A 42,511-nucleotide genomic window follows, 5' to 3' on the forward strand; every position below is an offset into this window, starting at 1 on the left:
GTTCACTTTGATTTTAAGCTTCGTTGTCGAAGTCGACAATTACCAAATACCTGAAAAACACAGGCTTCGGCAATAGAACCTGTGGAGGCATAATAATGAAACTACTCTCTACCGAAAACGGCTTTATCCTTTCTCATAAAAACCGGGTTATTTTTACTCACAGCACCGAATCTCCAATGCTATTTCTTGGTGTGGGTGAGTCCAATTTTGATATGTATCGAGGAAATTTCGATATTACTGACTATGTTACCGAACGTCTTGCAATGCGTCAGGTTGATGTAGAAACATTCGAAAGTGATGAAGCAGTTAAAGCGGTAATCACTTTTAAATTTGATGGTGAACCTACCTTAAAGATGACAGTCTCTCAGACTCTAGAGGGCCGGTTAAAAGCTGATTTTGAAGCCATCGATAAAAAATATAATCGCTTCTGGTTGCGCGTAGATGCAAATCAGCAGGAGCGCGTATTCGGCTGTGGTGAGCAGCTGACCTATCTAAACCTCCGAGGTAAGAACTTTCCCCTTTGGTCTTCAGAGCCAGGTGTTGGACGTAACAAACAGACCGAAGTAACCTTTATGGCTGATGTTAATGATAAAGCTGGTGGTGATTACTACACAACCAACTACCCTCAGCCAACTTTCGTATCGGATGAAAAATATTTTTGCCATCTAGAAACAACAGCCTATGCAGACTTTGACTTTAGCAATGAAGAATTTCACGAGTTACAAGCATGGGACATTCCACAATATTTGCTATTGGATAAAGAAGAAAGCTATGAGGCACTGATGGAAAACATCACAGGTGTCTTTGGCCGTCAGCCGGTGTTGCCTGATTGGGTCCATGATGGCGTGATTCTCGGCATTCAAGGTGGCACTGACATTACATATGACAAAATTGCGAAGGCAAGGCAACACGGCGTGGAAGTCAGTGGTGTTTGGTGTCAGGACTGGCAAGGCAAAAAAGTAACTTCTTTTGGGAAGCGTCTGCAATGGGATTGGCAATGGAACTCTGAGATGTATCCAGAGTTGGACACTAAGATCCATGAGCTTAAAGCTGATGGGGTGCGTTTCTTAGGTTATATAAATCCATACGTACTCGAAGATTATCCTTTATACAAAATAGCGCAAGAGAAGGGTTATCTTGCAACAAAGCAAGACGGCTCGAAGTATGTGGTTGATTTTGGTGAGTTTTACTGTGGGGTTGTGGACTTCACTAACCCAGAAGCTTGTGAGTGGTATAAAAGTGTCATTAAAACCAACATGATTGACTTTGGTCTTGATGGCTGGATGGGGGACTTTGGTGAGTACTTGCCAACTGACTGTACCTTAAGCAATGGTGTTGATGCCGAGATTGAGCATAATAAATGGCCTTACCGTTGGGCTAAAATTCAGCATGAAGCTATTGAAGAAGCGGGTAAAACTGATGATATCCTATTCTTCATGCGCGCCGGAGGCACAGGTATTCAAGGCTATTGCCATACCCTTTGGGGTGGCGATCAGTTAGTGGATTGGTGCCTCGATGATGGTCTCGCTTCCGTCATCCCTGCGGCGCTGTCATCAGGCCTAATGGGCAATGGTATACACCACAGTGACATCGGCGGATACACCACTTTGCACGGCAAAAAACGTTCGAAAGAATTGTTCCAACGCTGGGTTGAGATGAATGCCTTTACCCCTATTATGCGTGGTCACGAAGGTAACCGTCCTGATGATAACCATCAGTATGATACTGATGAAGAGACGCTAATACATTTGGCTAAGTTCAGCCGTATCTTTAAGCATCTTAAGCCCTATATAAAGCAGGCGGTTATACTAAACTCTAAGAAGGGTATGCCCGTACAACGACCTTTGTTTATGCATTATGAAGACGATGCACAAACCTTTGAGATTAAATATCAGTACCTTTTGGGTCGGGATATTTTAGTCGCCCCGGTTTACAACAAAGGTGAATTGCTGAAACGGGTTTATCTACCCAATGACACTTGGGTACATGCCTTCACTGGTGAAACCTATACTGGTGGCTGGGTTGACGTTGAAGCCCCAATCGGCCAGCCCGCAGTTTTCTATCGCGCCGAATCAGAACAGCGTGAACTATTTGATGTGATTCGATCACTTTAGTCGGATAGTTACCCGCTAATAAAAAGCCCTTAGCGATGCTATCGTTAGGGGTTTTTTTATATAAAATAGTTGATTCGGCTTTTGTGGATTTTCTCTTTTAGTCAATAGCGAATCGCCAAACGAGGCTAAACTGCAGATGATTAGAGTAAAGTTTGCTTTCAAAGACATACATTTCATTCACCCCCGAGCATAAGATCACGATTGAGCAGTTGAGCGGTGAATGACAGCCGGTACTGAGGATTGTTAAACGCACGGTTGTATCGGCGTATAGCATCTATTAGTGGCCTAAAACGCCAAAATAAATATGGCCAACAGAGATTGTAATACTCAGATTATAAATAGGTTCCTAGCCGCGAAAAGCATGATATGGAAACAAGTCCCCCTCGCCAAAACGATCGCTATTAAGCATTCTATCTAGTTACATTACATCGAACTTAGGTCTCCGAGATAAAGTTCATAAAATCCTTGGCGTTTGCCTTCAATTGCTTGGTGTCCCCAACTGCTATTCCAAAGTTGTTGGTAGTTGTTTTTGGGTTCGCTAATGGAAGCTTATTAGCTTTCCAAACCGTGTTGGAGTTAGTGTCGAGGCAAAATCTAAACAACCTGTATCGATTTTTCGTTCAAACGTCAGTTAACACGGGAAGGTAGCTACAAAGCATCCGTCAGATTTATGATTACCACTAACTTTCTTTTCATGTGTTTTGGATGGGGAGGCGAAGTGGTTGAGTTTCTGTCTAAAAAACAGTTAAATGAACTGTGGCTACGGGATGACTAGCAGCATATAATTCATAAACTTAGCCGTTCGTGGTTAAGCCAATTTCTAAAGCTATATAAATAGTTAATCAATGCTTGCTAGTCTGCTGGCTTGATTTTGAATCCAACTAAGGACCACTCAATGCCCGTCATTTTTGACTATCTACTGACCGTGCAAGTTGCACTGCTTATACTTGCTCTATTCGTGCTTAAATCTTCAATTAAGTTTGTACCGCAAAATTCTGCCTGGGTTGTTGAACGTTTTGGCAAATACCAGTCAACTAAAATAGCAGGGCTTAATTTTCTAATCCCTGTAATCGACCAAGTATCAGCACGTCGCAGTTTAAAAGAGCAGGCATTCGATATTCCTAGTCAAGCTGCAATTACCAAAGACAATATTTCATTAACAGTTGATGGTGTTCTATATTTTCGAGTGTTAGATCCGCATAAAGCAACTTACGGTGTTGAAGACTATGTTTTTGCGGTAACTCAGTTAGCTCAAACCACGATGCGTTCAGAAATTGGTAAAATAGAGCTCGATAAAACATTTGAAGAGCGTGACACCCTGAATGCACAAATCGTTAATTCGATTAATGATGCTTCGGCTTCTTGGGGAGTCGCGGTTATGCGCTATGAAATAAAAGATATTACCCCGCCAGCCTCAATTATGGATGCGATGGAATCACAGATGCGAGCTGAGCGTGAGCGTCGTGCGAAAATCCTTGAGTCGGAAGGCGAGAAGTCTGCTGCGATTAATATTGCCGAAGGTCAAAAACAATCTCGCGTTTTAGCTGCTGAAGCTGAAAAAACCGAACAAGTTTTGGCCGCAGAGGGTGAAGCTGAAGCCTTAGTCGCGGTTGCTAATGCACAAGCTGAAGCTATTGCTACCATTGGTGCATCGGCTGCAACTGAAGAAGGTCAAAAAGCGATTCAATTGGACTTGGCGTCTAAAGCCATTGCAGCCAAGCATGCAATAGCTAAAGAGTCTAGTGTGGTTTTACTACCAGACAGTGGCACTGAAGCTGGTTCTTTGGTTGCGCAAGCAACGACCATTTTGAATACCTTAAACAGAGGTTAACATGGCATCTTTTTGGGCGGATTACATCCCACAGATCCTCGTCGCAGCTGGCATATTCTTAATTATTATTGAAGTCGCTGTGATTGGTTTTGCAACATTTATCCTGTTGTTTTTGGGCTTGTCATTAATGATTACTGGCAGCCTGATATGGGTCGATATTCTGCCTGATAGCTGGAACAGTATTTTACTAGCAAATGCGCTATGTACATCCGTTCTAGCATTGGTGCTCTGGAAGCCTTTACGTAAGCTACAAAATCAAACCGACACCAGCCCGGTGACTAGTGATTTCGATGGGCATCAGTTTTTTTGTGAACATGACATCGATAAACGTGGGAAAAGTGAATATTCGTATTCGGGAGTTAAGTGGGCACTTAAAAGTGAGTCTGCGATCAGCGCCGGTACCGAAGTTGTGGTGGTGAGAGCTGAAGTCGGCGTTTTGTGGGTTAAGGCGCTTTAATAGATGTTAACAGCAAGCCTTTTGGGCTTGCTGCTTCCAATTGACTTACCTTAGGCTGGCATTGCCATCGGATTTGCAAGGCTACGATACTTCATTCGCTTGTAGATAAGGACAGAAACTAAACATACATTGGCCACTGCGACTAGCGACGCCGACACGATTAACATCCCATCTTCTACCACGAAAAACGCATAGCTCCATCCAAGGCAGGCATTGGCCAAAAACATTAACCAGCTTGGCAAGGATAAATCTTGAGCTGAGGATTTGGTGCGCACGAGACGCAATATTTGCGGGCTAAAAGAACATAGTGCGAAAAGCCATGAGAAAGGGTAAAGCCATTGGATCATATCTAACATTTGATTACTTATTAAAAAGACGAGCTAACAAAGACCATGTGTTAGTGCATCGAAACTACGACAACACTCCTGTGGTTGTATTCGAGCGTGGATTGTACACACTCGTTGCATTGTCAATTTGACTTCGCGCATTATTTGAGCAAAATGCTCAACAATCACAAAAAAGGTAGACCAATTATCGAGATGAGTAGCATAACTGGCTTTTGCTAAGCAATAACTTCATAAATAAGCTGTATTTTAAAGCTAGTTATTGTTGATTTGAGGCAAAGTAAGCAGTTGATGGGAACTTGGTCTTGCAAATATTCTAGGCACTGGTAATGTGATTTCCCCGATATAAAAATAGCAATGAATACTCATTCGTATAGTGGAAATACTCAGCATGCCAGACAAACAAAGCAACGATATACATATTCAATCCCAACAAGTTTTAATTAGCCCAGAGCAACTTCGCGAAAAACTGCCAGCCAGTGAAGCTGCCTTATCATTTGTGCGAGAGTCTCGCCAAACGATTGCTAATATTTGCCATAAAAAAGACCCGCGTTTATTGGTGATTACCGGTCCTTGCTCAATTCACGATTTAGAGCAAGCGAAAGAATATGCGGTGCGTCTTAAAAAGTTACACGATGAGTATCGGGATTCATTGTTTATCGTCATGCGAGTTTATTTTGAGAAGCCTCGAACTACGGTTGGTTGGAAAGGCTTTATTAACGATCCACACATGGACAATTCCTTTGATCTAGAAACTGGATTGCATAATGCGCGTGAGCTACTGACTTGGATCGCTGAGTTAGGATTGCCTGTCGCAACGGAGGCCTTGGATCCGATTAGCCCACAGTTTTTGAGTGAGCTGTTTTCTTGGGCTGCAATTGGCGCCCGTACCACGGAGTCTCAAACTCACCGCGAAATGGCCAGTGGCCTTTCAATGCCGGTTGGATTTAAAAACGGCACTGACGGTAATTTGGGCACGGCAATTAATGCAATGCAAAGCGCTGCTTCTCCACACCGCTTTATGGGGATTAATACCCAAGGTCAGGTGGCTGTATTACAAACCCAAGGTAACCCCGATGGCCACGTAATCTTACGTGGTGGCAAGCAACCCAACTACGACTCGGTAAATGTAGCCTTAGCTGAACAGGCAATGGAACGCGTTAATCTTGATCCATGTTTAGTTGTGGATTGTAGTCATTCCAATTCTCACAAAAATCATGAGTTGCAGCCCTTGGTGGCTCAAAACGTGGTTCACCAGATCAACGATGGTAACCGTTCTATTATCGGTATTATGCTTGAGAGTAACTTGCATTCAGGTGCTCAGAGCAGTGAACTGGCGCGCGATCAACTTAAGTATGGCGTTTCCGTGACCGATGCTTGTATTGGCTGGAATACCACAACCCAGCTTATTAGCAGCATTCATCAACAGCTTAGTGATAAACTGGCTGCACGTTTAGTGACAGAGTAAAAATCAATGTCCGATGCTCTTAAGCCGCTGCGCGACCAGATCGATGCAATTGATCAGCAATTATTGGTGTTGCTCGAACAGCGTTTGGAACTGGTTCATCAAGTTGGCGAAGTAAAAACCAAACATGGTTTACCGATTTATGCGCCCGATCGTGAAGCCATGATGCTCAGTAAGCGTCGGGAAGAAGCCAGCGCGCGTGGTTTGTCTCCTGATATGATCGAAGACGTGCTGCGACGCGTTATGCGAGAGTCTTACGCCAATGAAAAGGATAAAGGCTTTAAAACCGTTAATCCAAGCATTGGTCCTATCGTTGTGGTTGGTGGTAAAGGTCAGTTAGGTTCGTTGTTTGTGCAAATGTTCAAACTCTCTGGTTATGACGTTAGAGTCCTCAGTACTCAAGATTGGCCGGATGCCGAGTCTATTTGCAGTGGCGCTGGTTTGGTTTTGGTTTCGGTACCTATACATTTAACCGAGTCGGTTATAGCCAAACTGCCGAAACTGGCAAATGACTGTATCTTGGCTGACATTACCAGTATTAAAGCTAAGCCTATTGAGGCAATGCTTGCCGCACACAGTGGACCGGTCGTTGGTTTGCATCCAATGTTTGGTCCCGATGTCGCCAGTTTTGCAAAACAAGCTATTGTATTTGCTCAAGGACGAAAGCCTGAGAGCTATCAATGGCTGATCGAGCAAATGGGAATCTGGGGGGCACGGGTTACACCTATCGATGCTGGTCAACACGATCAAGCAATGGGGCTAATTCAAGCACTTCGACACTTTGCTTCGTATGCATATGGCGCACACCTTTTGCGCGAAAACGCTGATCTAGACTTGCTACTAGAACTGAGTTCACCCATTTATCGCTTAGAACTAGCGATGGTCGGACGTTTATTTGCACAATCGCCAGAGCTTTACGCTGATATTATTATGGCATCTGACGACAATATTGACTTAGTTAAGCGCTATTACCAACGCTTTGGCGAGTTGATTCAAATACTTGAAAGTCGCGATAAAGAAGCGTTTATAAAGACCTTTGATGAAATCAAAACCTGGTTCGGTGAATACTCTTTGCAGTTTATGCAAGAGAGTAAAGCATTGCTTCAACAAGCTAATGATAGTCGGCAAGTTGATACTAAGCCGGTAACACGCTAACGAGAGTTCAACATCTATAGCGTTCTACAACGGCGCAGAAAGACAAATAGCCTTTGAAATAAAGGTATATTCTTTAGCCCAGCAGAATAATACTATTTTGCTGGGCTTTTGGTTGCAATTGCAGCAGAAAAGAGTAAAATTTCGCGGCTTCAACTAACGGTGTCTCCTAGTGAGACTAAATTTCAAATTATAATGAGGACGATATGGTTACCATTCGTTTGCAACGTGGCGGTGCGAAAAAACGCCCATTCTATTCAGTTGTAGTAACTGATAGCCGTAACGCACGTGACGGAAAATTTATTGAGAAACTAGGTTTCTTTAACCCATTATCAGCTGGCCAAGAAGAGCGTATTCGCTTGGAAATGGATCGCGTCAACCATTGGGTTGAACTAGGTGCAACGGTTTCTGACCGTGTAGCTAAGTTGATCAAAGATCAAAAAGCAGCAGCTTAGTTCAGCGGAGGAGTCGATGAGCGAAGAAACGGTCATCATTGGTCGTCTGGGTGCTGTTTACGGCATTAAAGGCTGGCTAAAAGTGAACTCCTTTACCGAAGAGCCCGAAGATATTTTTAGTTACCAACCTTGGTTGGTAGGCCCCGCAGACAAGCAACGAGAGTTGAAATTGACTGAGTGGCGACGTCATAGCAAGTCTTATATCGTCAAGATAGAAGGTTATGATTTACGAGAGTTGTCTCAAACGCTGACTGGCCAGGACATTTCGGTTAAATCCGATGACCTACCAGACTTAGAGTCGGATGAGTACTACTGGCGTGACTTAATTGGCATGCAAGTTGTAAATCGCGAAGGCTATCGCATGGGAGAAGTGACCGATCTAATGGAAACTGGCTCCAATGATGTGATTGTCGTAAAGGCGAATTTGAAAGATGGCTTTGGCAAAAAAGAACGGTTAATCCCGTTTCTAGAATCTCAAACGATTGATACGGTCGATAAAGATTCTCGTGTAATCACGGTCGATTGGGACCCAAGTTTTTAGGGACCAACGTGATGACAGGTAAGACGCAAGCATCAGCATGGATAGGCGTAATAAGCTTATTTCCAGAAATGTTTGAAGCGATTACCAAATATGGTGTAACAGGTCGCGCTGTAAAACGCGGGCTGTTAGAAGTTCAGTGTTGGAATCCGCGTGATTTCACCAGTGATCGTCACCAAACTGTTGATGACCGCCCTTATGGTGGAGGTCCTGGAATGCTAATGATGGTGCAACCTCTAGAGGATGCTATTCAAGCGGCAAGACAGGCGGCAGGACCCGGCGTTAAAGTGATTTATATGTCACCTCAAGGCCGAGCTCTGGATCAACAGGGAGTTGTTGAGTTATCTCAGCAGACCAAGCTTATTCTGATTGCCGGAAGGTACGAAGGAATTGATGAGCGTTTGATACAAGCGCAAGTTGATGAAGAATGGTCGGTTGGTGATTATGTACTTAGCGGCGGTGAGCTGCCAGCAATGACAATGATAGACGCGATTTCGCGTTTGGTTCCTGGTGTATTAGGGGACAAGAATTCAGCGATAGAAGATTCTTTTAGCGATGGATTACTTGATTGCCCACACTACACCCGGCCTGAAGTTCTCAACGGACAACAGGTTCCAAGCGTATTGCTTAGCGGCAATCACGCCTTGATTAAGAAATGGCGGGCGCAACAAGCTTTAGGGCGCACCTATTTGAGAAGACCCGATTTATTAGAGGCTCTAGCTCTGACTGATGAGCAAGCAACATTGCTTGACGAGTTTGTCCGTGAGCACAAGCTTTCGGATAGTAAATAATATTTCAGTTAAGTCTAGGATTTAAAAATGAGTAATATCATCAAACAGCTCGAAGATGAGCAAATGAAACAAGACCTGCCAGCTTTTGCTCCAGGTGACACTGTCGTCGTACAGGTTAAAGTTAAAGAAGGTAACCGTGAGCGTTTACAAGCCTTTGAAGGTGTTGTAATTGCAAAGCGTAACCGTGGTCTACACTCTGCATTTACCGTGCGTAAAATTTCAAGCGGTGAAGGCGTTGAGCGTGCGTTCCAAACTCACAGTCCGTTAGTTGACAGCATTACTGTGAAGCGTCGTGGTGACGTACGCCGTGCTAAGTTGTACTACTTGCGCGAGCTTTCAGGCCGTAAAGCACGTATTAAAGAAAAATTGGCTACTAAGTAAGCCTCATTTCTTTAATGAAAAACCCGCGTTAATCGCGGGTTTTTTTTATTTAAAATAAATACATCGCTTACGGTTATTCTAGGTTCAATAAAGAGTTCTCTTCTCCAAATTCATTGGCAACATATGCCTCAGCCTGCCAATCATTGTCAAAGCGAATGCTACCGTCTGGCATGCAAAACTTGAATTTGTATTGGTAGCTCAGCTGCTGATCTTTAGCAATATTGACTACCAGCTTAAAACTGCCACTTTTCAAGGCTTTCATTTCAAGCTCGGCCCAGTCGTTGAATTCAGCCAGCAAGAAAACCTGAACTGCACCTTGGCAAGCTTCTTTAGAGACTTCAAATGTGACTTTAACTTCGGGTTTAGATTTTAAATGTTGTTTTTTTATTGGCATAGATAACCTCAGCATGGTTAGAGAAAAATGGATAATTTGAGCATTGTTGACTGAGTTATTTTTAACCACAAAAGCATCAAGGTCAATGCCTTATACTTTTGGGGTAATTGTGGGCAATTGAAATCGATGCCGATTCCTTTAATTTAAGCCAAAATGATCCGCCAATAAGCCTGACGTAAATCGACTTCGTAAATAAAAGCCCCGCGGTAAAGTAGCAATGATCTGACCGTTTGGCCCAGTGGCTTGGGTTCGCACTTTACTGTTAGCCGCTTTAGGACGAATTTGTAGAATTTCACCCTGATGAGCTGTAATCGTGTCTATTTTTCCTAGACTGATCAACTCCATGTGATCTTCCCAATCTTTTTGAAGCATTGCTTCTTGAGCAGGGCTCGGACTCCATAAGAATGGCGTACTTATGACACGCTCTGCAACGGGGATCCCGCGTTCTGCAATGATAGGCACCCAAAGGACCTTTGCTAATTTAAGCCGCACGTTGGAGTGCTGCCAATCGATTCCTTTTAGCTCGAGTAAAGGCGTAATAGCCACATAGGTACTCTCCAAAGCGCGTCCTTTGGTACTAATTGGAATTGTTTTTAGCTCAACACCTAAATGCGGGAAATCTTGCTCCGGCTTACTTCCGGCGCTCGCGCCTAAGCACAACTCCATCAACATGCCTCCCCAGCCTTTTTGTTTGCGTAAATGCTGGGGGATGCCGGTCTGATGTTGCTGAGCTATTTCGGCAAAGCTTCGTCCGGCTAAGGATAAAGCACGTTGTAGCAGTTCTGCTTCGCTACGAGGCGGTTCGACGTTTGGCGATAATGACTGAAAACTAGGCATATTTGCTAATGAGCTTTGAATCGCTTAAAAAGTAAGGTTAATTAAGCATAGCATATGTTTAAGCTATTGTTTTAATGTGCTATTTAATCTTACTGCGAGAGGAAGTTTTTCAGATTTGATCCTTTCATTAAAGCTAGCGAGCTGTATTTACTGTTTAACTACATACTTATCCACAGAAATGGTGGATAAATATGGAAAAATGGATAAAAGGTAATTCTTTTGGGAGTAACTCACATTTTTAGAAGAGTTTATCCAATATATGCTGGTGTTTTAGCCAGGTCGTGGTGAACAACTACAAATGCGAACAGATAGTGAACAATGATCTTTATCCACACCCTTTTTCAAGATATACCTGGTTAAGTATACAGGCACTCAAGTAGAGAACTTTATTTGGTATTTTAAGTCTCTGAATTTAATCAAGTAATCTTGATTTGCTTAGGTGCTTTTCGACTACCCAAATGAGCGCTTTATTTTCACTAACGCTTATACCTAGTTATCCACAAGATTATCCGCAGATGATCTGTAAAAGATCGCAATTTGTGAAAGATCTACCTTTATTGATCTTTTACTAGGAACTGCGGCTTGCGGCGCAAATTACCCAATCAGCAGCGGTCATAGTTTGCCGCGCCCCCTAAACTATGCAAGAATCAGGCTATTATACTAATAACTATGCTGAAGGTAGTTCAGTGATTGATGGGGACGGATATCGTCCCAACGTAGGCATCATCATCTGTAATCAACGCGGCCAAGTTTTGTGGGCACGACGTTGTGGTCAACATTCGTGGCAGTTTCCACAAGGTGGGGTTGATGATGGTGAAACGCCAGAACAAGCCATGTATCGAGAGTTACATGAAGAGGTGGGGTTACTACCCAAGGATGTGAAAATTCTTGCTAGTACTCGTCATTGGCTACGTTATAAGTTGCCAAAACGCTTGATCCGTTGGGATAGTGCGCCGGTTTGTATCGGCCAGAAACAAAAATGGTTTTTGCTTTCGTTAGAAGGTGAAGAGTCGAATATACGTTTTGATCGCTGTGGACATCCAGAATTTGATGACTGGCGTTGGGTAAGCTATTGGTATCCTGTGCGTCAAGTCGTATCATTTAAACGTGATGTTTACCGACGGGCAATGAAAGAGTTCGCTAATTTCGCGATGATGCAGCAAAAGCCTGTAGCGAAAAACTTTCGGCCTAAACGAAACCGTTCACGCAAACCAAAAGGAGGCGCCACTAAGTAGTCTTGGACTCGGAAAAAATTCGAGATTCCTATGTTTAGCTGGCCAATAAATAGACCGATTAGGTAGATGGAATGCTCAAAGAACTGCGAACAATTGTAGAAGACGTCGGGCACGCAGATAGCCTTGCCGAGGCGCTAGAAGTTTTAGTAAGCCAAGTTCGAGAAGTGATGGCTTGTGACTGCTGCTCTGTATATCTCAAAGACGACAATCAAGTTCTTCAGCTCAAGGCTTCAAGGGGGCTGGCTTTAAGTTCAATTGGTCATGTTGCCCTAAGCATCGGCGAGGGGGTTGTAGGTTTAGTCGCGCTTCGTGAAGAACCTATTAATCTCGCGGATGTTGCCCAAAGCCCACATTTTAAGTATTTTCCTGAGACCGCGGAAGAAAGTTTCACCGCTTTTCTTGGCACCCCGATTATCCATCAGGGCGATGTACTCGGTGTTTTAGTCGTTCAACAAAAAGTAGAGCGTAGTTACGATTCTTTAGAAGAATCATTTTTAGTAACCCTCGCAGCGCATTTGGCTTCAGTACTGCGAAATTATCAGAAAAATCCTAAGTTACCCAACGCAACCGCTAACAAGACAACAGTTCTCCACGGAGCATCAGGTTCCAAAGGACTTGCGTTTGGTTGTGCCTGGTATAGCCAACCTCATTTACTACTTGAAAATGTTGAACTAGAAAAAACTAGTTTTGTTGGGGCAGAGATGAAGCGTTTCGAAGCGGCTCTGTCTAAGACTCGTGACGAATTGACAGCATTAAAAATGCGTTTATCTGGTCAAGTCCCTCAGGATGTTAATGCTATATTCTCAAGTTATTTGCATATGCTCGCCGATGATCAGTTCCTAAAGCAGATCCGTCAGCAAATTCAAGAAGGATTTGTTGTTGCCAGCGCCTTACGCAAGGTAGTTGCGCAAATGGTCGATGAATTCGAAGCACTAAACGATAGTTATATACGAGAGCGTGCGGAAGATATTCGTGAGCTTGGTCAACGCTTGCTGCAAAACTTAGATTTAGCGCAAAACTGGTTAAGCCTACCCAAGCAGGACATTATTTTAGTCGCCCACGAAATTTCCGCGCCGATGCTTGCAGAAATACCACGGGAACGTCTGCGTGGAATTGTCGCACAGCGCGGTTCATCGTCTTCCCATGCAGCAATTTTAGCGCGGGCTATGGGCGTCCCAGCCGTCTTAGGAGTGGACACCGATCTAGCCTCGCTGGATGGTTTAGAATTAATAGTTGATGCCCACGCGGGCGAGGTATTTGTACAGCCTGATTCGGTGCTGCGCAGTGAATATTTACAACTGCAAAATGACCAAAGTGAATTGCAGGCTTTAGTTGACAGCGAGCGTGACGAGCTTTCACAAACCCGCGATGGCTGTAGAGTTATGGTGCTGGTTAATTCGGGCTTGAGTCCAGACGCCGACATGGCCGTCAATCAAGGGGCCGATGGTGTTGGTTTGTATCGGACTGAAATTCCATTTATGTTGCTTGACCGCTTTCCTTCTGAGCAAGAGCAGTACCAGCGTTACAGTGAAATTCTAAGTGCATTTTTACCCAACAATGTTTGTATGCGCACTTTAGATGTTGGCGGTGATAAGGAACTATCATATTTTCCTATCATTGAAGAAAACCCGTTTTTGGGTTGGCGCGGGATCCGATTAACCCTCGACCACCCTGAGATTTTCCTGATCCAAGCGCGGGCAATGTACCGAGCAGCATTAGAGACTCAAAATTTGTCGGTGATGTTGCCGATGATTTCGAGTATTCATGAGGTAATAGAAGCCAAGAAGCTACTTGCACGTGCGTGGAAAGAAGTAAGTGATGACTTACCTGAATGTTCTATGCAACAGCCTAAAACAGGTGTGATGTTAGAGGTTCCATCTTTATTGTATGTGTTACCCGAGCTAGCAAAACATGTAGATTTTTGGTCTGTGGGCAGTAATGACTTAACCCAGTATTTATTGGCGGTTGACCGTAATAACCTACAAGTTGCGCGATTATTCGATAGCTTCAATCCAGCGGTTGTTCGGGCTCTATCCCATATACAACAGCAATCACAAGCGTGCACCATTCCAGTGAGTATCTGTGGTGAAATAGCCGGAGATCCATTAGGTTGTTTATTGCTGTTAGTGCTGGGTTACAGTGAGTTAAGTATGAGTAGTGCCAATATCTCGCAAGTGAAGTACATGATTAGGCGAGTAAGAATTGACGATCTGGTCTTAATGCGCGAGCAAATTTTGGCCTGTGAAACCGCTGAGCAGATATATCAGTACTTATTTCAGTACATCCACGAGCTCGATTTAGAACAATTTATTCAAGCTTCGCCTCGGGTTAGTGCTTAAAGGCTTGAGTCGCTAAGCTACGCACGGCACAATGCTTGTTCTATTTTAAATACGAGAACTAAGCGTGATAGCCTTTCCTCAAATTGACCCCATTATCTTTAGCATTGGGCCCGTAGCCGTGCGTTGGTACGGACTAATGTATTTATTCGGCTTCATTTTTGCTTATTGGCTAGCTAATCGAATGGCCGATAAAAAGGATAGTGGCTGGACTCGCGAAGAAGTCAGTGACGTCCTCTTTTATGGATTTGTCGGTGTGGTTGCCGGTGGACGAATTGGCTATGTCTTGTTTTACCAAACCGCCTACTTCTTAACTAACCCGCTCTATCTGTTTGAAATTTGGAGCGGAGGTATGTCCTTCCATGGTGGCTTGCTAGGGGTTATTGCTGCGCTATGGTGGTTTGCTCGTAAAACTAATCGTAAGTTTTTTCAAGTTTCCGACTTTATTGCGCCTTTAGTTCCTTTTGGTTTAGCAACCGGTCGCTTAGGTAATTTTATTAACGCAGAACTTTGGGGACGAACCACTGACATGCCTTGGGGTATCGTATTTCCCGGTGGTGGCGCACTACCAAGACATCCATCGCAATTATATGAATTTTTCCTCGAAGGCATCGTTTTACTCGTAATTTTGTTGCTCTATCGTCGTAAGAATCCACCAATGGGAGCTGTTTCAGGTTTATTCTTACTCGGTTACGGTGGCTTTCGTTTCATTGTCGAGTTTTTCCGTGAACCGGATGCGCACCTCGGAGTACTCAATGTTGGTTTAACGATGGGACAAGTATTAAGTACACCAATGATTATTATCGGCGCTTGGTTCATGCTGCGCGCATATCAAAAGGCAAAGAGTTAAGTTATGAAGAATTATCAGGATTTGATGCAACACATTTTAGATCACGGCGTTGAAAAAAGTGATCGAACCGGTACCGGCACATACTCTGTGTTTGGTCATCAAATGCGCTTTGATTTAAATGAGGGGTTCCCGCTGGTGACAACCAAAAAGTGTCACTTACGCTCTATTATTCATGAGCTACTTTGGTTTTTGAATGGCGATACTAATACCAAATATCTGAAAGACAATGGTGTGAGTATTTGGGACGAGTGGGCAGATGATAATGGTGATTTGGGCCCTGTTTATGGAGCGCAGTGGCGTTCATGGCCTAGTCCAGATGGCCAGCATATTGACCAAATTAAACAAGTTATCGAACAATTGAAAAACGACCCCGATTCACGGCGTATTATTGTGTCGGCTTGGAACGTTGGCGAATTGTCAAAGATGGCGCTCGCTCCTTGCCATGCGTTCTTCCAGTTTTATGTGGCGCAAGGTAAGTTATCGTGTCAATTGTATCAACGTAGTTGTGATGTGTTCTTAGGATTGCCATTTAATATTGCCAGTTATGCGCTCTTAACACACATGGTTGCGCAGCAATGTGATTTAGAATTAGGCGAGTTTGTGTGGACGGGTGGCGACACACATTTGTACTCAAATCACATCGAACAAACTAAGCTACAATTGTCTCGAGAGCCGAAAAAAAGACCGATTTTAAAGATTAATCGCAAGCCTGATAATATTTTAGATTATCGCTTTGAGGATTTTGAAATAATCGGCTACGACCCGCATCCTGCCATTAAAGCGCCGGTTGCAATTTAGGTCTTTTTGATCGTTTTAGACTCTGCAAATATACCTTTAACAGTGGGCTTGATATATTTATTTCAGTTTCTTTAGACGGTAAGTATCGAGATGAATATCCAAGACATGCAACAAAATGCAGCGCCTGCAATGAAGCTTATTAAAGCAATGGCAAACGAAAATCGTTTGATGATTTTATGCCATTTGCTAGAAAAGGAACTTTCAGTTAGTGAACTCAATGAGCAGGTATTACTAAGTCAGTCGGCGCTCTCGCAGCACCTGGCTTGGTTACGTAAAGATGAATTAGTGAAGACTCGTAAAGAAGCTCAAACGATTTACTATTCTTTATCTAGTGATGAAGCTCGTGAAGTTTTACGTACCTTACATGGATTGTATTGCCGAGAAGAGGAAGCAGAAGCTGCATAAGGTAGCATTTTGTTTCAGGTATAAAAAAACCGGCTATTGCCGGTTTTTTTTCGTTCTACAATTTAAAAACTATAGAGCTTTAATTTTAGCAGTCAAACGGCTCTTATGACGAGCTGCTTTGTTTTTAGCAATAATGCCTTTATTTGCCAAACGGTCAAGAGTTGGCTGTGCAGCAGCAAATGCCGCAGTCGCTTCTTCTTTATTTCCGGCTTCAATTGCTGCGATAACTTTTTTCATCGAAGTGCGCATCATTGAACGGCGGCTTGCATTGTGTTGGCGTGCTTTCTCGGAAGTAATAGCACGTTTTTTCGCTGACTTAATATTAGCCAAGGTTAACTCCTGAAACGTAGTCTTGGAATTCTGAATTCAAAGGCCGTGGAATATGCCGCTTTTTCGTTCTATTGTCAACGAAAAATAGTGCAAAACATAAAAACCACAACCTACGCTTAGCAGTTGAGGATCCTCTCTTGGGTCTGAATCAAACTCAAATAATCGCAAAGCAGCCGGCCGGATCAAATGGGTAATGGCGCAGAGTCACCTAGACAGGTTAAACTGTGGCGCGGATTTTAGCCCATGCTGCAGAAAAATGCAGCTTTTTGTCACATGGAATTTTAGTTTTGAGCAAAAACCTACTTAGATCGGGCGCTATTGTAAGCGCTATGACCTTTATCTCTCGGATCCTTGGATTGGTTCGTGATGTTGTCGTTGCCAATTTAATGGGCGCCGGGGTTGCCGCAGATGTGTTCTTCTTTGCCAACAAAATTCCTAATTTCTTACGTCGACTTTTCGCGGAAGGCGCGTTTGCGCAAGCCTTTGTGCCGGTACTCACCGAGTACAAACAGCAGCAAGACCAAGAAGAGGTGCGACAGTTGGTGGCTAAGGTTGCAGGCACCTTAGGCTTAGTGGTAACCGTCGTCACGCTGATTGGTGTTGTTGCATCCCCGGTAATCGCTGGTCTGTTTGGCACCGGGTGGTTTAAAGCATGGTTAGCGGGAGAACCCGATGGCGAAAAGTTCGTCCTTGCTTCGTCCTTACTCAAAATTACCTTTCCTTATCTATGGTTTATTACCTTTACCGGCTTATCTGGTGCCATCCTTAATGCTTACAATCGCTTTGCCGTCGCGGCGTTCACCCCAGTATTTTTAAATGTTGCGATTATTTCATGTGCCATCTACCTGGGACCGCAGCTGGATCAGCCAGAATATGCGCTTGCTTGGGGTGTCTTCTTGGGCGGATTAATTCAGTTTTGTTTTCAACTCCCTTTTATGGCGCGCTTGGGTTTCCTGCGCCGACCATCATGGGGTTGGAACCATAGTGGAGTTAAGCGAATCCGAACCCTGATGATTCCAGCGTTGTTCGGGGTATCAGTCGCGCAGATAAACTTATTGTTTGATACCTTTATCGCCAGCTTTCTCATGACAGGCTCGATTAGCTGGCTTTACTACTCAGATCGCCTGCTCGAATTCCCATTAGGTCTATTTGGAATTGCGATCGCAACTGTTATTTTACCCAATCTATCGCAAAAGCATGTCGCCAAAAGCCGAGAAGGTTTTTCATTGACGATGGAGTGGGGGGTTAAGATGGTTTGTGTACTCGGCCTTCCCGCTGCTGTAGGGCTGATGGTGCTTTCTGAGCCCATGTTGCAAGTATTATTTATGCGCGGTGAATTTGGCGCTGATGATGTCTTGCGCTCAGCTGCCAGTCTAAAAGCATATTCGCTCGGTTTGTTATTTTTTATGCTGATTAAAGTCCTGGCTCCAGGCTATTACTCGCGGCAAGACACCAAAACGCCAGTGCGTATAGGTATCATTGCGATGGCTTGCAATATGTTATTCAATATTATCTTGGTGTTTAAATTTGCTTATGTCGGTTTGGCTTTAGCAACCTCGCTGTCTGCCTTGCTTAACGCCGCATTACTGTATCGGGGCCTACATCAACAGCAGGTATTCAGACTACAAAGAAGCGGATTAGTGTTTATTGCAAAAGTCATTTTCTCAGCACTGTTAATGGGGGTTCTAATTCATTACTTTGCTCCAAGTCGTGAGCAGTGGTTAGCCTATAGCTGGTGGCAAAGTGCAGCGACTTTAGGCTTCGCTATTGCGGCGGCGGCTTTAAGCTATTTAGTTTGTCTTCTAGGCTTGGGAATTCGTCCAAGACATTTGCGTACAAATGCTGCAACTTAAGCTGATTAAGGCTATAATTCGCCGGTTTTCTAAGAGGTCACAAAAATAAATGCAGTTGATTCGGGGCATTCATAATATTCAAGCTCAGCATCATGGCTGTGTTTTAAGTATAGGCAACTTTGATGGCGTACATTTAGGGCATCAACAAGTATTGCAACACTTGGTTGTCAAAGCCAAGCAACTAGGCTTGCCGTCGTTGGTTATGCTTTTCGAACCGCAGCCGCTGGAGTTTTTTGCTCCCGATAAAGCTCCTGCCCGATTGTGTACCTTTCGTGAAAAATATCAGTTGCTCAAATCATTAGGCATTGATCGTGTGCTTTGCATACGTTTTAATCAACGTTTCTCTGATATGAACGCAAGCGCATTTATGAGCACCTTATTAGCTAAGAAGTTAGGTGTGCGTTACTTAGTAGTTGGTGATGACTTCCGATTTGGCAAAGCTCGCGAAGGAGACTTTGCAGCGCTGCAGTTGGCAAAATCAAAGCTTGGCTTTGAATTGAGTGCAACTCAATCATTTTGTGTCGCAAATCAACGGGTCAGTAGTACCCAGATCCGCGCTGGTTTAGAGAGCTCAGATTTCGAGAGCGCTCAACAGCAGCTTGGACGAGCTTATGCTATTCATGGCACAGTGGTCCATGGTAGAAAGCTAGGTCGGCAATTAGGCTTTCCGACCGCAAATATTCGCTTAAATCGAACTCGCAGTCCTTTACATGGTGTATTTGCAGTTCAAGTTTCAAGTGAAGACCACCCAGAGCAAGTGTGGAACGCCGTTGCCAACTTAGGCTGGCGTCCTAGTGCCGGCGGTACAGAATTATTATTAGAAGCGCACCTGTTCGATTTTACGGGTTCGCTATATAGCCAAAGATTACAAATAGTACCGCGACTCAAAATTCGTGGTGAACAAAAATTTGATTCTCTCGAAGCGCTAACACAGCAGGTCGAGAACGATATTCAACAAGCTAAAGAATACTTTTCATTAGCAACTTTTCAAAGTGGAACTATTGAGCAATGAGCGACTATAAAGATACGCTAAACTTACCTAAGACTGATTTCCCTATGCGAGGAAATCTCGCTAATCGTGAGCCTGCGATGCTTAAACGCTGGCAAGAAAATGACCTATACCAAAAAATTAGGGCTGCGAAAAAGGGTAAGAAAAGCTTTATTTTGCACGATGGTCCTCCATATGCGAACGGTAATATCCACTTGGGTCATGCGGTAAATAAAGTCCTAAAAGATATTATCGTTAAGTCCAAAGGCTTTGCTGGATATGATTCTCCGTATATCCCTGGTTGGGATTGCCACGGGCTACCCATTGAGCTAATGGTTGAGAAAAAAGTTGGTAAACCCGGTAAAAAAGTAACCGCGGCTCAGTTTCGTGAGAAATGCCGCGAATTTGCTACAAAGCAAATTGATGGGCAACGCCAAGACTTTATCCGTATGGGTATTCAAGGTGACTGGTATAAGCCATATTTGACCATGGATTTTGACACCGAAGCCAACATCATCAGAGCCTTAGCTAAAATCGTCGCTAACGATCACTTACATCAAGGCTCCAAGCCGGTGCATTGGTGTACCGATTGCGGTTCGGCACTAGCCGAAGCCGAAGTTGAATATGAGGACAAAACCTCTCCAGCTATCGATGTGCGTTTTAAAGTAAAAGATGTCGCAAGTTTTGAGCAACGTTTTGAACACCCGGACCAGCATGTGGGCGAAGGTGATATCTCGGTTGTGATTTGGACGACAACACCATGGACACTGCCAGCAAACCGAGCGGTTGCGCTTAATGGACACCTCGAATATGTATTGGTGCAGGTAGAGTCTGAAGCCGGTAAAGAGCGTCTCGTTCTAGCTCGCGATTTAATGGAAGAGACCCTTGACCGCGCCGGTATCGAAACCTTCCACATCTTAGGTGGGGCTAAAGGGGCTGACCTTGAGTTGGCTCAGGTACAACATCCGTTTTATGACTTTAGTGTGCCACTGATACTTGGCGAGCACGTAACTACCGAGTCAGGCACCGGTTGTGTGCATACCGCACCGGGTCATGGTCAAGAAGATTTCAGTGTCGGTCAAAAATACAATCTTGAAGTTGCAAACCCAGTCGGTGGCAATGGCGTTTACTTGCCTGACACTGAGTTTTTTGCAGGTCAGCATGTTTTTAAAGCCAATGATGCAGTAGTTGAAAAACTAAAAGAAACGGGCGCTTTATTGCATCACCATGCGTATCGTCATAGTTACCCGCATTGCTGGCGCCACAAAACACCAATTATATTTAGAGCCACGCCGCAGTGGTTTATCAGCATGGACAAAAACGGTCTTCGTGATCAAGCATTAGGCGAAATCAAAAAGACACAGTGGATCCCTGAATGGGGCCAAAATCGTATTGAAAGCATGGTCACTAACCGCCCTGATTGGTGTATATCGCGCCAACGGACCTGGGGTGTACCGATTGCTTTGTTCGTGCATAAAGATACCAATGCCCTGCATCCGCGAGCGGTTGAGTTGATGGAAGAAGTGGCTCAATTAGTTGAAAAAGACGGTATACAAGCTTGGTTTGATTTGGACGCATCAAGCTTAATTGGCGATGACGCACAATCCTATCGTAAAGTTGAAGACACGCTTGATGTCTGGTTTGACTCGGGGTCAACCCATTCGAGCGTTGTAAAGACACGCGAAGAATTTAATGGTCAGCCTGCCGACATGTACCTTGAAGGTTCTGATCAACACCGTGGCTGGTTCCAATCATCACTAATGATTGCCACTGCTATCGATGGCAAAGCCCCTTATCGTCAAGTGTTGACCCATGGCTTTACAGTCGATGCTAAAGGGCATAAGTTTTCTAAATCGCTTGGTAACGGTGTTGCACCACAAGACGTTTGGAACAAACTTGGCGCAGATATTTTACGTCTTTGGATAGCGTCAACCAACTACACGGCCGAAATGACCGTTTCTGACGAAGTATTTAAACGCAGCGCTGACGCCTATCGTCGTATTCGTAATACCTCGCGATTCTTACTGGCTAATTTGGCAGGTTTTGATCCGGCCAAAGATCTTGTTCCTGCAAAGGATATGATAGCTATCGATCGCTGGATTGTTGGTCGCGCTGCGGCAGTACAACAAGAAATCGAGCAAGCTTACGACGAATATCAATTCCATGTTGTGTATCAAAAGCTAATGCACTTTTGCTCCATTGAATTGGGCAGTTTTTATCTGGATGTTATTAAAGATCGCCAATATACTGCTAAAGCTGACAGTACAGCGCGTCGATCATGCCAAAGCGCGCTTTACCATATCTGCGAAGCATTAACTCGCTGGATGGCGCCTATCCTTAGCTTTACAGCTGACGAGATTTGGTCTGCAATGCCGGGTGAGCGCAGTGATTTCGTATTTACCGAGCAATGGTACGAGGGCTTAGAAAGCCTTGATCAAGATACGGTAATGAATGACGCCTATTGGGAACAGATCTTGGCGATACGTGCCGAGGTTAACAAAGCCTTAGAACAGGCCCGTCGTGAGGAAATTATTGGTTCAGGATTAGAAGCTAAAGTGGAACTGTTTGTCGATGCCGACTTGGCCGATAAGCTAAATGCCTTGGGAGATGAACTACGCTTTGTACTCATTACCTCAGATGTCGTCATTTCTAGCTTAGCTAGCGCCCCAGAAACGGCCAACAGTACCGAACTTGCTTCACTTAAATTAAGTATCCAGGCAACCGATGCTAAAAAGTGTGGTCGCTGTTGGCATCATCGAGAAGATGTAGGACAACATCCAGAGCACCCGGAATTGTGCGGACGTTGTATTACTAACGTTGAGGGTGAAGGCGAAAGCCGACACTTCGCCTAATGAACCCGATATCAAATTCCAACCGCAGCCTTAAGTGGCTGTGGTTAAGTTTAGCGTTCATTGTTGTTGACCAGCTGACTAAACTGGCTGTTGTGGTGTGGATGCCGCTGTATAGTCGAATTGAAATTAGTAGTTTTTTCAATCTCGTACATGTTCGTAACGAGGGGGCTGCATTTAGCTTTCTAAGTGATGCTGGTGGATGGCAACGGTGGTTTTTTACCGGTTTAGCACTGTTTATCAGCGGCTTGCTGATCTATTGGCTACGTAAAACTCCGCAAGAGCATAAGTTAACAGCAATTGCCTACGCAATGATTATTGGTGGTGCAATTGGTAACGCCATCGATCGAGTCATTTATGGCAATGTAGTCGACTTTTTAGATTTCTACTGGAACAGTTCACATTGGCCGGCATTTAATGTGGCAGATAGTGTCATCATGTTGGGTGCGGCCTTGCTAATCTTAGACGGGTTTAGAACCGGTAGTGAAAGTACAACAAGCAACAAGGAAAGTTCATGAGCAAGGCTATTGTCGCCGATTCAGCGGTGGTACTAAACTTTACGATTAAGCTAGAGGACGGCTCTATAGCAGAATCTAGCTTCAACTATGGCAAACCTGCTGCGTTTGTTTTAGGCGATGGCAGTATGAGTGAAGGCTTCGAAAGTTGCTTAATTGGCCTTGCGCCTGGCGATAATCGAAGTTTTACCTTAAGCCCAGAACAAGGTTTTGGACAAAGTAACCCAGATAATATTAAACATATGGACCGCAGTCGTTTTGATGACGATGCACCGGCGGAAGTTGGAATGATATTAGCTTTTACCCAACGTGATGGCCAAGAAGTCCCTGGCATTGTTCGAGATGTGGTTGGCGATTCAGTTACTGTTGACTTCAATCATCCGCTTGCGGGTCAAAGCGTTACTTTTGACGTTGAGATTATTGAGGTTAAATAAGCATGGAAATACTTCTTGCCAATCCGCGTGGGTTTTGTGCTGGTGTTGACCGAGCGATTTCGATTGTGGAACGAGCTTTAGAGATGTTCGAAGCGCCCATATATGTTCGTCACGAAGTTGTTCATAATCGTTATGTGGTAGAAGGTCTGCGTGCTCGCGGGGCTGTTTTCATTGACGAGCTTAGTGATGTCCCTAGTAATAGTATTTGTATCTTCAGTGCCCATGGCGTTTCGCAACAGGTTCGCAAAGAAGCGAAGCAACGTGAGCTCAAAATATTTGATGCCACCTGTCCTCTAGTGACTAAAGTTCACATGGAAGTTACACGCGCTAGTCGTAAAGGTATTGAGTGTGTTTTGATCGGTCACAATGGTCATCCTGAAGTTGTAGGAACCATGGGGCAATATGATAATGCCGAAGGTGGGATCTACTTAGTAGAAACCGTAGCCGATGTAAAACGACTCACGATTAACGACCCAAATAAGCTATTTTATTGCACACAAACAACTTTATCGGTTGATGACACCTCCGCCATCATCGATGCTTTGCGTGAGCAGTTTGAGCACATTCAAGGGCCGCGCAAAGATGATATTTGTTATGCAACTCAAAACCGTCAAGACGCTGTAAAAAACCTCGCGGAAAAAAGTGATGTAGTGCTGGTGGTTGGGTCTAAAAACTCTTCTAACTCTAATCGTTTACGCGAAAAAGCCGAAAAGTCGGGGGCGCAATCCTATCTCATCGATAGTGCTCAAGACATTCAAGACCAGTGGTTACATGGGGTTAAGGTTGTAGGATTAACCGCAGGTGCTTCAGCGCCAGAGGTCTTAGTCCAACAAGTGGTTGACGATCTTAAAAAACGAGGTGGAATGACTGTGAACGAAAATCCTGGTCGTCAAGAAAACACCACGTTTGAAGTGCCAGCTGAGCTGCGAATTATATAATATTAATATGAGTCCAACAGGGCGAAAACTGTTGGGCTTTGTTTAAGGTCTTGATCCCCTAATCCTTTAGTTATTCCTCTCAGCTCTATTTTTGACAAATCTATCAATTAAGCTATGTTTTAGTCACATCGTTTAAATTGAGGCCACATTTTGTCGACTCATCTACCTTGTATTCCAAAGCTAACTGGTTTTAGTCTAATTGAAGTCACTATTGCTGTATTTGTTAGTTGTGTACTAAGTCTCTTTATACTGCAGCTAAGGATCAGTAGTTATCAAAACTATGAGGCCGTGCAAAGAGGCGAGTATGCACTCGCAGCATTTGTGCAGTTTCATCATTATTTATGGCTTGATCAAGCCAGTGATGTAGAACTATCAGCTGACCGTTGGGTGCTATCCCAAAATAGTCTGAGTTGTGAACTAGCCGGTCAAAGTGTTGATTGCAGCAACTTTGAATTGCGAGAGCATTGGATAGAGAAGCTAAAAGCCCAATTACGTTCAAGTAGGTCCTTGAATGGATATCAGCTGCAATTCGCTGAACTTGCACCCCAACAATGGACGGTGCAGCTTGCAGCGCAAAACTAATGTGCAGAAGCTTTATTTGCTTGCCTTTAAAAGCCATGGTTTTGGCTTAATTGAAAGCCTTATCGGTGTATGCATTTCTGCAATTCTAGTACTCGGTTTAAGTCACTGGTATGCCAACCAAAGTCATCACTCTCATACACTTTCAACTCAGCAAGTGATGGATAGTAGAGCTAGTATGGCGCTGTCTTTATTAAAGTCGGCAGTCATTAGGGCTGGATTTTGGGCTGATTTTCATTCTGACATTAATTCAACAATGGTGCTATCCAATGCGTTGCAAAATGAATTAGCTTCCAGCGCTTGCAGCACAGTGCACGAATCCCAACGCTTTAATGCACTTCCTAAACCTGGGCGAGACCTTGTCCTATATGCCTATGAATTCCAATATGTTGCTACTCAAGGCTTCGACTGTTTACGTTCTCGTACCCAAGTACAACAGGGCTCTGATGTGATTTTTGTAAAAGGACTCGGTCCAAGATTACCGCAGAGAGTGGCTAACCGAGTTATGTGGGCCTCCAGCCCTGGGCAAGCCTATGCATTTACCATTGATGATCCAGTTAATGCTTTAGAGGCCAGTGAACGCAGAGAGCTCAATCAAGAGCTTTTCTTTATTGACAGTTACGGCGTTGACGCAAGGCCGAGTCTGCGCCGACTGTATTTAATGCGCAGCTCGGCCAACGGAAACTTACGAATGTACTACGATCCGGCATTAGTTCGTGATGTCGTTTGGATAAAAATTAAAGCCCTCATCGACAGTGACAATCCCTTGGATTACTTGGTGGATGATGAGCAACTGGTTAGCCAATTAAGTGTAGATGATTGGCTTGAACAGCGAGTAAGAGCCCTTCAAATTGCGGTGGTGGTGCGCAGCGAGTCAAAAGTGACAAAACCCCATGCAGATTTAAGTTTACAGCTATTAGGGGAGCAGTGGCCGATTCCCCAAGATAGCCATTGGTACAAATCCTATCAATCTCTGGTGGTGTTCCGTAACGCTGAGCAAGCTTGGAGTGAGAGTGAATGAAATATCAATCCGGAGTTGTGCTTGTGGCAGCTTTGATCTTTTTAGGATTTTTGAGCCTAATAGCCTTGGACGAGCTTAGGCATACCTTTGTCGCTTTAAAGCAGTTACAAAATCGACAATCGACCTTATCGCAACACATCTTTGTAGAAAAACAGTTATTTAGCTACTTAAACCAGAGCAGCACTCTCGGCACATTAATGCTGGTATCTAATGGCCAGTCAGTTGCGATTCAAAGTGCAAGCATTGAACTGCAAATTACTCATCATCAACGCAGTGTTTGCCAGTGGAATACCGTTCTCTCGCAATGTGATTGGTTAAAAGTATGCGCGATAGATCAGGTCAATATATCGCTTAAACAGTGTGTTCATATACAAACTCAAAAACAGCTTATGGGATCCTTCTTAGCCCGTTGGCGAGTCTATAGCTACTACCCTAGAGGTGCCTCATGAAATACGCGGCTTGTTCAGGTTTACACTTAATAGAAATGGTGATTGTACTCTCCTTAATCGCAATCTTGTCCAGCATTGCCTACCCCGCCTACAGTGGTTTTGTGAACGAGGCGCGGCGAGATGAAGTCGGTCTTGAGTTATTTCAAATTGCCTTGGCACAAGAACAGTACCGAGTGCGCTATGGGCAGTATGCTTTAAGCTGGTATGAGCTCGGGATAACGAACTCTGCAAGCAGCGTACTGAATTCCAATAGTGGGCTCTACCAGCTAGAACTCAATGCGAGTGAAAGTAACTATACCGTCAGTGCAACGCAGATCGCTAATGGGTTTAGCCCTTGTAAACAGCTACATCTAAATCATCAAATGCTACGCACTAGTGTTGATTCTGAGCTGCAAGCGAGTTCTGATTGTTGGAACTAAAACGAGCAATCGTCTGATAACTCAAGTCTGCTGCTTGCGCTTCGTGATAATACAAGCGCGTAGTTTTTGTCGAGCCCTTCACCGCAAAGGTCAATACGACCAGCGGTGGCCAAGTAGCCATTAGCGAGAAATCGAAAGGCAATTAGATTTGAGTGAATACGGATCTGTGTTGGCAGCTCGCTTGTGATCCAGATGATCGGTTCGCTAGGCTCGTGAGCTCCGTTATTGTTGTGGTCAACAAACAAATCAAAGCCAGAGTTAAAATCGCTAGTACATTGGTTCAAATTTGAATCAAGAGCACAATACACCATTGTTACCCCACTATTTAGTGCTTCTTGACGCGCAACCCTGGTTTGATGCTGAAATAAGGCGTAGCTCCGCTTTAGTTCAAACTCTGAAATGAGTCTCTGATATCCGACAAAACTCAAGCTCATCCCTATGGAAACAATGACAAGACTAAATAATAGCTCTAAAAGCGTAAATCCGTTTTGCATAGAAGAATCCATTAATGACTAATGTATCAATTGTAGTCTATTGCCCGAGAACTTGGTTTTTTCGAATAGCTTTCTTGAGACTTTTCATAGCAGGGTTTAAAGTAGGGGTTGAATGTGCCGCTATCTTTTCTTTAAAAAGAATAAAAACAAGGAATTACTAACATGAAACAAGTAACTGCGATAATTAAGCCCTTCAAACTCGATGATGTTCGTGAAGCGCTCGCAGAAGTTGGAATAACCGGCATGACCGTTAGTGAAGTCAAAGGATTTGGCCGTCAAAAAGGGCATACGGAACTCTATCGAGGCGCTGAGTATAAAGTAGATTTTCTTCCAAAAGTTAAATTGGAATTGGTTGTGCTTACTCAGGATCTTGAGCGCTGTATCGAAACTATTGTAAACGTAGCGCAAACCGGAAAAATCGGTGACGGAAAAATCTTTGTGCGCGAAGTTGAACGCGTCATACGTATTCGTACCGGCGAAGAAAACGACGAAGCGATCTAAGTTCTACCCAGTCTAACCGCGCCAACATTTCCCTATCTCGAGTTGGCGCGAGTTTCTAGTATCGCTTGAAACCCTATACCTTAAACATTCTCCATAGTAAAAATAGCATGTGATTCAATGCGTTATTGGCTTTTGGTACCATTAACCCACTTCTCAATTGTTGGCAAGGGATGTTATGAACACCTTGAGTTCGTTTTCTGATTTTTCCAGCTGTGATTACGCAGATTTTCTCGAACAAAATTCGTTTATGGATCACGGTATTAGGCCCTTGCATTTAAGTAGCTCTCGTTTGGTTGGCAAAGCATATACAGTACGCTGTGATGCAGGGGACAACCTGATGGTACATGCCGCAATTTATAAAGCGCCACCGGGTTCTATATTGGTTATCGATGCTGGAGATGTCCGATCTGCGGTTGCTGGCGGTAATGTTTGCGCAACGGCTCAGCAGCGGGGCATTAAGGGATTTATTATCGATGGGGTGATTAGAGATGTGGGCGAGATCCGCCGTTTAGATTTTTCAGTATACGCTTGAGGTAATGTACCCAAGCCTGGTGGCAAAGAAAAATTAGGAGAGCTTGGCTCAGTTATAATACCAATCCCATTATATTTTTGGTCTTTTACTTGTTGTACTAAAACGCTTAGCTTTAGGAAGAACTCGCGGTTATTAGCGGTCTAATGACAAGAGTTATGACGACAAGATTGGTGTTTTAGTCAAACAATAGTGATCAATAAATTACTGTGATTGGTATAAGCTGCGGCGGCGCGAAGGTGCGTAACGGAGATATTGTCGTTGCCGATGAAGAAGGTGTTGTTGTTATTGGTAAAGATGTAGCTGAACAGGTTTTTAAGAAAACCCAACAAAAATGTTTTAAAGAAAAGCACCAAAGCCTTGAGCAATGGCAAGCTGAGCACTATAAAAAAATAAGTGCAGCGTTATCAAAACTTGGTTCAACCGACTTACTCTAGCTTAATCTCAAAGCGTTTTATTTTTCTATACAAGGTAGAGCGGCCAATACCTAGGGCTTTTGCTGTTTGGCTTATATTACCCCGATGTTGTTGATAACAACGTTTAATTGCTAGGCTCATTTCGTCTTCAAGATGGTTCTTACTGACTTTGTTTTGGGCTTGATTGGTGATCAAGTCCTGCTGATGTTTCGGTAAATCTTGCCACGTTAAACTCGCTTTATGTCGAGTAAGTACACAGGCGGTTTGCAACAAGCTTTGAAGCTGGCGAATGTTTCCTGGCCAATGATATTCGATTAATTGCCGTTTTAGTTCAGGTTCTAATACTTGGCTAATATGGCTGTGTTTGTTGAATACATCAGTAACCATGGCTTCTAGATCACTTCGGTCGCGAAGGGCTGGTAGCTCGAGTTGTAAGCCGCATAATCGAAAAAACAAATCTTCTCGGAATAACCCTTGTTCACATAGTTTTTCAAGTGAGGTGTGGGTTGCCGCTACAATACGTATATCTACTGGATAAGATTGCTCTGAACCAAGTGGGCTTAGCTCTCGTTCTTGTAGCACCCTTAATAGCCGAGTTTGGGCACTTAGCGGTAAGTCTCCGATTTCATCTAAAAACAAAATTCCTTGTTGTGCCTGGCGGATTTTTCCTTTGCTACCATTACGTTTTGCGCCAGTAAAAGCGCCGTCAACGTAGCCGAATAGTTCCGATTCAATTAGATTTGACGACAAAGCCCCACAATTGATCGCAACCAAGGCTTGGTTGGCCCGTTCACTCTGCTGGTGAAGATTGCGCACAAAGTGCTCTTTACCTACGCCACTCTCACCATAAATAAGTAAGGGGATGTCTTCATCAATAACACACAGTGCTTGTTCAAAACTGCGCTGCAAATTGTCATCACGCGAATAGCTGTGCGAAGGTTTTTCGATAGGTGCAGGCCTAGCTTTAACGTGAGAGTTTTGTTGGCGTTGCTGTGTGAGTTCGAAGTAAAGAGTATTACTTGCATCGAACTCTGGCCCTTTGAAATTTAGCATATCCTCCAACCCGGTCAATTCACTAAGTTGCGACCCCAGAATTGACCGTTTTGGATACAGGCGTTGAGCCGTTCGGTTACACGCAATAATTTTTTGATTTGAATCGGCTATCACTAAGCCCTGCCATCCGCTAGTTAATAGTTTGGGATCAATTGCAACTTTCATTTGATAGAAAGCGCTAGGGCTTTCTATCATGAGTTGATTCTCAATGCATTGCGCTATTTGTCGCACCAACAATTGAGTGTCGTATTGATGAATGGCTTGTTCAGTAGTGACGTCGATGACACCTACCAGTTGACCGGTACTATCGAATATCGGATGAGCGGTACAACTGAGGAACTTGTTTTGATGTAAAAAATGTTGGTCTCCGAGAATGGTCACCAAGCTTTGTTCGCTTAAAGCGGTACCGATAGCGTTGGTACCCTTGTGCTGTTCTTGCCAAAATACACCCGGTTCTAAAGCGATATCCACTAGTCGTTTGGAGAAGTGTTCTTGGCCCCAACTGCCTAAAATCATACCTTGTGGATCTGCCAAAATCAGTCGACTAGCACTATGCGCCATGGCTTGAATAAACAAAGGCAGCGCAGCTGTTTCACAAGCGTTTATAAGTTCTCGCGCATGATGTTGATTGGATTGTAATTCGCTACGATCAACTTTTATTAGCTCAGGCGTACTGTCGCGCAGTAAACCAGCAGCTTGGCTTCGCTGCCATGAATGTGTTAACCAACTGTTGCTTTCTTGAAGCGTTATCATGGGCATCCTAAGTGTGTCACTTTGATACAATTGCAGCGTTACACATTGATTCAATGTGAGATTTTTAGATATTCAAAAAGTGTAACCTGAACTTTAGGTCATTTAAATTAACCTTAACGATCAGTTGTTTACAATTATTTAACCTTTATTGTATGCCAATGGCACCCTCCTTGCCTTAGAGCTATGTCACATTAGCGCACTTTTTGCGCATCGTTATCGTAAATGACAAGGATGGAACCATGAAATATGCACAACCAGGTACTAGTGATTCAGTCGTAAAGTTTAAAAGCCAATACAATAATTTTATTGGTGGTAATTGGGTAGCTCCCGTTGAAGGTCAATACTTTGGAAATATTTCACCTGTTAATGGAGAGGTGTTCTGTGAGGTTGCTCGTTCAGGTTCAAAAGACATTGAATTGGCCTTAGATGCTGCACATGCTGCGCAAGAATCGTGGGGCAAAACTAGTGCTGCAGAGCGATCAAACGTATTACTGAGAATCGCTCAACGAATAGAAGATAATCTTGAGTATCTGGCGTTAGTAGAAACATGGGATAACGGTAAACCCATTCGCGAAACGATTAATGCCGATCTACCTTTGGTCGTGGATCATTACCGTTATTTTGCGGGGTGTTTACGAGCCCAAGAGGGAAGCGCAACTGAACTAGATCCAACGACGGTTAGCTACCATATATCTGAACCACTTGGAGTGGTTGGGCAGATTATTCCCTGGAATTTCCCATTACTAATGGCCGCTTGGAAATTGGGACCCGCGCTGGCAGCAGGTTGTAGCGTAGTGCTTAAACCCGCAGAGCAAACGCCGGCTTCAATTCTGATTATGATGGAACTCATCCAAGATTTATTACCCCCTGGTGTTGTCAATGTGGTTAATGGTTATGGCGCAGAGGCTGGTGATGCGCTGGCAAATAGTAAGCGTATTGCCAAAATTGCCTTTACTGGTTCCACGGAAGTTGGACACCACATTCTTAAATGTGCAGCAAATAATTTAATTCCTTCTACAGTTGAGCTAGGTGGCAAATCACCAAACTTATACTTTGCCGATATCATGGACCACGAAGATGACTATCTCAGCAAGTGTGTCGAAGGGATGTTGCTTGGTTTCTTTAACCAAGGTGAAGTTTGTACTTGTCCGTCTCGAGTGTTAGTACAGGAATCTATCTATGATGCGTTTATTGCCAAAGTTATGGAACGCGCAGAACAAATCAACCAAGGCCATCCACTAGACACTGACTCTCAAGTGGGAGCTCAAGCCAGCAAAGAGCAGTTTGATAAGATCCTTAGTTATCTTCAGATAGGGAAAGATGAAGGGGCGCAAACGCTTATTGGAGGCGCAGCACTGGCGACCAATGACGGTCGAGATGGCGGATTTTATATTCAACCGACGCTGCTTAAAGGCAATAACAAAATGCGAGTTTTCCAAGAAGAGATCTTTGGACCTGTCATTGCAATTACAACATTTAAAGACGAAGCCGAGGCCTTGGAGCTTGCCAATGACACAGAATTTGGCTTAGGGGCAGGCTTATGGACTCGGGATACTAACTTGGCTTATCGCATGGGTCGTGGAATTGAAGCGGGTCGGGTTTGGATTAATTGCTACCATGCCTATCCAGCTCACGCTGCTTTTGGTGGCTACAAAAAATCTGGTATTGGTCGAGAAACACATAAAATGGCATTGAACCATTATCAAAATACTAAAAACATGTTAGTTAGCTATGACATTAATCCACTTGGTTTCTTTTAACTAAGATATTCAGGTATAAAAAAGGCCGCTAACGCGGCCTTTTATGTTTAAACATCAATTAGCTATTTGAGCGAGCAACTTTAGCTGCTTGGTCTGCAAGATCATTGAGCCCTAGGGTTCGATAACTGTTTTCCATGATCCGCAGCGCGTCGCGAGCAGATTCGGTATCGGGGAAGGTCTCAATGATGTAACGACAGCGATTAATCGCAGCCAAAGGCGCATCACGCTTCACATAATAACGTGCCACTGCTAGCTCATGCCGCGCTAAGTTGTACTTCAAGTAGATCATACGTCGACGCGCGTCTGAGGCATAAACGCTATCGGGGTAACGATTAATCAATAATCTAAAGTCACTAAAGGCGTCTTGGGCAAAACTTGGGTCACGGTCATATCGGTCAACCCGCATGATACTTTGGAAAAAACTATAGTCTGCTGCCATGTGTGATAAACCACGCATGTAATAGACATAGTCTAGGGATTGATGGGTTGGATTATTTCGCAAAAAGCGATCAATATTAGCTTGTGCTTTGGCTGTTTCCCCCTGTTTATAATAAGCGTAGATCAAATCAAGTTGAACTTGCGTAGAGTAAGGGCCAAATGGATATCGTGTATCCAAAGCCTCGAGTGTTTCTGAGGCATTCAAATAGCTTCCCGCATTCAACTGTTTTTGCGCTTGCGCATAAAGCTCAGAGGCGGGCTGATCTGGGATTTTTGGTTGTTCGCGTTTGTTTCCTGAACAGCCGGCTAAAAAGGCTGAGAAGAGTAAGATAGCCCAAATTTTTTTGCCGATTAGCATATATTTGTCATCATTCCAATTTGACAGTTTTGCAGAGTATCCTAGATGCAACATCAATGGTCAACGTTAAAGCATGTTCAAGCTCGAGATAAGCGAGCTAGAAAAGTAAAATTAGGCAGAAACTCGACGCTTTATTGATAGAAAGCGACTGTCTTGCGTTATTCCGTCGCTTTTCCTTTTATCGAGTGCTTAGCTATTGTACTATTCGCGACCTATTTTTACGGCTGATGTACATTTGTATGTCGCTGAGCTACAACAAGGTGACTTATGAGCCAGCAAATCGAGCTAAATGAAACTGTACCCGGTAATTTAAGTGGAAACCGCTTGGATTCTGCGTTAGCAGTTCTATTCCCTGACTATTCTCGTACCCGCATTAAAGAGTGGATTTTAGCAGGTGAAGTTCGCATTAATGGTGAGGTGAAAACTCAGCCCAAAGAGAAAGTCCATGAAGGTGTACAGGTTGAAATCCGTGCGGCAGTAGAAGAGGCCGTAGTTTGGGCGCCGGAAGCAATTGATCTAGATGTTGTATTTGAAGATGAGCATATTCTAGTTATCAATAAACCAGCTGGTCTAGTCGTACACCCTGGTGCAGGTAATTCAGAAGGTACTTTACTTAATGCGTTGCTACACCATTGCCCAAGCGTTGTTGACGTACCGCGGGCTGGTATTGTTCACCGTCTCGATAAATTAACCACCGGTTTGATGGTGGTCGCTAAAACTATCATTGCGCAAACGCAATTAGTTAAAGACTTAGAAAAGCGTCTTATCGTTCGAGAATATGAAGCGATAGTAAATGGTGTGCTAACCGCTGGTGGTCGCGTAGACGCACCTATCGGTCGTCATCCCACTAAACGTATCAATATGGCAGTGGTAAATAACGGCAAACCCGCTGCAACTAAATATCGCGTTGCAGAAAAGTTCCGTCAGCATTCTCGCTTACGTTTGCGCTTGGAGAGCGGACGAACACACCAAATTCGAGTGCATATGGATCACTTAGGTTACCCGCTAGTTGGCGATCCTAACTATGGTGGACGTTTGCGTCTACCAAAGCATGCGAGCACCGAATTTACCGAAATATTACGTGGTTTTAAGCGACAAGCATTGCACGCCCGTATGTTGCAATTACAGCACCCGGTTAGCTGTGAGCTACTGCAATGGAAAGCGCCAACCCCAATGGATATGCGCGTATTAACGGTTGCTATGCGTAATGACTTAGCCTTGTTTCAAAACCCTCAAGACTAATGACTATTCACGCGGTTGACTGGGACGCACCAGCAAAGGTAAAAGCTTTTTTTACCGACCGCGTTAACGGTGTGAGCCAAGGGCCTTATCAAGGCTTTAACTTGGCTCAACACGTTGGCGATGATGCTGCACATGTGCAGTCTAATCGAGACTGGTTAAACCAACGGAGTAATTGTTCTTTAGCATGGCTAGATCAAACTCACTCCTGTCACTCCATAGAAATCAGTTCTTCAACTAATCTAAACACAGCACTAGCTGCCGATGCGAGTTTTAGTCGTCAACCTGGTTTTGGCTGCGTGGTGATGACAGCCGATTGCTTACCTATCCTTATTTGCGACCAAAATGCCACGGTTGTTAGCGCTATTCATGCTGGGTGGCGTGGTCTTGCCAATGGTATTGTTGAGCAGACCTTGGCTAAAATTGCTTATCCCAACGCAAACTTTAGCGCGTGGATTGGACCAGCAATTGGGCCTAAACGTTTTGAAGTTGGCGCCGAAGTTAAGCAGGTATTTGTGAATACTAATCCACAAGCGAGCCTTGCGTTCAAAGCAACAAATGCTGATAAATATCTAGCCAATTTGCCTTTGTTGGCGGAACAAAAATTACAGCAGCTTGGTATTAAGAGCATCTTCCAAAGCCAATTGTGTAGCTTTGATGACACTCGTTTCTATTCCTATCGTCGCGAGCCAGTTACTGGACGCTTTGCCAGTCTTATCTATCTCGAAAAATAGATAATAACACTCTATATCTGCTAGTTTTTTAACCATCCTCGCTTGAAAGCTCAAGATTTACTCCCATATTTACATACATAGAACGAATTTTAATTTGTGGAGAAGTATTATGCGTTTAGATCGTTTTACCAGTAAGTTTCAGCTTGCCATATCTGACGCTCAGTCCCTAGCCTTAGGCCGTGATCACCAGTTTATCGAACCGGTCCACCTGATGGCGGCAATGCTCAATCAAGATTCGGGCGCTATCAGACCATTATTAGTCGCTGCGAATATAGACGTCAGTGCTTTTCGCTCCCAAATATCAAAAGCAATGGAACAATTGCCGCGAGTTGAAGGGAGTGGTGGCGATGTCCAGCTCTCAAATGTGTTGGTGTTACTGCTCAACTTGTGCGACAAACTGGCGCAAAAACGTAAAGATAGTTTTATTTCATCTGAACTGTTTTTTTTAGCTGCCTTGGAAGATAAAGGCACCCTTGGTGATATTCTTCGTGGCCTCGGCGCTAGCAAAGAGAGCATTGAAGCTGCCATCACTAAAGTGCGTGGGGGACAAAAAGTAGATCAACAAAATGCCGAAGATCAGCGTCAAGCTCTCGAGCGTTATACTATCGATCTCACGGAACGTGCCGAGCAAGGCAAGCTAGATCCTGTTATCGGTCGTGATGATGAAATCCGCCGTACCATTCAAGTCTTACAGCGTCGTACCAAAAACAACCCGGTATTAATTGGTGAGCCAGGAGTGGGTAAAACCGCGATTGCTGAGGGCTTAGCTCAGCGTATTATTAATCATGAAGTTCCCGAAGGCCTAAAAAACAAACGGGTACTTTCGTTAGATATGGGGACCTTAGTTGCCGGTGCTAAATATCGCGGTGAATTTGAAGAACGTTTAAAAGCGGTTCTCAATGAGTTAGCCAAAGAAGAAGGTCAGGTCATCTTATTTATCGATGAGTTGCATACCATGGTTGGTGCCGGTAAAGGCGAGGGCGCAATGGATGCGGGAAATATGCTGAAACCAGCGCTGGCTCGTGGTGAATTACATTGTGTCGGTGCGACAACGCTTGATGAGTATCGACAATTTATTGAAAAAGATGCCGCTCTTGAACGTCGTTTCCAAAAAATAGTGGTCGAAGAGCCGAGTGTTGAGGATACCATTGCTATATTGCGTGGCCTTAAAGAACGCTATGAGTTACACCATAGCGTCGAAATTACAGACCCTGCCATTGTTGCCGCTGCTAGCTTATCCCATCGCTATATTTCAGGGCGACAACTGCCGGATAAAGCCATCGATTTAATCGACGAAGCAGCATCGTCGATTCGATTACAAATAGATTCCAAACCGGAAGTTCTCGATAAGCTTGAGCGCAAAATTATTCAACTCAAGCTCGAGCAACAGGCTTTAGAAAAGGAGCATGACGCCGCTAGTGTTAAGCGCTTAGAGTTGCTTAAAAATGAGCTGGTGGAAAAAGAAATCTCTTTTCAAGAGCTTGATGAAGTGTGGAAAGCCGAAAAAGCAGCTTTGTCTGGCACACAACATATTAAGACCGACTTAGAGCAAGCTCGATTAGACCTCGAGGTTGCACGGCGAGCGGGTGATTTAAGCCGAATGTCGGAGCTACAATATGGGCGTATTCCTGAACTTGAACGTCAACTCGACCTAGCGTCACAAGCAGAAATGCAGGATATGACCTTACTGCGGAACAAAGTCAGCGAACATGAAATAGCAGAAGTGCTCGCTCGCTGGACTGGAATTCCGGTCAACCGCATGCTTGAAGGCGAGCGCGAAAAGCTGCTTAAAATGGAAGACCAGTTGCATAGCCGTGTTATAGGACAAGGTGAAGCTGTAGACGCGGTATCCAATGCGATTCGCCGAAGTAGAGCTGGATTATCCGATCCGAATCGTCCGATTGGGTCTTTTTTGTTTTTGGGTCCAACCGGAGTCGGTAAAACTGAGCTGTGTAAAGCACTTGCAGAATTTATGTTTGATAGCGATACATCAATGGTCCGTATCGACATGTCTGAATTTATGGAGAAGCACTCAGTTGCAAGACTAGTAGGAGCACCTCCAGGTTACGTTGGCTATGAGGAAGGCGGCTATTTAACAGAGGCTGTGCGTCGCAAGCCATATTCTGTGATTCTACTTGATGAAGTAGAAAAAGCGCATCCTGATGTATTCAATATTCTACTGCAAGTACTTGACGATGGGCGTCTTACAGACGGACAAGGTCGCACCGTAGATTTTAGAAACTCAGTGGTGATTATGACCTCTAATCTTGGATCCGACCTTATCCAAGAAGGCTATCAAGCTCAGAACATGAACTATCAGCAGATGAAATCTGCGGTAATGGGGGTCCTTTCAGATCATTTCAGACCTGAGTTTTTGAATCGTGTCGATGAAACGGTAGTTTTTCATCCATTAGCTTTAGACGAAATCGCACATATTGCCAAAATTCAACTGCGTCGATTGATCCCAAGATTAGAAGATAAAGGTTTTAAAATTCGTTTTAGTGACGCGGCTGTGAAGTGTATTGCTAATGCTGGTTTTGACCCTGTATATGGAGCACGTCCCTTAAAAAGGGCAATTCAGCATCAACTGGAGAACCCATTAGCTCAAGCCATTTTGTCAGGAAACGTCGTTCCAGGACATTTGATTAAAGTAGATGCTCAAGACGGAGAACTAATTTTTTCTTAAGCATATCAATTGCTAAAATATGAAGCATAGTCAACATTGGCTATGCTTTTTTGTTTATTATTCACTCGTGTCTAGTTCACATTTCGTACAAGTATTCTGAGAACACCTGTTTATTTTGTGTGTAATTGCTAATATAACCTTAGTTATTATATGGAATAGTCAGAGATTGTGTCGTACTGACAATTGCAGTTTTTAAATTGCATGGAGGCAGCATGAACAACATGTACAGAAATTCCTCACGTCTTTTTATCCTTCTTGCGGGACTGGTTCTCGCAGCTTTAAGCTTTACTAGTCATAGTGAACCCAAAGCGCATATCCTCAAGCCCTTTGCTAACTTAAGTGCCGAGTCACAAGACTGTGCTGCCTGCCATAAAGACAAACATACCAGTCTTTATCAACAATGGGGTCGCTCTAAGCACTATGGTGCAAACGTTGGTTGCTATGAGTGTCACGTTGCCGATGAAGCTGATGCCGATGCAATTGAACATGAGGGCTATACCATTGCAGTGATAGTTTCACCAAAAGACTGCGCCCAATGCCATAGCAAAGAAGTCGAAGAATTCTCGGCTAGTCACCACGCAAAGGCTGGAAAAATTCTCGGTTCTCTCGATAATATGTTAGCTGAAGTTGTCGAAGGCGCATTAACCTTTAATGGTCAATCTCCAGCTGCTGTTAGCGGTTGTTGGCAGTGCCATGGTTCTGTGGTTAAGGTCATGGAAAATGGCGACTTAGATCCGACTACTTGGCCTAACACCGGTATTGGTCGTATTAATCCCGATGGCTCAGTAGGGGCATGTACAGCTTGTCACCAACGTCATGAGTTCTCTATGGTACAAGCCCGTCGTCCTGAAGCGTGTGGTAAATGTCACTTAGGGCCAGACCATCCTCAAAAAGAAATTTATGAAGAGTCCAAACACGGTATTAACTTCTATGCCAATGTGGATCGAATGAACATGGAATCGTCTAAGTGGGTTGTTGGTGAAGACTATGACGCTGCTCCAACCTGTGCAACTTGTCACATGTCAGCAACTAAACGTCTTGGTATAACGCACGATGTAGGGGATCGTATTTCTTGGACCTTACGTCCTGCAATTTCTGAGAAAATAGATGCTAAAGACATTGCCAATGGTAAAGAAAGCAAACCGTGGCAAGAACGCCGAGCAGATATGGAAGCTGTTTGTGAAAGTTGCCATAGTTCTGGCATGGTCGAAAGTTTCTACATGCAGTTTGATGCCCTCGTTGAGTTATACAACGAGAAGTTTGCCCGCCCAGGGGCTGGCATTATGGCTGAACTGAAAAAACATGAAATGATTACCGAGCAACCGTTTGATGAAGAAATTGAATGGACATGGTTCTATTTATGGCACCACGAAGGCCGAAGAGCACGCCATGGTGCAGCGATGATGGCACCTGATTACGTTCAATGGCATGGAATGTATGAAGTAGCCGAGCGTTTCTACATTGAGTTAGTTCCTCAAACAATAGAACTTATAGAGAAAGCAGAGCACGCTGGAAACACCGAAGGTGCAGAAGCGGTGCGCAAAGTTCTCGAAGAAATTCTAAGTCGACCAGAGCATGCGTGGTTTAGTGGGACCGAAGATCCAAAAGTAAAAGCGGCCCGCGAAAAAGCCCAAAAAGAGTTTAAAGAACGCTACGTACAATAGGCAATCGGTGCCCTTGGCGTAAGCCAAGGGCTGTCTCAAACTATGAGGCTGAGATATGAGTAAAAAATTCTCCCGGTTAATGCAAGCGATGCGACGCCGCATCTGGCTGGGCTTACCTTTAGGCTTGTTTGTGTTCGTTGGTTTTATCGTGTTTGCTGTTGGTGGTTTTCAAACCATGATGCATGTAACCAATCAAAATGAGTTTTGTTATGCTTGTCACGTCGGTATGGATACGATCGTCGAGGAGTACCAAGCTTCACCTCACTTTGTATCTGACGATGAAGTTCATGCGACTTGTGCAGATTGTCATGTACCCATAGACTTTGTTGGTAAAATAGTCACTAAAACCAAGGCCAGCGCCGACATCTATTATATGTTGATTGGCACAATCAATATGGAGAACTTTGAAAGTGAACGCTTACGTTTAGCCGAACACGTTTGGCATGAAATGGAAGCCAACGATTCACAGGCTTGTCGTAACTGTCATAACGAAGAGCAAAACTTCGATCTAGCCAAACAGCCAGCACGAGCCCGGACCAATCACCAAAAAATGGATGCATTGGAAAGTACTTGTATTGATTGTCACTATGGTATCGCCCATAAACGTCCTACAGAACTATAGATTAGTGACCGTATCAACCGCGGTTCGCTAGTTTATGTTCGTCAGCTAAAACCTAACAATAATGGATTAAGTCAATAATAAAACGGCTTGATGTTTCAAGTGATCTCAATTGTTGAGCGGGTTCAATTCAACTGCACTAGCGACTATAACAAGTTGCAACGCTGTTATTCAAAAATGAACCTGTCATTTCTGCTAATATCATGCTCAATATATTATTTTTTGCAAAGAGGTCACGTGACAACAGAGATACTCATGATCGGTATGTCGATTCTGATCGTCATAGGAATTTTACTCCATCACCCCTCGCGTACCCTTGGCGTCCCTTCGTTACTTATTTTTATGGGTGTTGGTTTATCGCTAGGTAATGGTGAGTTCAATTTTGTGTATGATAACTTGGACAGAACGGCCTGGATTGGCGCATTGGCATTAAACGTTATTGTTTTTGTTGGCGGTCTCAATACTTCAACTGAAAAAATCAAAGTAAGTTATAAAGAAGGTGGGGTGTTGGCTTCATTCGGAGTGATATTTACTAGTATTATTTTCTCCTTTATTTTGTATTTCTTGCTCGATTTCAATTTTATCACATGCTTATTGTTTGCAGCCATTGTGTCTTCTACTGACGCAGCTGCTGTATTTTCTATACTTCAATCAAAAAAATTAGTGCTAAAGGAGCAGACCGATACGGTTTTGGAGTTTGAGTCCGCAACCAACGATCCAGTAGCTATGCTTATGGTTATTGTGCTGACCGAAATGGCTTTGTCTTCGGATCAATCAATTGCTGGTTCCGCACTGGCTCTCAATCTGCTTTCTCAAATTGGAATTGCACTTATATTTGGTTTTGTGGCTGGTAAAATCGCCGTCTACTTATTGAATAAGATTAAACTGTCTGAATATGGCTTGATTCCAGTTTTTGTTCTCGCAAGCTTTGTCATCGCAAGTTATGGAGCTGAATTATCCGGTGGGAATATTTTGCTGGCGTCTTATGTTGCTGGTGTTGTCATTGGCAATGGCATTAAGCATGGCAAGCTAGTTAACCAACACTTCTTTAATAGTTTATCTTGGTTAGCACAAGCGATGATGTTTATCGTACTAGGCCTCCAGATATTCCCCCAGACGCTAGTCTCAGTGTTTAGTATTTCGATCTTACCTGCATTGTTACTTATATTTGTTGCGCGTCCATTGGCTGTGCAACTTTGCTATCTTCCTTTTGTTAAAGCTAGTTGGCAAAAACGAGTCTATATATCGTTTATTGGGCTCAAAGGAGCAACTCCGATTGTCTTTGCACTTATCCCTGCTGCGGCCGGTGTACCTGGTGCCATAGATATTGTGCACATGGTCTTCTTTTTCGTTTTGTTTTCTATATTTATTCAAGGTGGAGCAATTGGTCCTCTGGCCGATAAGCTTGGCCTTAGGAGAGAAAACAAGTAGTAACCATAGCTTAGAGGCTAGAACAATAAAGAACCGTATGACGTATGCTCCTGATTTGAGTTCGCTTACGCTTCTTCGCTGGTATAATACTGTAATCAAGTAAATAGCACTCCTTATCTAACAAGGTATAAGAAATTAATGAACGAGCACAATTCGAATGATAACTCTCCAAGCAAAGGTATCTATCTGTTACCCAACCTTTTCACAACTGCGGGGCTGTTTGCTGGATTTTATGCCATTGTTGCGTCGATGAATGCTCAATTCGATCTCGCTGCAATAGCTATTTTTGTGGCGATGGTATTCGATGGGCTTGACGGCAGGGTCGCTCGTATGACCAATACCGAAAGTGCCTTCGGAGCTGAGTATGATTCAATGGCCGACATGGTTTCATTCGGTATTGCGCCTGCCCTAGTTGCCTACAACTGGGCATTGCATGATCTGGGTAAGGTCGGCTGGTTATCTGCTTTTATTTTTACTGTTAGCGCTGCGCTTCGATTAGCGAGGTTTAATACTCAGGTAGGGATTGCTGATAAGCGCTTCTTTCAAGGCTTAGCGAGTCCCGCTGCTGCTGCTGTTGTAGCGGGCATGGTATGGGTTGCCCAAGACTTCCATGTAGTGGGAGACTTTTTAGCACCATTTGCCGCTTTGATCACCGTTCTGGCCGGTGTACTGATGGTTACCAACTTCCGCTATCCAAGCTTTAAGGGTGTAGATCTTAAAGGTCGAGTCCCATTTGTTGTCATGTTGTTGATCGTCTTGGGCTTAGTTGTTATAGCGCTTAAGCCTTCGTTAGTACTCTTCACTGCCACTGTTGTCTATGCAGTGTGGGGACCGGTTTATACCATTCGTTCCGTGAAGAAACTAACCTTTGGACATGTGGTCGGTGATGATCATGACGATGAAGAAAATCTTGAATCTAAAGATGGCGAAGAAGACGCAGCAGATAGTGACGATAAGCCGGCTAATAAATAATCGAATTGTGTGTTTTTAAGAGCTTAAAGCTCTTAAAATCAATTAAACGCAATTAATTACAAAAAACGCTTGCCATGATCAAAGGGATCCCTATAATGCACCCCAC

Annotated in this window: 42 protein-coding genes; 35 read left to right on the top strand and 7 right to left on the bottom strand. The window is 43.9% G+C overall.

Annotation, left to right across the window (positions count from 1 at the left end):
- The first annotated feature begins 95 nt into the window (after positions 1 to 95).
- The 3 genes from DBZ36_RS02870 (at position 96) to DBZ36_RS02880 (ending at position 4,402) form a co-directional block, all read left to right on the top strand.
- A complete protein-coding gene (locus DBZ36_RS02870) occupies positions 96 to 2,114 on the top strand; it encodes an alpha-glucosidase (RefSeq protein ID WP_120353429.1) in 2,019 nt (672 codons plus the stop codon).
- Between the two features lie 895 nt (positions 2,115 to 3,009).
- Positions 3,010 to 3,945 (top strand): SPFH domain-containing protein, encoded by a 936-nt coding sequence (locus tag DBZ36_RS02875; RefSeq protein ID WP_120353430.1) that lies wholly within the window; start codon positions 3,010 to 3,012, stop codon positions 3,943 to 3,945.
- A 1-nt stretch (position 3,946) separates the two neighbouring features.
- Positions 3,947 to 4,402: an NfeD family protein gene (locus DBZ36_RS02880; RefSeq protein ID WP_120353431.1), complete on the top strand. Its 456-nt coding sequence runs from the start codon at positions 3,947 to 3,949 to the stop codon at positions 4,400 to 4,402.
- 50 nt (positions 4,403 to 4,452) lie between these two features.
- On the opposite strand, the gene DBZ36_RS02885 is transcribed toward DBZ36_RS02880, so the two are convergent.
- A complete protein-coding gene (locus DBZ36_RS02885) occupies positions 4,453 to 4,758 on the bottom strand; it encodes a hypothetical protein (protein ID WP_120353432.1) in 306 nt (101 codons plus the stop codon).
- A 379-nt stretch (positions 4,759 to 5,137) separates the two neighbouring features.
- On the opposite strand from DBZ36_RS02885, the gene DBZ36_RS02890 reads away from it, so the two are divergent.
- The 6 genes from DBZ36_RS02890 (at position 5,138) to rplS (ending at position 9,528) form a co-directional block, all read left to right on the top strand.
- On the top strand, positions 5,138 to 6,214 hold the full coding sequence (locus DBZ36_RS02890) for a 3-deoxy-7-phosphoheptulonate synthase (RefSeq protein ID WP_120353433.1): 1,077 nt from the start codon (positions 5,138 to 5,140) through the stop codon (positions 6,212 to 6,214).
- Positions 6,215 to 6,220: 6 nt separating this feature from the next.
- Positions 6,221 to 7,366 (top strand): bifunctional chorismate mutase/prephenate dehydrogenase, encoded by a 1,146-nt coding sequence (gene tyrA, locus DBZ36_RS02895; RefSeq protein ID WP_120353434.1) that lies wholly within the window; start codon positions 6,221 to 6,223, stop codon positions 7,364 to 7,366.
- A 203-nt stretch (positions 7,367 to 7,569) separates the two neighbouring features.
- A complete protein-coding gene (rpsP, locus tag DBZ36_RS02900) occupies positions 7,570 to 7,818 on the top strand; it encodes a 30S ribosomal protein S16 (RefSeq protein ID WP_120353435.1) in 249 nt (82 codons plus the stop codon).
- A gap of 16 nt (positions 7,819 to 7,834) precedes the next feature.
- Positions 7,835 to 8,359: a ribosome maturation factor RimM gene (rimM, locus tag DBZ36_RS02905; RefSeq protein ID WP_120353436.1), complete on the top strand. Its 525-nt coding sequence runs from the start codon at positions 7,835 to 7,837 to the stop codon at positions 8,357 to 8,359.
- An 11-nt stretch (positions 8,360 to 8,370) separates the two neighbouring features.
- Positions 8,371 to 9,147 carry a tRNA (guanosine(37)-N1)-methyltransferase TrmD gene (gene trmD / locus DBZ36_RS02910; protein WP_120353437.1) on the top strand — a complete coding sequence of 259 codons (777 nt, stop codon included), beginning with the start codon at positions 8,371 to 8,373 and terminating at the stop codon, positions 9,145 to 9,147.
- A gap of 27 nt (positions 9,148 to 9,174) precedes the next feature.
- Entirely contained in the window at positions 9,175 to 9,528 is a 354-nt protein-coding gene (gene rplS / locus DBZ36_RS02915) for a 50S ribosomal protein L19 (protein WP_120353438.1), read from the top strand.
- Between the two features lie 73 nt (positions 9,529 to 9,601).
- Here rplS and DBZ36_RS02920 read toward each other — a convergent pair whose 3' ends face one another.
- Together DBZ36_RS02920 and mutH are read right to left on the bottom strand one after the other, a co-directional pair.
- Positions 9,602 to 9,922 (bottom strand): isoamylase early set domain-containing protein, encoded by a 321-nt coding sequence (locus DBZ36_RS02920; protein ID WP_120353439.1) that lies wholly within the window; start codon positions 9,920 to 9,922, stop codon positions 9,602 to 9,604.
- Between the two features lie 138 nt (positions 9,923 to 10,060).
- Complete coding sequence (gene mutH / locus DBZ36_RS02925) at positions 10,061 to 10,759, bottom strand: DNA mismatch repair endonuclease MutH (RefSeq protein ID WP_120353440.1); 699 nt, start codon at positions 10,757 to 10,759, stop codon at positions 10,061 to 10,063.
- A 686-nt stretch (positions 10,760 to 11,445) separates the two neighbouring features.
- Between mutH and rppH the strand changes: the two genes are divergently transcribed.
- The 5 genes from rppH to DBZ36_RS02950 all read left to right on the top strand — a co-directional run bounded on the left by rppH (position 11,446) and on the right by DBZ36_RS02950 (position 16,383).
- Positions 11,446 to 11,994 (top strand): RNA pyrophosphohydrolase, encoded by a 549-nt coding sequence (gene rppH, locus DBZ36_RS02930; protein ID WP_120353469.1) that lies wholly within the window; start codon positions 11,446 to 11,448, stop codon positions 11,992 to 11,994.
- Between the two features lie 71 nt (positions 11,995 to 12,065).
- Positions 12,066 to 14,333, top strand: a complete 2,268-nt coding sequence (ptsP, locus tag DBZ36_RS02935; RefSeq protein ID WP_120353441.1) for a phosphoenolpyruvate--protein phosphotransferase — start codon at positions 12,066 to 12,068, stop codon at positions 14,331 to 14,333.
- Positions 14,334 to 14,382: 49 nt separating this feature from the next.
- A complete protein-coding gene (gene lgt, locus DBZ36_RS02940; RefSeq protein WP_199711763.1) occupies positions 14,383 to 15,180 on the top strand; it encodes a prolipoprotein diacylglyceryl transferase in 798 nt (265 codons plus the stop codon).
- Positions 15,181 to 15,183: 3 nt separating this feature from the next.
- Positions 15,184 to 15,978 (top strand): thymidylate synthase, encoded by a 795-nt coding sequence (thyA, locus tag DBZ36_RS02945; RefSeq protein WP_120353443.1) that lies wholly within the window; start codon positions 15,184 to 15,186, stop codon positions 15,976 to 15,978.
- Between the two features lie 90 nt (positions 15,979 to 16,068).
- The gene (locus tag DBZ36_RS02950) at positions 16,069 to 16,383 is read left to right on the top strand and encodes an ArsR/SmtB family transcription factor (RefSeq protein WP_120353444.1); all 315 of its coding nucleotides are present in this window, start codon (positions 16,069 to 16,071) and stop codon (positions 16,381 to 16,383) included.
- 69 nt (positions 16,384 to 16,452) lie between these two features.
- Here DBZ36_RS02950 and rpsT read toward each other — a convergent pair whose 3' ends face one another.
- Complete coding sequence (rpsT, locus tag DBZ36_RS02955) at positions 16,453 to 16,713, bottom strand: 30S ribosomal protein S20 (protein WP_120353445.1); 261 nt, start codon at positions 16,711 to 16,713, stop codon at positions 16,453 to 16,455.
- A 287-nt stretch (positions 16,714 to 17,000) separates the two neighbouring features.
- On the opposite strand from rpsT, the gene murJ reads away from it, so the two are divergent.
- The 10 genes from murJ (at position 17,001) to DBZ36_RS03005 (ending at position 26,758) form a co-directional block, all read left to right on the top strand.
- A complete protein-coding gene (murJ, locus tag DBZ36_RS02960; protein ID WP_120353470.1) occupies positions 17,001 to 18,566 on the top strand; it encodes a murein biosynthesis integral membrane protein MurJ in 1,566 nt (521 codons plus the stop codon).
- A gap of 49 nt (positions 18,567 to 18,615) precedes the next feature.
- Positions 18,616 to 19,578, top strand: coding sequence for a bifunctional riboflavin kinase/FAD synthetase (gene ribF, locus DBZ36_RS02965; RefSeq protein WP_120353446.1), 963 nt, complete (start codon positions 18,616 to 18,618; stop codon positions 19,576 to 19,578).
- Positions 19,575 to 22,406 carry an isoleucine--tRNA ligase gene (ileS, locus tag DBZ36_RS02970; protein ID WP_120353447.1) on the top strand — a complete coding sequence of 944 codons (2,832 nt, stop codon included), beginning with the start codon at positions 19,575 to 19,577 and terminating at the stop codon, positions 22,404 to 22,406. Before ribF ends, ileS begins: the two co-directional genes overlap by 4 nt.
- Positions 22,406 to 22,921, top strand: coding sequence for a signal peptidase II (lspA, locus tag DBZ36_RS02975; protein WP_120353448.1), 516 nt, complete (start codon positions 22,406 to 22,408; stop codon positions 22,919 to 22,921). The genes ileS and lspA overlap by 1 nt, the downstream gene beginning before the upstream one ends.
- Positions 22,918 to 23,352, top strand: a complete 435-nt coding sequence (fkpB, locus tag DBZ36_RS02980) for an FKBP-type peptidyl-prolyl cis-trans isomerase (RefSeq protein WP_120353449.1) — start codon at positions 22,918 to 22,920, stop codon at positions 23,350 to 23,352. Before lspA ends, fkpB begins: the two co-directional genes overlap by 4 nt.
- A 2-nt stretch (positions 23,353 to 23,354) precedes the next feature.
- Positions 23,355 to 24,290 carry a 4-hydroxy-3-methylbut-2-enyl diphosphate reductase gene (gene ispH / locus DBZ36_RS02985; protein ID WP_120353450.1) on the top strand — a complete coding sequence of 312 codons (936 nt, stop codon included), beginning with the start codon at positions 23,355 to 23,357 and terminating at the stop codon, positions 24,288 to 24,290.
- A 150-nt stretch (positions 24,291 to 24,440) separates the two neighbouring features.
- Positions 24,441 to 24,872 carry a prepilin-type N-terminal cleavage/methylation domain-containing protein gene (locus DBZ36_RS02990; RefSeq protein ID WP_120353451.1) on the top strand — a complete coding sequence of 144 codons (432 nt, stop codon included), beginning with the start codon at positions 24,441 to 24,443 and terminating at the stop codon, positions 24,870 to 24,872.
- A complete protein-coding gene (locus tag DBZ36_RS02995) occupies positions 24,856 to 25,890 on the top strand; it encodes a PilW family protein (protein ID WP_120353452.1) in 1,035 nt (344 codons plus the stop codon). Before DBZ36_RS02990 ends, DBZ36_RS02995 begins: the two co-directional genes overlap by 17 nt.
- Complete coding sequence (locus tag DBZ36_RS03000; RefSeq protein ID WP_120353453.1) at positions 25,887 to 26,339, top strand: hypothetical protein; 453 nt, start codon at positions 25,887 to 25,889, stop codon at positions 26,337 to 26,339. The genes DBZ36_RS02995 and DBZ36_RS03000 overlap by 4 nt, the downstream gene beginning before the upstream one ends.
- On the top strand, positions 26,336 to 26,758 hold the full coding sequence (locus DBZ36_RS03005) for a type IV pilin protein (RefSeq protein ID WP_120353471.1): 423 nt from the start codon (positions 26,336 to 26,338) through the stop codon (positions 26,756 to 26,758). Before DBZ36_RS03000 ends, DBZ36_RS03005 begins: the two co-directional genes overlap by 4 nt.
- Here DBZ36_RS03005 and DBZ36_RS03010 read toward each other — a convergent pair.
- Positions 26,755 to 27,252 carry a GspH/FimT family pseudopilin gene (locus DBZ36_RS03010; RefSeq protein WP_158589015.1) on the bottom strand — a complete coding sequence of 166 codons (498 nt, stop codon included), beginning with the start codon at positions 27,250 to 27,252 and terminating at the stop codon, positions 26,755 to 26,757. The two genes, DBZ36_RS03005 and DBZ36_RS03010, sit on opposite strands and share 4 nt — an antisense overlap.
- 162 nt (positions 27,253 to 27,414) lie before the next feature.
- Between DBZ36_RS03010 and DBZ36_RS03015 the strand changes: the two genes are divergently transcribed.
- From DBZ36_RS03015 to DBZ36_RS03025, 3 genes are all read left to right on the top strand, one after another.
- A complete protein-coding gene (locus tag DBZ36_RS03015) occupies positions 27,415 to 27,753 on the top strand; it encodes a P-II family nitrogen regulator (RefSeq protein ID WP_120353455.1) in 339 nt (112 codons plus the stop codon).
- 175 nt (positions 27,754 to 27,928) lie between these two features.
- Entirely contained in the window at positions 27,929 to 28,285 is a 357-nt protein-coding gene (locus DBZ36_RS03020) for an RraA family protein (protein WP_120353456.1), read from the top strand.
- 236 nt (positions 28,286 to 28,521) lie between these two features.
- Positions 28,522 to 28,719 carry a hypothetical protein gene (locus DBZ36_RS03025; protein ID WP_158589016.1) on the top strand — a complete coding sequence of 66 codons (198 nt, stop codon included), beginning with the start codon at positions 28,522 to 28,524 and terminating at the stop codon, positions 28,717 to 28,719.
- Here DBZ36_RS03025 and DBZ36_RS03030 read toward each other — a convergent pair.
- Positions 28,711 to 30,504 carry a sigma-54-dependent Fis family transcriptional regulator gene (locus DBZ36_RS03030; protein WP_158589017.1) on the bottom strand — a complete coding sequence of 598 codons (1,794 nt, stop codon included), beginning with the start codon at positions 30,502 to 30,504 and terminating at the stop codon, positions 28,711 to 28,713. The genes DBZ36_RS03025 and DBZ36_RS03030 overlap by 9 nt on opposite strands.
- Before the next feature lie 239 nt (positions 30,505 to 30,743).
- Between DBZ36_RS03030 and exaC the strand changes: the two genes are divergently transcribed.
- Positions 30,744 to 32,264: an acetaldehyde dehydrogenase ExaC gene (exaC, locus tag DBZ36_RS03035; RefSeq protein WP_120353459.1), complete on the top strand. Its 1,521-nt coding sequence runs from the start codon at positions 30,744 to 30,746 to the stop codon at positions 32,262 to 32,264.
- Between the two features lie 58 nt (positions 32,265 to 32,322).
- Here exaC and bamD read toward each other — a convergent pair whose 3' ends face one another.
- Positions 32,323 to 33,060: an outer membrane protein assembly factor BamD gene (gene bamD / locus DBZ36_RS03040; RefSeq protein ID WP_120353460.1), complete on the bottom strand. Its 738-nt coding sequence runs from the start codon at positions 33,058 to 33,060 to the stop codon at positions 32,323 to 32,325.
- 267 nt (positions 33,061 to 33,327) lie between these two features.
- Between bamD and rluD the strand changes: the two genes are divergently transcribed.
- From rluD to pssA, 7 genes are all read left to right on the top strand, one after another.
- On the top strand, positions 33,328 to 34,302 hold the full coding sequence (rluD, locus tag DBZ36_RS03045; protein WP_120353461.1) for a 23S rRNA pseudouridine(1911/1915/1917) synthase RluD: 975 nt from the start codon (positions 33,328 to 33,330) through the stop codon (positions 34,300 to 34,302).
- Positions 34,302 to 35,033, top strand: coding sequence for a peptidoglycan editing factor PgeF (gene pgeF / locus DBZ36_RS03050; protein WP_120353462.1), 732 nt, complete (start codon positions 34,302 to 34,304; stop codon positions 35,031 to 35,033). The genes rluD and pgeF overlap by 1 nt, the downstream gene beginning before the upstream one ends.
- Positions 35,034 to 35,142: 109 nt before the next feature.
- Positions 35,143 to 37,719: an ATP-dependent chaperone ClpB gene (clpB, locus tag DBZ36_RS03055; RefSeq protein WP_120353463.1), complete on the top strand. Its 2,577-nt coding sequence runs from the start codon at positions 35,143 to 35,145 to the stop codon at positions 37,717 to 37,719.
- 212 nt (positions 37,720 to 37,931) lie between these two features.
- The gene (locus DBZ36_RS03060; protein WP_120353464.1) at positions 37,932 to 39,383 is read left to right on the top strand and encodes a multiheme c-type cytochrome; all 1,452 of its coding nucleotides are present in this window, start codon (positions 37,932 to 37,934) and stop codon (positions 39,381 to 39,383) included.
- Positions 39,384 to 39,438: 55 nt separating this feature from the next.
- The gene (locus tag DBZ36_RS03065) at positions 39,439 to 40,005 is read left to right on the top strand and encodes a NapC/NirT family cytochrome c (RefSeq protein ID WP_120353465.1); all 567 of its coding nucleotides are present in this window, start codon (positions 39,439 to 39,441) and stop codon (positions 40,003 to 40,005) included.
- A gap of 234 nt (positions 40,006 to 40,239) precedes the next feature.
- Positions 40,240 to 41,433 (top strand): potassium/proton antiporter, encoded by a 1,194-nt coding sequence (locus DBZ36_RS03070; protein WP_120353466.1) that lies wholly within the window; start codon positions 40,240 to 40,242, stop codon positions 41,431 to 41,433.
- Between the two features lie 138 nt (positions 41,434 to 41,571).
- Positions 41,572 to 42,405 carry a CDP-diacylglycerol--serine O-phosphatidyltransferase gene (gene pssA, locus DBZ36_RS03075; RefSeq protein ID WP_120353467.1) on the top strand — a complete coding sequence of 278 codons (834 nt, stop codon included), beginning with the start codon at positions 41,572 to 41,574 and terminating at the stop codon, positions 42,403 to 42,405.
- Positions 42,406 to 42,511: the final 106 nt, after the last annotated feature.

This window comes from Alginatibacterium sediminis (genome assembly GCF_003610775.1).
Classification (GTDB): Bacteria; Pseudomonadota; Gammaproteobacteria; order Enterobacterales; family Celerinatantimonadaceae; genus Alginatibacterium; species Alginatibacterium sediminis.

What these genes read in the sequence shown, in the direction of transcription:
- DBZ36_RS03015 (WP_120353455.1), top strand. Translation starts at nt 27,415, where the DNA reads ATGAAACAAGTAACTGCGATAATTAAGCCCTTCAAACTCGATGATGTT.
- DBZ36_RS03060 (WP_120353464.1), top strand. Translation starts at nt 37,932, where the DNA reads ATGAACAACATGTACAGAAATTCCTCACGTCTTTTTATCCTTCTTGCG.
- rluD (WP_120353461.1), top strand. Translation starts at nt 33,328, where the DNA reads ATGAGCCAGCAAATCGAGCTAAATGAAACTGTACCCGGTAATTTAAGT.
- tyrA (WP_120353434.1), top strand. Translation starts at nt 6,221, where the DNA reads ATGTCCGATGCTCTTAAGCCGCTGCGCGACCAGATCGATGCAATTGAT.
- ptsP (WP_120353441.1), top strand. Translation starts at nt 12,066, where the DNA reads ATGCTCAAAGAACTGCGAACAATTGTAGAAGACGTCGGGCACGCAGAT.
- DBZ36_RS02950 (WP_120353444.1), top strand. Translation starts at nt 16,069, where the DNA reads ATGAATATCCAAGACATGCAACAAAATGCAGCGCCTGCAATGAAGCTT.
- DBZ36_RS02885 (WP_120353432.1), bottom strand. Translation starts at nt 4,758, where the DNA reads ATGTTAGATATGATCCAATGGCTTTACCCTTTCTCATGGCTTTTCGCA.
- pssA (WP_120353467.1), top strand. Translation starts at nt 41,572, where the DNA reads ATGAACGAGCACAATTCGAATGATAACTCTCCAAGCAAAGGTATCTAT.
- DBZ36_RS02890 (WP_120353433.1), top strand. Translation starts at nt 5,138, where the DNA reads ATGCCAGACAAACAAAGCAACGATATACATATTCAATCCCAACAAGTT.
- DBZ36_RS03010 (WP_158589015.1), bottom strand. Translation starts at nt 27,252, where the DNA reads ATGCAAAACGGATTTACGCTTTTAGAGCTATTATTTAGTCTTGTCATT.
- DBZ36_RS03065 (WP_120353465.1), top strand. Translation starts at nt 39,439, where the DNA reads ATGAGTAAAAAATTCTCCCGGTTAATGCAAGCGATGCGACGCCGCATC.
- thyA (WP_120353443.1), top strand. Translation starts at nt 15,184, where the DNA reads ATGAAGAATTATCAGGATTTGATGCAACACATTTTAGATCACGGCGTT.
- rplS (WP_120353438.1), top strand. Translation starts at nt 9,175, where the DNA reads ATGAGTAATATCATCAAACAGCTCGAAGATGAGCAAATGAAACAAGAC.
- DBZ36_RS02920 (WP_120353439.1), bottom strand. Translation starts at nt 9,922, where the DNA reads ATGCCAATAAAAAAACAACATTTAAAATCTAAACCCGAAGTTAAAGTC.
- ispH (WP_120353450.1), top strand. Translation starts at nt 23,355, where the DNA reads ATGGAAATACTTCTTGCCAATCCGCGTGGGTTTTGTGCTGGTGTTGAC.
- DBZ36_RS03020 (WP_120353456.1), top strand. Translation starts at nt 27,929, where the DNA reads ATGAACACCTTGAGTTCGTTTTCTGATTTTTCCAGCTGTGATTACGCA.
- mutH (WP_120353440.1), bottom strand. Translation starts at nt 10,759, where the DNA reads ATGCCTAGTTTTCAGTCATTATCGCCAAACGTCGAACCGCCTCGTAGC.
- DBZ36_RS02880 (WP_120353431.1), top strand. Translation starts at nt 3,947, where the DNA reads ATGGCATCTTTTTGGGCGGATTACATCCCACAGATCCTCGTCGCAGCT.
- DBZ36_RS02875 (WP_120353430.1), top strand. Translation starts at nt 3,010, where the DNA reads ATGCCCGTCATTTTTGACTATCTACTGACCGTGCAAGTTGCACTGCTT.
- rimM (WP_120353436.1), top strand. Translation starts at nt 7,835, where the DNA reads ATGAGCGAAGAAACGGTCATCATTGGTCGTCTGGGTGCTGTTTACGGC.
- lspA (WP_120353448.1), top strand. Translation starts at nt 22,406, where the DNA reads ATGAACCCGATATCAAATTCCAACCGCAGCCTTAAGTGGCTGTGGTTA.
- pgeF (WP_120353462.1), top strand. Translation starts at nt 34,302, where the DNA reads ATGACTATTCACGCGGTTGACTGGGACGCACCAGCAAAGGTAAAAGCT.
- bamD (WP_120353460.1), bottom strand. Translation starts at nt 33,060, where the DNA reads ATGCTAATCGGCAAAAAAATTTGGGCTATCTTACTCTTCTCAGCCTTT.
- fkpB (WP_120353449.1), top strand. Translation starts at nt 22,918, where the DNA reads ATGAGCAAGGCTATTGTCGCCGATTCAGCGGTGGTACTAAACTTTACG.
- ileS (WP_120353447.1), top strand. Translation starts at nt 19,575, where the DNA reads ATGAGCGACTATAAAGATACGCTAAACTTACCTAAGACTGATTTCCCT.
- DBZ36_RS03005 (WP_120353471.1), top strand. Translation starts at nt 26,336, where the DNA reads ATGAAATACGCGGCTTGTTCAGGTTTACACTTAATAGAAATGGTGATT.
- rpsP (WP_120353435.1), top strand. Translation starts at nt 7,570, where the DNA reads ATGGTTACCATTCGTTTGCAACGTGGCGGTGCGAAAAAACGCCCATTC.
- trmD (WP_120353437.1), top strand. Translation starts at nt 8,371, where the DNA reads ATGACAGGTAAGACGCAAGCATCAGCATGGATAGGCGTAATAAGCTTA.
- DBZ36_RS03000 (WP_120353453.1), top strand. Translation starts at nt 25,887, where the DNA reads ATGAAATATCAATCCGGAGTTGTGCTTGTGGCAGCTTTGATCTTTTTA.
- exaC (WP_120353459.1), top strand. Translation starts at nt 30,744, where the DNA reads ATGAAATATGCACAACCAGGTACTAGTGATTCAGTCGTAAAGTTTAAA.
- clpB (WP_120353463.1), top strand. Translation starts at nt 35,143, where the DNA reads ATGCGTTTAGATCGTTTTACCAGTAAGTTTCAGCTTGCCATATCTGAC.
- DBZ36_RS02870 (WP_120353429.1), top strand. Translation starts at nt 96, where the DNA reads ATGAAACTACTCTCTACCGAAAACGGCTTTATCCTTTCTCATAAAAAC.
- DBZ36_RS03030 (WP_158589017.1), bottom strand. Translation starts at nt 30,504, where the DNA reads ATGATAACGCTTCAAGAAAGCAACAGTTGGTTAACACATTCATGGCAG.
- ribF (WP_120353446.1), top strand. Translation starts at nt 18,616, where the DNA reads ATGCAGTTGATTCGGGGCATTCATAATATTCAAGCTCAGCATCATGGC.